At 51.6% G+C, this 57180-nt stretch carries 54 protein-coding genes (1 of these 54 only partly in view); 28 read left to right on the top strand and 26 right to left on the bottom strand.

Translation table 11 applies throughout. From position 1 onward, the window contains the following. From ACTRXD_RS10620 to ACTRXD_RS10580, 9 genes are all read left to right on the top strand, one after another. A protein-coding gene (locus ACTRXD_RS10620; RefSeq protein WP_442431787.1) for a hypothetical protein crosses the window boundary here: on the top strand, positions 1-55 show its 3' end. It extends 239 nt beyond the left edge of the window; the window shows 55 of its 294 coding nt (coding positions 240-294); its start codon lies off the left edge, out of view; it ends in the stop codon at positions 53-55. Positions 56-354: 299 nt separating this feature from the next. Then, positions 355-573, top strand: a complete 219-nt coding sequence (locus tag ACTRXD_RS10615; RefSeq protein ID WP_442431786.1) for a hypothetical protein — start codon at positions 355-357, stop codon at positions 571-573. Between the two features lie 250 nt (positions 574-823). Further along, entirely contained in the window at positions 824-1315 is a 492-nt protein-coding gene (locus ACTRXD_RS10610) for an LEA type 2 family protein (protein ID WP_442431785.1), read from the top strand. 243 nt (positions 1316-1558) lie between these two features. Further along, on the top strand, positions 1559-2104 hold the full coding sequence (locus tag ACTRXD_RS10605; protein ID WP_442431784.1) for a YIP1 family protein: 546 nt from the start codon (positions 1559-1561) through the stop codon (positions 2102-2104). 49 nt (positions 2105-2153) lie between these two features. Further along, positions 2154-3140 (top strand): glycerophosphodiester phosphodiesterase, encoded by a 987-nt coding sequence (locus tag ACTRXD_RS10600; protein ID WP_442431783.1) that lies wholly within the window; start codon positions 2154-2156, stop codon positions 3138-3140. Positions 3141-3227: 87 nt separating this feature from the next. Continuing rightward, entirely contained in the window at positions 3228-3986 is a 759-nt protein-coding gene (locus ACTRXD_RS10595; protein WP_442431782.1) for an alpha/beta hydrolase, read from the top strand. A 103-nt stretch (positions 3987-4089) separates the two neighbouring features. Next, a complete protein-coding gene (locus tag ACTRXD_RS10590) occupies positions 4090-4461 on the top strand; it encodes a DUF427 domain-containing protein (RefSeq protein ID WP_442431781.1) in 372 nt (123 codons plus the stop codon). A gap of 201 nt (positions 4462-4662) precedes the next feature. Next, the gene (locus ACTRXD_RS10585; protein ID WP_312639921.1) at positions 4663-4986 is read left to right on the top strand and encodes a GYD domain-containing protein; all 324 of its coding nucleotides are present in this window, start codon (positions 4663-4665) and stop codon (positions 4984-4986) included. 218 nt (positions 4987-5204) lie between these two features. Beyond that, positions 5205-5564 (top strand): hypothetical protein, encoded by a 360-nt coding sequence (locus ACTRXD_RS10580; RefSeq protein WP_442431780.1) that lies wholly within the window; start codon positions 5205-5207, stop codon positions 5562-5564. Between the two features lie 630 nt (positions 5565-6194). Here the strand turns inward: ACTRXD_RS10580 and ylqF are convergent. Genes ylqF through ACTRXD_RS10565 form a run of 3 tightly spaced genes read right to left on the bottom strand, consistent with a single transcriptional unit; the run spans position 6195 to position 8919 of the window. Further along, complete coding sequence (gene ylqF / locus ACTRXD_RS10575) at positions 6195-7052, bottom strand: ribosome biogenesis GTPase YlqF (RefSeq protein ID WP_442431779.1); 858 nt, start codon at positions 7050-7052, stop codon at positions 6195-6197. Between the two features lie 29 nt (positions 7053-7081). Then, positions 7082-8689 carry a DEAD/DEAH box helicase gene (locus ACTRXD_RS10570; protein WP_442431778.1) on the bottom strand — a complete coding sequence of 536 codons (1608 nt, stop codon included), beginning with the start codon at positions 8687-8689 and terminating at the stop codon, positions 7082-7084. Between the two features lie 2 nt (positions 8690-8691). Continuing rightward, positions 8692-8919 carry a hypothetical protein gene (locus ACTRXD_RS10565; RefSeq protein WP_312745645.1) on the bottom strand — a complete coding sequence of 76 codons (228 nt, stop codon included), beginning with the start codon at positions 8917-8919 and terminating at the stop codon, positions 8692-8694. 1837 nt (positions 8920-10756) lie between these two features. Between ACTRXD_RS10565 and ACTRXD_RS10560 the strand changes: the two genes are divergently transcribed. Together ACTRXD_RS10560 and ACTRXD_RS10555 are read left to right on the top strand one after the other, a co-directional pair. Then, positions 10757-13630, top strand: a complete 2874-nt coding sequence (locus ACTRXD_RS10560; RefSeq protein WP_442431777.1) for a PAS domain S-box protein — start codon at positions 10757-10759, stop codon at positions 13628-13630. A gap of 189 nt (positions 13631-13819) precedes the next feature. Continuing rightward, on the top strand, positions 13820-15076 hold the full coding sequence (locus tag ACTRXD_RS10555; protein WP_442431776.1) for a lipase/acyltransferase domain-containing protein: 1257 nt from the start codon (positions 13820-13822) through the stop codon (positions 15074-15076). Between the two features lie 433 nt (positions 15077-15509). Here the strand turns inward: ACTRXD_RS10555 and ACTRXD_RS10550 are convergent, their stop codons facing one another. The 8 genes from ACTRXD_RS10550 to ACTRXD_RS10515 form a co-directional block, all read right to left on the bottom strand. Further along, positions 15510-15857 carry a c-type cytochrome gene (locus ACTRXD_RS10550; protein ID WP_442431775.1) on the bottom strand — a complete coding sequence of 116 codons (348 nt, stop codon included), beginning with the start codon at positions 15855-15857 and terminating at the stop codon, positions 15510-15512. 163 nt (positions 15858-16020) lie between these two features. Continuing rightward, positions 16021-16461: a hypothetical protein gene (locus ACTRXD_RS10545; protein WP_442431774.1), complete on the bottom strand. Its 441-nt coding sequence runs from the start codon at positions 16459-16461 to the stop codon at positions 16021-16023. Between the two features lie 132 nt (positions 16462-16593). Beyond that, complete coding sequence (locus ACTRXD_RS10540; protein WP_442431773.1) at positions 16594-16959, bottom strand: c-type cytochrome; 366 nt, start codon at positions 16957-16959, stop codon at positions 16594-16596. A gap of 70 nt (positions 16960-17029) precedes the next feature. Further along, on the bottom strand, positions 17030-17632 hold the full coding sequence (locus ACTRXD_RS10535) for a BCAM0308 family protein (protein ID WP_442431772.1): 603 nt from the start codon (positions 17630-17632) through the stop codon (positions 17030-17032). A 461-nt stretch (positions 17633-18093) separates the two neighbouring features. After that, complete coding sequence (locus ACTRXD_RS10530) at positions 18094-18222, bottom strand: hypothetical protein (RefSeq protein ID WP_442431771.1); 129 nt, start codon at positions 18220-18222, stop codon at positions 18094-18096. A gap of 508 nt (positions 18223-18730) precedes the next feature. Further along, positions 18731-19057 carry a chaperone modulator CbpM gene (locus tag ACTRXD_RS10525; RefSeq protein WP_442431770.1) on the bottom strand — a complete coding sequence of 109 codons (327 nt, stop codon included), beginning with the start codon at positions 19055-19057 and terminating at the stop codon, positions 18731-18733. Next, positions 19050-20009: a DnaJ C-terminal domain-containing protein gene (locus tag ACTRXD_RS10520; RefSeq protein WP_442431769.1), complete on the bottom strand. Its 960-nt coding sequence runs from the start codon at positions 20007-20009 to the stop codon at positions 19050-19052. The genes ACTRXD_RS10525 and ACTRXD_RS10520 overlap by 8 nt, the downstream gene beginning before the upstream one ends. Before the next feature lie 463 nt (positions 20010-20472). After that, a complete protein-coding gene (locus ACTRXD_RS10515) occupies positions 20473-21966 on the bottom strand; it encodes a DegQ family serine endoprotease (protein ID WP_442431768.1) in 1494 nt (497 codons plus the stop codon). Positions 21967-22783: 817 nt separating this feature from the next. On the opposite strand from ACTRXD_RS10515, the gene ACTRXD_RS10510 reads away from it, so the two are divergent. Both ACTRXD_RS10510 and nhaR read left to right on the top strand, forming a co-directional pair. Further along, on the top strand, positions 22784-23086 hold the full coding sequence (locus ACTRXD_RS10510; RefSeq protein WP_442431767.1) for a hypothetical protein: 303 nt from the start codon (positions 22784-22786) through the stop codon (positions 23084-23086). 419 nt (positions 23087-23505) lie between these two features. Continuing rightward, a complete protein-coding gene (gene nhaR, locus ACTRXD_RS10505) occupies positions 23506-24417 on the top strand; it encodes a transcriptional activator NhaR (protein ID WP_442431766.1) in 912 nt (303 codons plus the stop codon). 126 nt (positions 24418-24543) lie between these two features. Here nhaR and ACTRXD_RS10500 read toward each other — a convergent pair whose 3' ends face one another. The 3 genes from ACTRXD_RS10500 to ACTRXD_RS10490 all read right to left on the bottom strand — a co-directional run bounded on the left by ACTRXD_RS10500 (position 24544) and on the right by ACTRXD_RS10490 (position 26246). After that, complete coding sequence (locus ACTRXD_RS10500) at positions 24544-24675, bottom strand: hypothetical protein (protein ID WP_442431765.1); 132 nt, start codon at positions 24673-24675, stop codon at positions 24544-24546. A gap of 148 nt (positions 24676-24823) precedes the next feature. Then, positions 24824-25282, bottom strand: a complete 459-nt coding sequence (locus ACTRXD_RS10495; RefSeq protein WP_442431764.1) for a hypothetical protein — start codon at positions 25280-25282, stop codon at positions 24824-24826. Between the two features lie 427 nt (positions 25283-25709). After that, positions 25710-26246: an Hsp20/alpha crystallin family protein gene (locus ACTRXD_RS10490; protein ID WP_442431763.1), complete on the bottom strand. Its 537-nt coding sequence runs from the start codon at positions 26244-26246 to the stop codon at positions 25710-25712. A 340-nt stretch (positions 26247-26586) separates the two neighbouring features. Between ACTRXD_RS10490 and ACTRXD_RS10485 the strand changes: the two genes are divergently transcribed. Further along, the gene (locus tag ACTRXD_RS10485; RefSeq protein ID WP_442431762.1) at positions 26587-26754 is read left to right on the top strand and encodes a hypothetical protein; all 168 of its coding nucleotides are present in this window, start codon (positions 26587-26589) and stop codon (positions 26752-26754) included. Between the two features lie 98 nt (positions 26755-26852). After that, positions 26853-27170, top strand: coding sequence for a hypothetical protein (locus ACTRXD_RS10480; RefSeq protein ID WP_442431761.1), 318 nt, complete (start codon positions 26853-26855; stop codon positions 27168-27170). A gap of 157 nt (positions 27171-27327) precedes the next feature. Here the strand turns inward: ACTRXD_RS10480 and ACTRXD_RS10475 are convergent, their stop codons facing one another. Then, positions 27328-28008 carry a DNA polymerase beta superfamily protein gene (locus ACTRXD_RS10475; RefSeq protein ID WP_442431760.1) on the bottom strand — a complete coding sequence of 227 codons (681 nt, stop codon included), beginning with the start codon at positions 28006-28008 and terminating at the stop codon, positions 27328-27330. Positions 28009-28033: 25 nt separating this feature from the next. After that, a complete protein-coding gene (locus ACTRXD_RS10470; protein WP_442431759.1) occupies positions 28034-29335 on the bottom strand; it encodes an MgtC/SapB family protein in 1302 nt (433 codons plus the stop codon). Between the two features lie 324 nt (positions 29336-29659). On the opposite strand from ACTRXD_RS10470, the gene ggt reads away from it, so the two are divergent. Together ggt and ACTRXD_RS10460 are read left to right on the top strand one after the other, a co-directional pair. Further along, the gene (gene ggt, locus ACTRXD_RS10465; protein ID WP_442431758.1) at positions 29660-31417 is read left to right on the top strand and encodes a gamma-glutamyltransferase; all 1758 of its coding nucleotides are present in this window, start codon (positions 29660-29662) and stop codon (positions 31415-31417) included. A 67-nt stretch (positions 31418-31484) separates the two neighbouring features. Then, the gene (locus tag ACTRXD_RS10460; protein ID WP_442431757.1) at positions 31485-31931 is read left to right on the top strand and encodes a CBS domain-containing protein; all 447 of its coding nucleotides are present in this window, start codon (positions 31485-31487) and stop codon (positions 31929-31931) included. A 169-nt stretch (positions 31932-32100) separates the two neighbouring features. On the opposite strand, the gene ACTRXD_RS10455 is transcribed toward ACTRXD_RS10460, so the two are convergent. Next, the gene (locus tag ACTRXD_RS10455) at positions 32101-33105 is read right to left on the bottom strand and encodes a zinc-dependent alcohol dehydrogenase family protein (protein ID WP_442431756.1); all 1005 of its coding nucleotides are present in this window, start codon (positions 33103-33105) and stop codon (positions 32101-32103) included. Positions 33106-33428: 323 nt separating this feature from the next. Between ACTRXD_RS10455 and mtgA the strand changes: the two genes are divergently transcribed. The 3 genes from mtgA (at position 33429) to ACTRXD_RS10440 (ending at position 35085) form a co-directional block, all read left to right on the top strand. Further along, positions 33429-34211 (top strand): monofunctional biosynthetic peptidoglycan transglycosylase, encoded by a 783-nt coding sequence (gene mtgA, locus ACTRXD_RS10450; RefSeq protein ID WP_442431755.1) that lies wholly within the window; start codon positions 33429-33431, stop codon positions 34209-34211. Positions 34212-34448: 237 nt separating this feature from the next. Then, a complete protein-coding gene (locus tag ACTRXD_RS10445; protein ID WP_442431754.1) occupies positions 34449-34754 on the top strand; it encodes a nucleotidyltransferase family protein in 306 nt (101 codons plus the stop codon). Beyond that, positions 34741-35085, top strand: a complete 345-nt coding sequence (locus tag ACTRXD_RS10440; RefSeq protein WP_442431753.1) for a HepT-like ribonuclease domain-containing protein — start codon at positions 34741-34743, stop codon at positions 35083-35085. The genes ACTRXD_RS10445 and ACTRXD_RS10440 overlap by 14 nt, the downstream gene beginning before the upstream one ends. 208 nt (positions 35086-35293) lie before the next feature. Here the strand turns inward: ACTRXD_RS10440 and ACTRXD_RS10435 are convergent, their stop codons facing one another. The 3 genes from ACTRXD_RS10435 to ACTRXD_RS10425 all read right to left on the bottom strand — a co-directional run bounded on the left by ACTRXD_RS10435 (position 35294) and on the right by ACTRXD_RS10425 (position 37946). Continuing rightward, positions 35294-35548, bottom strand: coding sequence for a Txe/YoeB family addiction module toxin (locus tag ACTRXD_RS10435; RefSeq protein ID WP_442431752.1), 255 nt, complete (start codon positions 35546-35548; stop codon positions 35294-35296). Next, positions 35545-35796: a type II toxin-antitoxin system Phd/YefM family antitoxin gene (locus ACTRXD_RS10430; protein WP_312745699.1), complete on the bottom strand. Its 252-nt coding sequence runs from the start codon at positions 35794-35796 to the stop codon at positions 35545-35547. Before ACTRXD_RS10430 ends, ACTRXD_RS10435 begins: the two co-directional genes overlap by 4 nt. A 419-nt stretch (positions 35797-36215) precedes the next feature. After that, positions 36216-37946, bottom strand: a complete 1731-nt coding sequence (locus ACTRXD_RS10425) for a hemopexin repeat-containing protein (protein ID WP_442431751.1) — start codon at positions 37944-37946, stop codon at positions 36216-36218. 1173 nt (positions 37947-39119) lie between these two features. On the opposite strand from ACTRXD_RS10425, the gene ACTRXD_RS10420 reads away from it, so the two are divergent. Next, a complete protein-coding gene (locus tag ACTRXD_RS10420) occupies positions 39120-40646 on the top strand; it encodes an SIR2 family protein (protein WP_442431750.1) in 1527 nt (508 codons plus the stop codon). A 560-nt stretch (positions 40647-41206) separates the two neighbouring features. Here the strand turns inward: ACTRXD_RS10420 and ACTRXD_RS10415 are convergent. The 4 genes from ACTRXD_RS10415 to ACTRXD_RS10400 form a co-directional block, all read right to left on the bottom strand. Beyond that, positions 41207-42469 carry a DEAD/DEAH box helicase gene (locus tag ACTRXD_RS10415; protein ID WP_442431749.1) on the bottom strand — a complete coding sequence of 421 codons (1263 nt, stop codon included), beginning with the start codon at positions 42467-42469 and terminating at the stop codon, positions 41207-41209. Between the two features lie 289 nt (positions 42470-42758). After that, positions 42759-45920: an efflux RND transporter permease subunit gene (locus tag ACTRXD_RS10410; protein ID WP_442431748.1), complete on the bottom strand. Its 3162-nt coding sequence runs from the start codon at positions 45918-45920 to the stop codon at positions 42759-42761. Continuing rightward, positions 45910-47133 (bottom strand): efflux RND transporter periplasmic adaptor subunit, encoded by a 1224-nt coding sequence (locus ACTRXD_RS10405; protein WP_442431747.1) that lies wholly within the window; start codon positions 47131-47133, stop codon positions 45910-45912. Before ACTRXD_RS10405 ends, ACTRXD_RS10410 begins: the two co-directional genes overlap by 11 nt. A 27-nt stretch (positions 47134-47160) precedes the next feature. After that, positions 47161-48543, bottom strand: coding sequence for a TolC family protein (locus ACTRXD_RS10400; protein ID WP_442431746.1), 1383 nt, complete (start codon positions 48541-48543; stop codon positions 47161-47163). Positions 48544-48916: 373 nt separating this feature from the next. Between ACTRXD_RS10400 and ACTRXD_RS10395 the strand changes: the two genes are divergently transcribed. The 4 genes from ACTRXD_RS10395 (at position 48917) to ACTRXD_RS10380 (ending at position 52898) form a co-directional block, all read left to right on the top strand. Further along, on the top strand, positions 48917-49636 hold the full coding sequence (locus ACTRXD_RS10395; RefSeq protein ID WP_442431745.1) for a response regulator: 720 nt from the start codon (positions 48917-48919) through the stop codon (positions 49634-49636). Positions 49637-49644: 8 nt separating this feature from the next. Continuing rightward, complete coding sequence (locus ACTRXD_RS10390) at positions 49645-51102, top strand: ATP-binding protein (RefSeq protein ID WP_442431744.1); 1458 nt, start codon at positions 49645-49647, stop codon at positions 51100-51102. Positions 51103-51290: 188 nt separating this feature from the next. Further along, the gene (locus tag ACTRXD_RS10385) at positions 51291-51746 is read left to right on the top strand and encodes a cupin domain-containing protein (RefSeq protein ID WP_442431743.1); all 456 of its coding nucleotides are present in this window, start codon (positions 51291-51293) and stop codon (positions 51744-51746) included. Positions 51747-52142: 396 nt separating this feature from the next. Continuing rightward, positions 52143-52898 carry a class I SAM-dependent methyltransferase gene (locus ACTRXD_RS10380; RefSeq protein WP_442431742.1) on the top strand — a complete coding sequence of 252 codons (756 nt, stop codon included), beginning with the start codon at positions 52143-52145 and terminating at the stop codon, positions 52896-52898. Between the two features lie 46 nt (positions 52899-52944). Here the strand turns inward: ACTRXD_RS10380 and ACTRXD_RS10375 are convergent, their stop codons facing one another. Continuing rightward, positions 52945-53118 (bottom strand): type II toxin-antitoxin system Phd/YefM family antitoxin, encoded by a 174-nt coding sequence (locus ACTRXD_RS10375; RefSeq protein WP_442431741.1) that lies wholly within the window; start codon positions 53116-53118, stop codon positions 52945-52947. A 243-nt stretch (positions 53119-53361) separates the two neighbouring features. Between ACTRXD_RS10375 and ACTRXD_RS10370 the strand changes: the two genes are divergently transcribed. From ACTRXD_RS10370 to ACTRXD_RS10360, 3 genes are all read left to right on the top strand, one after another. Next, positions 53362-54360 (top strand): quinone oxidoreductase family protein, encoded by a 999-nt coding sequence (locus tag ACTRXD_RS10370; RefSeq protein ID WP_442431740.1) that lies wholly within the window; start codon positions 53362-53364, stop codon positions 54358-54360. A 542-nt stretch (positions 54361-54902) separates the two neighbouring features. Next, positions 54903-55379, top strand: a complete 477-nt coding sequence (locus tag ACTRXD_RS10365) for a hypothetical protein (RefSeq protein ID WP_442431739.1) — start codon at positions 54903-54905, stop codon at positions 55377-55379. Positions 55380-55653: 274 nt separating this feature from the next. After that, positions 55654-56631, top strand: coding sequence for a hypothetical protein (locus ACTRXD_RS10360; RefSeq protein WP_442431738.1), 978 nt, complete (start codon positions 55654-55656; stop codon positions 56629-56631). Positions 56632-56769: 138 nt separating this feature from the next. On the opposite strand, the gene tnpA is transcribed toward ACTRXD_RS10360, so the two are convergent. Further along, positions 56770-57180 (bottom strand): IS200/IS605 family transposase (gene tnpA, locus ACTRXD_RS10355; protein ID WP_442431737.1); only part of this gene is annotated, 411 nt, incomplete at its 5' end.

The raw sequence follows: 57180 nt of genomic DNA, 5'->3' as shown, positions 1-57180 counted from the left end.
CTATTACCTTCGTGGTCGAGGCGAGCCGCTTGCTTATCAAGTCGACGACAAATAATGATTGAGCCATTCTGGGATCAGATCGATGGTTCATCCCTCAGACAAGGCGATTATTTGCCTGATTGCTATGTCCCTATATTTCTTGATCCAGCCGTTGGGCCAGACCCTCAGAATGTTCCCATAGATGTTTTTAACCTGATTGTTATCACACAAAGTTGCGATCTTGAGCAAAGCAAAATCCGCCTTGTGGCTGTGTGCCCCATTTTTTCCATTGAGGATTTCGAGAAAAGAAATCCCGGGTTCAAGAAGAAGGGTAGGTGGAATGAAGTTCGGAAAGGAAGGTTGGAAGGGCTTCACATGCTTGGCGCGCAAAATAATCCCACAAATAATCGAGAAGCTTTTGTCGTGGATTTTCGAGAAATCTATAGTCTTCCCTTTGAGTATTTAGTCAAACATGCCGGAGGATTAAACTCTCGTTGGAGGTTGAAATCTCCCTTTCTTGAACATTTCTCTCAAGCATTTGCACGCTTCTTCATGCGGGTTGGGCTACCATCTACCATTCCAGAATTTCAATGAACAATTTACCTCCCCAATATCACGAGATAGACAGAGCAAGAAATTAACTGTATGCCTGTTGAGGTTTTCTGTGCGGAAATCCATTGTTCTAGGGTATCGGAGTACCGGCAGAGGCCCTCATTATGAATTTAGAAGTTGGGCTCAATAACCCATTCATCTGGCTACTGCTAAATATGATGGATCAATCACCTCGATCTTAATTCATTGCGATTGTCATCGCTTTGCCTTCTGGATTGAGGTATGATTTTTTATGGTGATGAAACGACTTTTTCTCGTATTTCCTTTCCTGTGTGGAATCTTTTTTCTTTTCGGGTGCACTTCTCTTCCGGCTTTGTCTGTCCAGCCTGAGTCGCCGGAAGTTCTGCTGGTCAATGTCACTCCGTTGGACGCCACGATGTTTGAACAACGGTTGCAAGTCGACTTGCGTGTTCGGAATCCCAATGATTTTGATCTGGAGGTGACCGGCCTTGATTTCACCCTGCACCTTAATGATCAACGACTTGCCCGTGGCCTGACCAATAAGGCTTCGACTATTCCGAGACTGGGGGATGCCGTCATTTCCGTCGAGACCACGACCTCCACACTCGATGTGATACGCCAACTCCTTCAACTCTCCCAACGGCAGGAAGTCTCTTATCAGGTCGACGGTATCCTGTATGCCCAAGGGGCCAAGTTGCCGTTTAAAAACAAGGGAGTCCTACTGGATACAAACGAAATCTCCGGCTCATCGCCCGGTTCTTGAATAAGCACCCGCTCCCTCCTTAGAAGTATTTCTCCTCCAGATTTTTTTTCAGCCAGCCTATTCCCCCTCATTTAAAAAAAATGTGACATTAGTTTTGAAATGGGACTCGAATTTTTCTCACCCCTCTGAGCAAAGAGGAAAACACAATTTATGTCCACAATTGCTTGTGGTCTTACTACTCGGGCACAATCTCTTTCGATTGCCATGACATTTATCCCGAGTCAGAGAAAGGAGATACACCATATGAGTGTGTTTGTTGATCGGATGATACGTGCGGCTAAACTTGATGTCCACCTCTATGAAGAGGTGGAAGCAGATAGACGTTCGATGGGCCAGGCAATGGGCGTCGTGCTGTTATCCAGCCTCGCCGGAGGTATCGGGTTTATGCAGGAGGCCGGTCTGATGGGACTGGTCATTGGTACGGTCGGGGCCCTGCTTGGGTGGTATGTGTGGGCATTCATGACCTACCTCATCGGCACGAAACTTCTTCCCGAACCGCAAACCCACGCGGATCATGGTGAACTCCTACGGACGATCGGCTTTTCCAGTGCCCCTGGCCTCATTCGAGTGTTCGGCATTATCCCGGGCCTGAGCGGGTTTGTGAATCTTTTGGCCGGTGTATGGATGCTCGTGTCCATGATCATTGCGGTGCGACAAGCCTTGGATTATCAAAGCACCTACCGCGCCATTGGGGTGTGTCTTATTGGATGGATTATTCAGGCCATCCTGCTTGCGCTGCTTGTGACGACGATGGGCGGGGTGCCTGAACTCATGCTGGAGCAACCGTGATCTCTCTTAATAGATCTTTTGCCAATGATTGGCTGTGCGGAGGTGTGTGATGACATGCACCTGGTCCCATACGAAGCCAAGGCTAGCTACGTGGCGATTCTACGGAGGCGCACTCGCCGGCCTGACACTCTGGCTGGGATGTGCTTCGTCGCCGTCCGGAATTGCTCCAGCTTCCTGTGAGGTCCCTCACCTACAGACGGCGGATCTTCCTGAGCGAGGAATCTCCGCTCACCGCGGAGGGCAGTTGGGATGTCCTGTGAACACGAACGGGGCCTTTCAGCGGGCCATCTGCCTTGGCGTTCACCAGATTGAACTGGATGTGCGATCGACTGCGGATGCCGTACTTGTTGTTTCACATGATGACCGCGTGACAGACGGGCAAGGGCGAACGCTGCGCATTTCCGAGTCGACTCTCGCCGAAGTCCAGAGCCTGCAGCTCGAGCCGTGTGCAGGCGAGGAGGTCGGACAGCGTATTCCCACATTTGAAGAGACTCTTGCCATGATGCCGCACAACATCTGGATCAATGTGGATATTAAAGAAAACAATCCCCTGGTCGGGAGGCTCGTTGCCGAGACGGTCGCCAACGCCCAACGCTTCAATCAGATTATCTTCGGCGCGCGTGACCATACCGGTCCGGCCGTGCGCCGTGTAGCAGGAGAGGCGGAGGAGGAGAGCTGGGTCGTTAATATGAGCCGGGAGATCTTTCGCTCCCAGTATGTTGACACCACTATTCATTCCTGTGATGAGTTCATCCAGCTGTCCATTCTGCGTGGACGTCCAAGCGTCGAGACCATGGATCAACTGAAGCAGGCAGGAATCCGTGTGAACTATTCCTGGCTCGGGGATGAAGACGAGAGCGAGCTCAGGCAAGACCTGGAGGATCTGTTCGCCCGTGGGGTGGACTTTGTATTGGTCGATCATGTCGCGCAGTCCATGGAAGGGGCGTGCGCTCTGGGAATCACTCCGGTGGTTCCGCACTGGAATGGCACGTCTCCCTTCACCTGCATCGAGCCTCCTCGCTGCGCACCTGAATGATGATGGTTCCCACTCCTTCTGTGGATCTTTCCGTTCACGTTCTTCAAGAGCACTTCCATTTCTTATTCACCTGACAACACAGGGAACATGATGAATCAATCAACCCGATTTGAAATACCCGGAGCGGACTCTAAACGCATTGTCGGGGACCGCATTTCCGGGCAGGAACGACAATTGCTTTTTGTAACCGGTTTTCTTTCCAAGCGGTGGGGCAATAAAAGCAAGGCTCTGGCCGAGTTGTGCAAGGAGCGAGGGTGGGGATTTTGCTGTTTTGATTTTCGTGGTAATGGCGAATCAGAGGGCGCATTCGCCGACTATACGTTGTTCGACTGGCTTGCGGACGCGCGATGCGTGACAACGATGCTGGCCGATGGTCCGCCCGTGACCATTATCGGATCATCCTTAGGCGGCTGGGTGGCATGGCTCCTTGGACAGGAATTTTCTCACGTGCAACAATTGGTGCTCCTGGCTCCGGCGTTTAATATGATGGGAAAGCGCGCGCAGGATATTTCTCCTGAACGACGCCAACGGTGGCAGGAGATCGGATGGATGCCCTGGGACGATGACGCCTTACATAAAGACTTTCCGCTCTCGTGGAAATGGGTGGAAGAAAGCGAGGCGTTATGGGCCAGACGATTGGATTCACCCAAGAGGGTGCCCACGCGCATTGTGCATGGACTTCAGGACGTGGTAATCCTTCCAAAAGGCAGCTGGGAATTTACCGAACACCTGCTTACACATGATCCTCAATTTCCTATCGAATTGCTTTTGAAGACCGGGGATCATCGGTTTAGCAGCCCTGCTAATCTTCAGACATTCCTGGATGTTGCACAACGGCTTCAGTAGGAAACCGGATCATGCTTTTTTTACCAACAGAGATTGTCTGCCACCGCTTTTCACCGCTGTGGCTTCTGTCGGAATTTTTAAACCCAGGAAAGGAATGATCACCATGACTGCGAAAAGTCATCCTCATGCCATTACCATTACGCCCAATCCGAATAGGGTCAAGGTGACCTTTAACGGGACGGTCATTGCGGATACCAGGCGAGCCCTGACATTGCGGGAAGGACCTGTGCCACCGGCCCAATATCTCCCGCGTGAAGATGTAACGATATCCTTCCTTCGCCCCACAACTCATTCCACGCACTGCCCCTTTAAGGGTGACGCGTCGTATTTCAGCGTGAGCGTGAATGGCAAAACTGCCGAGAATGCCGTCTGGACATATGAGACGCCCTTAGCTTCTGTGGCCGACATCAAGGATTACGTGGCTTTTTATCCCGAGAAGATGGATGCCATTGAGGAGCTTCCTCCCGTCTCATGATGTTTAAGGATTAAACCCTTTTGTATTCAATGCGGGTTTTCCTCCACACGATGACATCATGTGCCCAAAAGTCGCCCGTGGTCATGGCCAGGTAATCAGAGCAAGGCTATTTTTTATTGGCTCTTTCAATTAGGATAGTTGTATCTCGTCTCTAGGACACACATTTTCATCATTATTCACTTTTTCCCGGGGAGGTATATCATGCCGATCTATGTGAGTTTAGTGAATTTTACCCATGACGGGCTGATGACCATGAAGGCCAAGGGTGTGCAGCGGTCGGATATGGTAAAGAAAAATGTCGAATCCTTGGGCGGGAAAATGCTGCATGCCTTTTATTGCCTGGGGGAATATGATGTGGTGGCCATTTTAGAGTTTCCTAATAATCGCGCCGCCATGAAGGCCGGTGTGCTGAATGCCTCAATGGGACATATTCGCATTAAGACGATGCCAGCCGTATCCCGCGATGAGTGGAAATCGGTCCTGAGCGAAACGTGGGGCAAACCCAAAAAAAAGAAACGAGGGTGACCTGCTCTTCAACTCATTTGGCATTGAGCCGGGGCATACGTGATTTTTCTGATCTCTAAGGGTGAGGCCTAGATTGCCTTCCATTGCGGATCCGTTTCATGGCATGCTCGTGGTTGAGCAGCGAGGCCTTTTTCCCTCACTTTCATTAGACTTTTAGAGCATAATTGTCGGTGATCACCGTTGACGAACAGATTCATCCTGTCGGAAGGAGGTATCTTATGGGGCCAACGAAAGCTGTCGTAAAGGATTGTGGGATCTACGATGCGAAAACCGGGGATTTGATTAAGGATGGGTTTCCTACCCCTGAGTCGATCCAGGATTATGCTGCTCATCATTATTTAGTGCTCCCTGTGGTCAATAAAGACTGTCAACCGTGGTTGCTTGATGGCCAACCGATTTTTTGCTTACGTGGCACCCGCTATGAAAACCTTAAGGACGAAGTATTGCATCTGGCGCGATGTCCGGACTGTGGCGGTATGAGTATCCGGGATGATGAACCGGTCGTTGAATCCGATTGTATCCGGTGCGTGTCCTGCGGCCATGAGTTTGATACCCGCTTGGAAATGATGGAAAGTTAGAGCGAGGTGTTCGTCCGCGATCCAGTATAAGTGTAAATGGTTCCTCTGATTTCGCCCGGGACGATCATGTTGAATAGCGATTGCCATGAAGGTCACAGGAGACCACTTCGTCTCAGACAATCTGCCTTTGGCTTGATGAGACTCCCGTCTGTTCAATTCTATGATGATGCTATTTCCCTCCGAACGTGCATTCAGCCATGCCCTCCACATTTTCTCTTGGATATGACTCACACTGATCTTTGGTGGAATGCCAGTCCTCTCGGTAGATTAGCGGGTATCTCGAATGTCCGGAGATATGTCCGCCCCATCCCATTGCCGGAGAAAAGATATGCCCAATGCGAAACGGGAAAAGCCCTGCTATTTATGTAAGGAAGCAGGGTCGGAAAGCCTGAGTTATTTGGTGTGTATGCAATGCTCCCGGCATTTTTGTCGTCTTCATGGTGACCCGCAAATGGATGAATGTATTAAATGCCTTGAAGGCAACGAAGAAACCTAGAGGGGGCAGTTGAAAAAAGCCGGGCTTTCACTATAGCTGGACCTGAAGGGGGCTTCGAAAAGTTTGTTGTGAGCGGGGCAGGGTGCGCAGTACGAACAGGGGTTATACCCCTATGCACGTAATGCAATCTGACATTAGAGGCGAGCGTCCCGAGTTTCCGGCGTCTCCAGGCTAATCCGGCCCAGCGTGCCATTGCGGAATTCCGTCAAGAGAATTTTCGCCGCCTTTTCCCGATCTAATTCTCCACCTTTTCCTTTCCGCAGACATCCCCGTTTTGTGGCGATGGCTTCGAGCACGTCCGTGCTATCCAGACCCCCTGTGAGGAAGCAATAGCGTTTCGTCAGCAAAGTAGGGTAGCGCGCGAGAAGGATGGTGACAAGAAACTCGGCGATTTCTTCCTCGACCATCACCTTGGCGGTGACGGCATGGATGGTCGCGAGCATGAGGCCCACCTGGGGGTCTTCGATTTTTGGCCACAAGAGGCCGGGTGAGTCAATGAGCGTCATGTGGTCGTTCAGGGTGTGGCGTTGCTGGACTTTCGTCACGGCAGGTTCGTTGCCGACTTTTGCGAGGCGGCGTTTGAGCAGGCTATTCATGAGCGTGGATTTGCCGACGTTGGGGATGCCCATGATCAGCATGCGAAGCGGCTTGCTGGCGCTGTGACGATGCGGGGCCAGGAGCTGACAAAGCCCGGGCACTTTGGCGGCCTGGCCGGCCTGGTGACAGGAGAGGGCGACGGCATTGACGTCCGGTTCCCGGTTGAATTCGTTCAACCAGGCTTGAGTGACGGCGGGGTCGGCCAGATCGGCTTTGTTGAGCACCTTTAAGCAGGGACGCTGGCGGTGCAGCCGCAGTTCCGTGATCAACGGGTTGCTGCTGGCGTCCGGCATGCGCGCATCCAGTATTTCGACGAGCACATCGATGGCCTCCATCGCTTTGGCCGCTTCCTTGCGCGCGACATTCATGTGGCCGGGAAACCATTGTATGGACATAGGGATGAGGCTTCCTGGTAAAAATGACCTCAGAGCGGATAGATCTTATGGACCCATTGCATGACTTTATGGAGTTCCGATTCGGTCATGGCGGCACGGGATTTCCGAAACTTCGAATAGACCGCCCGATTGACCGTCCCATGTGACAGTTTCCGTGATTGCTCGTGCGCACGGACATGTTGTTCGATTTTTTTTCGCAATCGATCTAATCGTTCTTTCGGGGTCTCCTGGTGCATTTCTGTTTGGCCCTGTGTCGCCAGGTTCGCCCACAACCCTTGATTGCGCATTTCAAGAACGCCGGACCGCAGGGGTTGGATACTTGATTCCGCCCGCTCCGTTGGGAGAAGGTCCTGTGCATCGGGGTATGTCCCTTCTCCGGGGACCTGTGTCGATGAAGGGCTGTCGGCGATTGCGGTTGTGCGTTGGGCCAGAATGTATCCCAGGCATTCCCGGAATGGCCGGTCGTCCGGAGCGTAGATATAGGCCCGTTGCTCGGCATAAGGTCCCGCCAGCGGATCCATGCGCGTGGCTCGATGAACGACCTGTTCGATCCATGGCTTGGTCCGGATATGGGTCAAACAGATAAGATGGGTAATGGCCGGCACATCCAGGCCTTCATAGGCCATGGCCACCGTAATCAGGCAATCCACGGCTCCGCTACCCTGTCGTTTAAACGCTTTGATGGCCTGATAGGCTGCCGTGGAATCCTCACTCGTGGCAATTCTGGCCGGCACACCTCGTTCCTGGAGCCAGGCCGTATACTTTTGCGCCTGCTCAATGTTCGCGGCCACCACCAGCAGCTTCGAGCGGGAATGGGTAGTGCGATGTACCTGCCAATCTTTCACGCCCGTGCTCAAGAGTTCCAGGGCTGCTTCCGTCTTCAGCGCCGTCAGAAGTGCCGCTGCCGTCTGCTTTCCGGCATGTGCCAGGCTTTCGACATGGTGCTCGGTTCCCTGAGCGTCCAACCAGGTTGCCTGACAATTTGCGTAATGGACGGTCAAATCAATGCAGGCATGTTCGCGCAGGGCATCGGCTAAGGTGTAGTGGATGATGGCTCGGGATTCCGTACTGTCCCAGTCAAGCCGGTTTCCCCGGTCGGTGGTCGAATACGGCAGAAAGGCTATCGGTGTGCCTTCCCCACGTTCGAAGGTCCCGCTCATCAACACTCGCAGAACCGCCCGGTCATAAAGGGGCTGAATCGCCTCATGCCATAGTCCGCCCTCTTCGAGATGATGCGGTTCATCCAGAACGAGGATATACCGCTTGCGGCGGAATTCTTTGGCGTTGATCTTCCGGGTATCTGCAGCCAGGGCCTGATAGGTCGTGACATAGGCCGCACATCCTCTTGTTGGATGTTCCTGGTTGGTGGTCATCATGGCCTCCAGCCGATGGCCTAGGAGAGCTCGGTGGCTGGGATCCTGGAAACCTCGCGCACCCTGGTCCTGTAAGACGCTACGCGGGACAATCCAGCATAGGGCGTCGGCAATGGCTGGAATCAAGCGGGACGCCAGTATCTGAGGTAGCAGGCTTTTGCCTCCCCCGGGTGTAACAGCACAGACAATGTCTGTCAGTCTTCGCCCGCTTAGAATGTGGTCGCAGATGTCCGCTATTTCCTTCTGGTGCCGCCGTAGCTCCATACTTATCCCTCGGCCATCTCCAATGGAGTCCTGGGATGCTCAGGGATTCGACGAGCTTTGTTGCCCTTTTGGGATGGAGGAACCGGCGATTTTGAGCGATTACTCGCACTCACGGGATCCTCAATGTTTCCGCATTGGAGGCAACGGTCCATGAGGACTAACTGACTGCTGCCCTCTCTATCATAGACGGACTCTTTCACAATCAGTCCACCGCATCGCTTACAGGCCATAAAGAACTTCCTTTCTTCAAAAAAAGATATGTGTTGTAACAGGGTTTTGCCTCATGTTGTTCGAGTCCTTCCCTGAGATCTTCCCTGATCTGATGTCGGACATTCCCGACGACTGAAGCCAGAAATCACTCCTATTAAGAAACAGGCGACCGGTACCAAAGGGACAGAGCTGTACCAAAAGGTTTCTTGTTCCCCATTCCTCTGTGAACCATTGAGAAAATTGCAATTGATGATGGTGAAATGCACATGGAGAGCGAAGCGGTTTTCTCTCTCCTAGGGATCCAACTGTTGATGGCATGGACCCTGAAACAATGGGTCAGTGTCACGCTCTTTGCCGGCATGTGGCCATTCTCATAAAGGCCACCGTAGGGGAATTACCTGATCTCTACCAATTTCTGCCTTTGCCTTTCGTGAATATCTTTGAACAAGTGAGAACTTTTCCAAACAGGGACCATTTCAGGATGGATAGACATACCCAAAATGTCGACAATTTGCAATCGAATAATGATGCGCAGCCTTAAAAATTACGCGATCCGTAGGATCGCAATCCCAAATACATTCCGCAGAAGGCCAGGGATGCCTTTGGGCGTAGGGGTCAGATTGTAAACCCATCCCCTGCAGGAGGCCAAGACCCCTGGGAATTTTCCCTCCTCTATCCCGTAGAAGGAGTAGAAGTGTCAAAGGTTCGTGAAATATTGCCAGGGGGTTCGATCATGCGGTAGGCTCCCCCTCCCTGTTACGGATCAGCGTCCGCTCCCCTCGTCATTGCGAGATGCACGCCCTCCCTGACATCCATGCCAATTTTATGAAGATGGTCTAAGGCCACTCTTGGCCATGACGCACTGAAATCCTTGGCGCCGTGTCTGTGTCTTCCGCGCGTGGATTGTGCGCCCGATGTTTTGAGATTCTTTGAAAAGATTGCCCTGTAAGGAGAAGATTGATGCCTAAAGCGAAACGAGAAAAGAATTGTTATGTATGCGAAAATGCGGATTTAATTCGAATGAGTTTTATGACCTGCCGGCAATGCGCCCGTCATTTTTGTAGCCGTCATGGTGACCCAAAATTGGATGAATGTACCAATTGCCTTGAGGGTGATGAGGAAACCTAGACGTTCGATCAATATTTCGCAGGGAGAGAGGTGTTGAACTATGATGTGATGCAGGAGGTATCGGGTCGGATCTGCTATCGGTCATCTTTTTTTGTGGGAGTGTTTAAAAATGCCGCCAGCGGCCTTCTCGCCCCTAGGCCGTGCTCACGTACTCATCCGTACGCTCCGTTCGTCCAAGCGGCTGCGGCCTTCCCTTCGAGAAGCCTCAGGACAGGACTGGACCGGCCTTTTTGAACACTCACTATTTTTCTCTGGTGAGCCTCCGTGACTCAGAAGCGAATTAAACGGTAAAAAAATACAATATTCAAAGTCCCTATGTGGGTTTCCGGAATGAATTTTCTTTTCATTCCACCCCTGGTCTCTCCTATGGCTGTGGTAGTTGGGTTTCCCGGATCAACACAGATTGTGTTTAATGGGGGCAACATTTACAATGCCGCGTCTCCCCCATTGAAAAGGCTAACGGGCATGGTTTTGAGATTGCCTTGGTCTATGTGCCCGTGACAACATCCTGAGAGGGCATTCCCTGAGTGCGGCGAGATTCCTGTAGGAAGCATAGCCATGGATTGTATTTTGCAGGATTTCCTCTCACTCCAAGCCTGGCAGTCTTTCACTTCCCATTTTCCCCAAACGTTCGACCCTTTCTTGTCATCCTTTACCGGACGTATCGTCTGTGGAAGTCTGTCGAGATGAATCCGTACCTGCTCCCGACTGTAAGGGCCACGTTTGCCCATGAGTGAAGAACATTTCCGCAACATTGTTGAGAGAGTGGGAATTTCCATCTGGGAGGAAGACTTCACTCGCGTCAAAGCGTTGATCGATAACCTTGCTAGAGGGGGAGTGAGAGATTTCCGTCGCTATTTTAATGAACATCCGGATGTGGTGGAACGAGCAATCGGACTGGTCACCATTCTCGATGTGAACTCTGCCATGGTCAGGATGTTTGCGGCGACAAGCCGTGTGGAGCTCTTGCAATCGCTTCACCAAATTTTTCTGCCCGAGACCCATGAAATATTTCTAGAGGAATTGGTTAGCATTGCTGAACATCAACAGTTTTTTGAATCGGAAACGGTCGTGAAAACACTGCGGGGTGATTGTCTCCATGTTTTGTTCACCATTACCTTTCCTCCCTCCGATCAACCGTTTGATCGCATAGTGGTGACCCTGACGGACATTACGAAACGCAAACGTGCGGAAGAGGCTCTGCGCGATAGCGAGGAGCGTTACCGTTCGCTGACGGCGGCGATCACATCTATAGTCTGGACCACCGATGCCAAGGGCCGGTTCGTGACCCCTCAACCGGGGTGGACGGCCTATACCGGCCAGTCCTGGGAACAATTGCGGGAATTCGGCTGGAATGAGGTTATTCATCCCGATGACCGGGAGACCATTCAACGCGTTTGGAATGCGGCCTGCATTTCTGAAACGTTCTTTGAATTTTCCGGGCGGTTGTGGCATGCGTCAAGCAATGGCTATCGTCATGTCGAAGCACGGGGTGTGCCGATCCGGAATGCGGACGGTACGGTGCGGGAATGGATCGGTAAATGTCTTGACGTGGAAGACCGTTGGCAAGCCGAAAAAGCCTTGCAGGAGAGCGAACATCGATTTAACAAATTCATGCAACATTTGCCCGGTCTGGCCTGGATCAAAAATTTGCAGGGACATTATGTTTACGCCAATGAGACTGCGGAATTGGTGTTTCAGACTCCGCGTGAGCGGCTCTATGGAAAAACCGATGAGGAAATATTTCCTCAGGACGTCGCTGACCGATTTAAAGAAAACGACCGGCAGGCGTTGATCAACGAAACGGGTGTGCAGGTGGTCGAGACGCTCAAGCATCAGGATGGGGTGCTCCATCATTCGATCGTGAGCAAATTTCCCATACTGGGGGACGATGGGCGGCCGGTCCTGATCGGCGGAATGGCTATTGACATTACCGCGCGGAAGCAGGCTGAGCAGTTGCTCCTGGAAAGCGAGAGTGAGGCCCGCCGCCTTTTAGCGCTGAATCAAACAATTATGATGAATATGGCGGAGGGGCTGTACACCCTCGACTCCCAGGGTCTCGTCACCTATGTGAATCCCGAGGCGGAACGATTATTGGGATGGACATCCGGAGAATTGGTGGGTCGTTCGATGCACCAGATGGCACATTACCAGTATCCGGACGGGTCACCATTTCCGATAGAAGAATGCGCGGGCTTTCAAGTTTTACGCAACGGCAAAGTCTTGAGAGACTTCGAAGATACCTTTATCAGAAAAGACGGGAATTTCTTTCCGGTTTCCTATTCCTCTTCACCTCTTCGAGATCATGACGACAGGATTGTCGGAGTCGTTATCGTCTTTCAAGATATTACCGAGCGCAAACAGGTTGAGGAGGAAATGCGCAGATGGAAGGACGAGTTGGAAATCCGGGTACAAACACGAACCGGAGAGTTGCTGTCTTCCAAGAATCGCTTGCGTTCATTGGCCGCTCAACTCAGTTTGACGGAAGAACACCAGCGTCGAAAACTGGCGAGAGAATTGCATGATTTTCTCGTGCAATTGCTGGTGGTGGGAAGAATGAAATTACATGAATTGAAGGAGGATGTGTCGCTCTCGCCGGAAGCGAAGGTGCTGACCGGGGAAGTGGAGGGCGTGCTGCAGCAGGCGTTGACCTATTCGCGAACGACCATCGCGGAACTGAGTCCTCCCGCCTTGCATGAAACCGGTTTGGCGGTATCATTGAAGTGGCTGGCTGAACGAATGGAGAAACATGGTCTACGGGTGGAGGTCCACACTCGTGATTACCAGACTATCCATCTGTCCGAGGATCGGGTGATCCTGTTGTTTCAGTCGGTCCGCGAATTATTATTTAATGTACTCAAACATGCTGGCGTGGATGAGGCAACAGTTCGGATGTCTTCGGGACAGGTCGGCAAGGTGTGCATTGCGGTGGAGGATCACGGAAAGGGACTACATGCCGGGGCGATGCAGCAAGCCATGGAGCCCGGCCATCTGGGTTTGTTTGCGGTACAGGAGCGGATGGAGGCGATGGGAGGAAGAGTGGAATTCACTTCGGCTCCGGGAAAAGGCACTTCTGTCCGGTTGGTGTTGCCGATTCACGGGTCTCCAGGAGAGATTGACACGGAATCGCCGCGCGAAAAAAAAATTACACAGTCCCCCGGATTGGAACACACGCCCGTCAATCCACAATTCGAAGAGTTCGCTAGCACCGGACACACTTCAGTAAGGCAACGGATCCGGGTGATGTTAGTCGACGACCATGTGATGTTTCGAAAAGGTATGCAGAAATTACTGGAACGATTTCCGGATGTCGAGATTGTGGGAGAGGCCAATGATGGAGAGGAAGCGGTGATGGTGGTCCCTCAGCTCATGCCGGATGTCGTGGTGATGGATAACAATATGCCCAAACTCAACGGCATTAACGCCACAAGACAGATTTGCCGCGAATGGCCGGCTATTAAGGTCATTGGGTTGTCCATGTACGATGAGAAAGAGATTCGGGCGGCGATGCTCGATGCCGGCGCGGTCGATTATCTGCAGAAAAATGGCAGCGTCACAGAACTTTACCAAGCCATCTGTGCTCTGTTCCCAAAGTCGTCATGACCCTTTGGATTAGCTGAGTCCTGGTGCAAAGGCCATCAACGACAACCTTACATCATGGTGGTTCTAAAGTTCGTTCACACCGGCCTACTGCTTGTATTCCACACTCTGTAATCCACTTCTATCCAGGTTCTTTTCGCCATGAATGAACCGCTGGTTTCCCCTATACGTAGGCGAAATATCAATTTCTTCATGAAATGTCTGCCATTATTAATGGGGATCCTGATATTGTCAGGCTGTAGTCTGAACTCAGTTCCCACGCCTGATTATCCTGAGAATGGCGATTCAGCAGTCATTTTCGTACCCGGTTATTATGGGACGCAGTTGGTTCGAGAGTCAGATGGCAGTCTGGTGTTTATTACGCTCAGCCAGGTGCTGTTTGGAGATCAGTCGTTGACCATTCCTGTGCCCGGCTTGGGCTTTCAAGAAACGATTGATCTGCAACCTGAGGGCATCTTTGAGACGTTTCGCGTCGTCCCGCTTGTCTATTCCATTGAAGTGTATGGCTCCCTCCTGGACCGACTACGGGTTTCCAAACCTAGGGGCGGGGAGGTGATTCCCTTTACCTATGATTGGCGGGGGGACCTCATGGGTGCCGTCAGAAGCTTTGATGGCCTTATCCGAAAACTTCGTGACCGAGGCAAGAAAGTTTTTTCTGTTGTTGCCCATAGTATGGGTGGTCTGATTGTCAGCTATTATTTACGGTATGGGACACAAAATATCGACACTGCCGTGGAGACCTGGGAGGGGGCAAGAGAGTTCAGCCGCGTGGTGATGGCCGGGGTGCCCTTTCTGGGGGCTATGAACTCGTTTCGGAATATGAACTTTGGTGCGACCATCGGTTGGAATTCGTCGCTTCTAAGCTCTGAGGCTTACGCGTCTTTCCCGGCCAGTTACTATCTCTTACCGGTTGCCGGTTCTGATGAACTGATCACACGCGAACTGAAGCCCTTACACGGTGTGATCAGAAATGCCGGACAATGGCGACAGTCCGAATGGGGACTGTTCAAGAATAAACAAACCTTATCCAAAGAAGTCGTTGATGCGCGTGCCGCCTACCTGTCCTTTTGGCTTCATCGATCGGAGCAGTTTTTGGAACTTCTTCACGCACCTCTCTCTTGGAAAAACCCGCATGAACTCTCCCTTCTGTACCTGTATGCGAAAGGCACATCGACCTTGGCCAAAGGGGTGTGGACGGGAAATCCTGGAAAGGGCTCTGAATCCTTGTTGTTTGAGAATCCCGATCTGGTAGCCGCAGGTCTTGCAGGGAATCATCCCACTGTTTATGCGGATGGAGATGGAACAGTAACGGTGTCATCCGCTTGGCTTCCGGAGGCCTTTCGTCAGAGCTTTCAACCCACCATACGGGACTATGAGGTTGGACATACCGAATTGGTCACGACCCCGGATATTCAAGACGATATCATAAAATTTCTCAATAAACCGTAAAGGCAAACCTCCCCCTGAATAATAGATGCAGGGCTCATTATTGTGTGGTTGAGTGTGCGTGGGAAAACTTTAAGGCCAACTGAGAATTCTCAAACATAAATTTTTGGCATATGAATTATTCGTGGCCTTGTATCTTCTTCTGGATCCGAGAGCGGTGGTTCCCTTACGGGCCTTATGGCTTTGGCTGTCGGAAATACGATTGCGGGTAATCTGATGATGTTTGCTGCGGCCAGGGATGTGATGACTACCAGCGGGCGGAGCAGGAAGGTTACACCTTGAGTTTCAGGACTTTTGCTTGGATCGGAGTGCCGTTAACGATTCTCCGAACGCTGGTCTATGCCATGTATCTTGAATGGGGTGTGTGGGGTAGATGAGTGTCAGAAAGCTTCATCACCACCTTCATGCGTTACAGCGATGCTGTGCGGCAAAACATTTACGGTGAGAGTGCACGGATGTAATGCACCAGGTACAGGACCTGTTCATCGGTGAAGGTGTCAGCCCAGCCATGCATTTCGCCTCCCCCTTTTTTAATTATGGAGAAGAGTTGCTGGTCGGTTTTGGCCTGTGTCATTTGAGAGGTCAAATTGGCAGGATCCTGTTCCAGGAAAGGACGCAGGACGCCTCTCCCGTCCCTCTGAGGACCATGGCAATCTTGACAATATTGTTGAAAGAGCGCTTTGCCGGGTTGGGCCTGCTCTTCCATGGCTAGAGCCGGGAGGAAGGGTAGAAGGATGATCGTCGAGACGATGATCGCTCCCACAGATGAGTGCAAAAATTTCATTTGGATTACAATCAAGATAAAGGGTTCAGAGCCCCACCTCTTCAAAAACCTATGAGGCCTATCATCGTCACCCCAGTGGCCTCCTTGCCATTTGGCACCTCCTGTTTCACTGGGACCTTTTTTGCTCCGGGTCACGTCACTTCTAATCCGCCGCGGTTAGGATCTATTCCTTTTTCTTGATGAGCACCGCAGACCTTACCGAACCGCCACCGGTCTCCACATTCACAAAAATCATTCCTGTGGAAAGGTTGTCGGGCGCCGTTGCTTCTATTCTCTCATTTCCCTTGAGGGTGAAATCCTTCGCATTTTCGTACCCGAACGTGACCGAGTGCAGGCATTCCTTTTTTTGCCCAAAATCTTCTCCCATGATGACCACTTTAGCGCCTGGCTGAAACTCATCGGGTTCAATTTTTGTAATTTTTGGCCGGCGGCTTGGGTCGCAAACCGGATCCGCCTTGATTGTTTCCTCACTAGAGACCGAAGGTGATTCGGTGGCGGCCATTTGGGAGGGAAGGCCTGATTGGGCTTGTGCCTCGGTCATCCATAGGTTGTCGAATCCGGCAAGGGGTCCCATCATGATAAGGACTAGAATTGTCAGTCTCATAAGAATTCCTCTCTGGTATAAAAATGAGAAACAAGCCATACCTACTTCAAAGATGTTGTATTTAACCCTGAGTGAATCCCCTAAAGCTAGCCCTCATTTAAAGATTCATAGCGGTCCTTTTTCCACCAAATTTTAAGGCACCGAAGGTTCATAAGGCGCTAGTCGTCTGATGTAGGCGGTGACTGCGCGAATTTCTTCGACACTGAGCTTGTCCCACCACCCGTGCATAGGACTGAAGGCCAGTCCCCAGATAATTGCTGAACGAAGGTCAATCTCCGATTTGGTCCGGGATTTCATGCGTTGAAAATTGGCGGGCGGGACGATGAGCGCAGCAGCGTCCGGTCCATCGCCTTTTCCCTGGATACCGTGGCACCTCACGCAGTGGGCTTGATACACAATCTCGCCCTGTGAGGGATCGATTTGCGGTTCCTGGGCTCCTGTGGGTATAGCCCACCCGATCAGCAGTATCAGACTCCAAACCTTAATGCGGGATTTCATGAGATGTCTCTCCTTGCCAGTGTCGATAGGGAATAATCGGCTAAGGCCCGGGATGCGAAGGCGGTCCGCCTTATTTTTTAGGTTGTGATGTTTTGGATTTTTTGCGCGGACGTACAGAGCGTTTGGGGCCTTGCCACTCGACTCTAGCCAGTTTGTCTTTATGTGACCATTGGTAGGTGATCCTTCCTTTGAATGCCCGATCGAGATGTTTCCCCAGGCGTTGTGCAAAGTGTTCGGTGGTTGTTTCGATATCCGCTCCGTCAGGACGTGTACGAATGGCCATGATCCGTTCCAGAGGATTGTTATGCCTCGCCTGACTTTCCTCGTTATGAAGGAGACCTAAGATCTCAGCTTTGTGGGTGCCCCAGTCTGGCCAGTGAATGGCGAGGTATCCTTCCGCGTAGCCGTCTCGTAGTTTCCGGCAGGCAGGACAGACAAAATTCTGTGGCACCATGACTTGCCTGGTTGGTTTTTTGGGGGCACCTGCGGTTGATCGGGAGGAACCGGTGGAGGAGGTTCCTGGAAGGCTCCAACGTTTTCGGTGATACACGGCATGACAATCCGGACATTGAAGGAATCCCTTGGGGGCCGCTTTCATTGAATAGGGATCATCCCCTGTCAGTTCTTTCTTCTTGTACGATGGGGAATAACCTTGCCGTTTTGATATTGCCATTATCAGTGCCTCGCTTTTTATAGTGAATCCATTCGCGGTGTGACGCCAATCTTTAATTAGTCCAAGATTCATGCCGCCGTTTGTGATCGAATCTTTATGTAATAAGAAAGAACGAAAATGTCACCCACAAGAAAAAAATTGATGTCGTTGACTATTTATTGAATGAGAAAGCAGGTTGAATATGTCCCATCCTGCCACATGGCAAAAGAGTTCATCCGTCCCACTTTGCCCCAATCCACATAGTGGAGGTGATGATTTTTCAACTCATGTATGTGAACTCGGGAAGGGAAATATCCCATCAGGCAGCTTGCCAATGGGGGGATATGGCCCACCGTCGGTTTAGATCGCAGACTTTAGAATGTCACGGGTGGTGTCAAATTGCGGGGTGAGAGCTTTTGTCTGGGCTTCGTGGGAGCGGCGCTGATATATGAGCTGTTTTGCTTGGCGAGAAAGAAACAATATTATTGGATCAATGTCTCATTCACGATTGAAAAAAGTCGATTAATCAGTTCGCCCGATAGGGAACCGACGGCTGTTGCCACCAGCGCTGACAACAGGATGCCGAAGAAAATGATGAAGAGAAACCTCATGAAGGGCTCCTTATTCTGATGATGGCCGTAACGTACGGGTTGATTGTTGGAGGAACTCATTGGGCTTTTCCATTATTTTCTTGAGTGCCAATAGATTAGGTGAAATTTAAATGATTTCCGATTCAATGGAGCGCTATATTGGCTACCATTTATAGCTGTGGTGAGGCTGACAAGAATATGCCTCAAAAGATGGGGAATTAAGGTCTCGTGTGTGCTGGTTAAGAAGTCCGGGGAAGTTTCGGGATTGTGGGGGAGGCAAACCGGATAGAGGTTTGGGACATTCCAGATAGAAACTGACAAAGAGAAAAGTGAAGAGCCGGATTCGCTTCTCGGCTTCGTTTCTTAGATGATTGGCCACACCGGTTGGCCCGGCAATCGCTCTGTGTTCATATTCGACATATACAAGGGGGAGGGGAGGAAGACCGGATCGTTCTCTGGTCGGCGGTTACGGTGGGTGGGCTAGGTCAGTCGATCTTAATCGTTGTTCTCCAGAACTCATCGCTGCAGTCTACTGGTTGGAAAGATTGTGGATCTGTTGTTCCAGTTCTTCGATGCGGTCCAACAATTCCAAAGCCACGCTGACTCCCGGCCAGTTTATCCCTAAGTCTCGATGTAACCGGAGCCCCCGGCTTAAGCGGTCAATGGCGTCTTCGGGAAACAACACCATCCCCTCCGGGTCCGGTTCCGGCGGTTGAATAATTTCCCATTGCAAACAGACCTCCAGCATGTCTTTGCCGATCCCCAATCGGGTACAGACTTCCTCCCGGCGAATTCTCCCGAATGTGATAATTTCCGCGGTAACCTGTTCTAAGGATGGTTCTGAGTCGTCAGTCATTGGCAGCCTCCCGAAGAAGTGTTGAACGGGGATCAGGGTGATCGAACTTAGCTAATTGCTCATAGAGTTGTTGTTCCTCGGAAGACGGAGTCTCAGGGGTGACGATGTCTAGAACCACAAATTGATCTCCATGCCCTCCTGTTCGTTTGGGCAGTCCCTTACCCTTTAATCGCATTCGTTGTTGGGATTGGCTGCCAGCGGGAACTTTCAGACGGACGGTTCCTGATAAGGTGGGCACCGGAATGTCGGTGCCCAAAACGGCCTCCCATGGCCAAAGCGGGAGAGTGACCACAATATCTGAATCTTTGCGTTGAAAGACGGGATGAGGGGCAATTTGTACATGAAAGAATAAATCCCCTGGTGGTCCTCCTCCGCGACCAGGCGCGCCTTTTCCTTTCACCCGAAGTCGTTCGCCATCTCGAACTCCGGCTGGAATGCGAACTTCGATTGAGCGAGGGGTTCCCCCGGCATCAGAAAGATTTAAGGCACGGCGCGTTCCGGTGAAGGCTTCCCGGAGTGAGATCGGCAGATTGGCTTCCAGGTCGGCCCCCGCCATCGCGAAGCCGCGAAAACCGGCCCCTTCCCGTTGAGCCCCCTGCCGGAACATGCTCTCAAAAATATCACTGAAATCAGCGCCTCCCTGGGTAAATCCACCAGGACCTCCCCCCGGATACGCTCCACCGCTCTGTTGGCGGGCACGTTCATAGGCCTCGGCTTCCTTCCAGTTCATGCCGTATTGATCGTACTTTTTTCTGTTTTCCTCATCCCCAAGGACTTCATAGGCTTCGTTCAGCTCTTTGAATTTCTTTTCCATTTCCGTCTTTTTTTCGCCGGGATGTAAATCCGGATGATATTGGCGTGCCAGTCGACGATAGGCTTTTTTGAGCTCTTTGGCGTCAACGGTTTTTTTGACCCCCAGTATGTCGTAAAGATCGCGTTGTGCGGATGCCATAGATAAAAATCCTTGACTAATTTAAGAAAGGGCTAGGCTCATGAAGAACAGCAAGGTGTAAAGCTAGCGTGTTTCCCTAAAAGAATACAAGAGCCCAGGATGAGGCCGTGCACGCCTCTTTGAGGAAATTTCGTAGCGGGGTAGCTATGGGCCGGGGGGCTCACCGGGGGACCCAAATGATAGTACGTATCGTACTGCGCAGGATACGCACGCTCAACGTGTATTAGCCTCGGATACCACAATCTGGTTCAGAACCTGTTTAGCCTTGTCTTTTCGACCAAATGGCGGGATCTCACCTCCTTTTTGGAGCAAAAAAACAATAAAATTCAATTAGAAATTTTTCTCATATACTATGACAATAATTTTCATGACGACATTTGGTGGTGGCTCAGTTTTTTTGGTTTGGGGGCACTACATGGGTGCCCCCTTCTCCCAGGATGCAGAAACCTCCAGCCATTCAAAATTAGGGGGTAATCGAGAAAAAGATCGTGCTCCGTCCGCGTTGGAGGAGCAGCAAAACTCTATCTTTGGATCCGAGTTTCCCTGTGAACCGTTGAAAGTCATCCGCATTGTTGACGGCTTCACGATTAATTTCAAGAATAATGTCACCTTCCCGTATGCCGGCCCGGAAAGCGGAACTCTCGGGATCAACCTTTGTCACTTTCACGCCCTTTTTCCCTAAGGGCATGGATTCCGCGGTGATCCCCGATAAGGCATGATGTCCCCTCAATTCCCCTGTCGAGGCGAGTGCTCTGACATCTTTAGGCATTTCCGAAAGGGTCACATGTACTTCACGGGGGTTTCCATCCCGGAGGACCTCTAATTTTACTGGAGAATTGGGCACACTTTCCGCCACCAAAGATCGGAGATGCCGGGTGTCGGCCACAGTCTGCGAATCATATTTCCGAATGATATCTCCGCGTTGGATACCGCCCTTTTTTGCAGGGCTGTCTTCCATCACTTCGCTGACCAGGGCCCCCTGCGTATCAGGAGTATCAAATTGGGCTTGGAGATCTGGGGTGAGGTCCTGAATCGAAACGCCCAGCCATCCTCTGACCACCTTTCCATGCTGAATAAGGCTGGCCTGAATAGACTTGGCCATGTTACTGGGAATGGCAAAGCCAATGCCCATATATCCCCCGGAGCGGCTGAAAATGGCTGTATTGATTCCGATTAATTCTCCCTGAAGATTCACTAAGGCCCCACCAGAATTGCCGGGGTTGATCGCCGCATCGGTCTGAATGAAGTCTTCATAATCGACAATTCCCACATTGGCCCGACCCACCGCACTGACAATTCCCATGGTGACGGTTTGGCTTAGCCCGAATGGATTGCCAACGGCCATCACAATTTCACCGACCTGTAATTGATGGGAATCTCCCCATGGCAAGACAGGCAGATTCTTGGCCTCTATTTTGAGTAGAGCCAAATCCGTTTTGGGATCAGTTCCTATGACCTTGGCTGAAAAGGTTCGTTTATCGGATAACAGCACCTGAATGGCATCACTATTTTCAATCACATGATTATTCGTGATGATAAACCCGTCGTCACTCACAATGACCCCGGAACCTCCACCTTCTTGACGAGGGGAGGGAGGCGTTTCGAACCGCCGTTCAAATTCATCCCCGAAAAATCGACGGAAGAAGGGATCATCAAAAAATGGTGATCGCAATGTTTCCGGGGTTTTGGCCGTGCCGGTTCTGGAAATATTGACCACAGCGGGACGCGCCAGCTTGGCTACCTGAATAAGTGCGTTGCTCTGAGCCTGAGCGTCTTGTTGCTCAAATGAGAGTGCACCAGACACTAAGGGTTTTGGGGAGGAATCCGAAAGAGGCGTACCGCTCACCTTCAATTGTGGTGAGAGGCCTGGCAGAAGACTTGAGTCCCCGGCGATTCCCAGGCCCAAACATATACCAGCGATGAGCAGGGCCATGCCAATGAAGGTGAAGATGCCCACGCCCCTTCCATTCCATTTTTTACCTAGTTGGGATTGACTCATCATTGGACCTCACGAAGAAAATTCGACTATGTGAAAAGAACCTTCATACAAGCAGTCTTGTTTCACATCAATAAGGACAAAGCCTTAAAGCTCTAAAATATTCAAAAGTTTGTGTCTGTTCCCTGGGTAGTTCATTCAAAAAATCCAATGAACCATTTCAGAATCAGCGCGTTGATAAATATGATCACTCCAATACACCCAATGATAAGCAATTCGAACATGGGGCACCTCCTGTCATTTCCTGCGTAGGGGATCGAGTCAATAGGATGCCGGATGCCGCGCTGTTGAACCGGTGAAACGCTTCTGAATATTTCTGAAATAAGACCAAACAATTCTGGAGTCAAGAGACCGACGTTATGGAAATCCCGTTACCCGGAAACGTTCTTGATCCGATATCCGGCTTCAAGGATAATTGAACGAGGAGCGAATTCGGGGATTTTTGAAATGACTCTTTTAGGATGGATTTATGAAGATAGGCTGTTTTACGTCATCAAAACCAGGAAGCCGCGGAAAGGAAATTATTCATGGGGAATTTATGAAATTCTCATATACGGGTCTCCGATTAGGAGGATAGATAAAGTGACTTGACTTCATAGAAAGCATGATTATTCAAACATTTAAAGCCATCACATAATTGATTTTTGGATTTTTATAATCAACACTCACGTAACCCCAAAGAATGGAATGGGGAGTCCGTGAGGGGCTATTTTCGTTGAATCGGCAGTGGAAGGGGGTTGAGGGTTACATTTGGGAAATTGAAAAGGTGTTTAACGTTATGGACAACGTTTGGTCGCGATTTCAATACGGCAGGAAATATAAAAGCTGGCGCTGGATGAACCTTATTCCCCAAGGGACTATTCTTGTGGCCACGCCTTTTATCTATGCGATGATCATCCCTTTGTTGGTTTTTGATCTCTGTGTGGAATTGTATCAGCGGGTGGTTTTCCCTTTACTCGGACTCCCGCTCCTATCACGTCAAGAGTATATACGGCAGGACCGGCATCGTCTTCCCTATCTGAATCCGTTTCAGAAAGCCGGTTGTCTATATTGTGGATACGCCAATGGATTACTCCAATAGGCTTCTCGAATTGCAGCCGAAACAGAAAAAGTGTTCTGTCCCATCCAACACCAAAGCGGCGGGAAATTCCATCCACCGGCTCATCACATTGATTTTGCTCCGTATGGAGATGCTAAGGAATTCCAAAGAAAAATGGGTATCTAACGGACAAGCAATGCGTGCATTCCCATTTGATGTGATTACCTGAGTCCGGTCAGGGGAAACACCTTCGTCGCATTACCTTGTGCTTCGGCTTCTTTGTACCTTCTATACTCACTTGGGAAGATTTTCAGAAAATATTTGGATCAACCCGATTTGGTTGGGAAATTGGAGGGATCTATGCCACTAGCTAGATGTGGCTACGAGAAAGCCTACGCATTAATCTTGGATAAGAGGCCTGAAATTGACTGAACAACTCTTGAGTAAGTGATAGCAAACCGATGGATTGGCTTAATTATCACCACCTTCTGTATTTTTGGGAGGTGGCTCGAAAGGGGAGCATTAAAGAGGCCTGCGAAGAACTGCATGTCACGCAACCCACGATCAGCAGCCAACTGCAAGCCCTGGAGGAGTCACTCGGGCAACAACTCTTTATCCGACGGCCGCGTCGCCTCCTTCTCACGGAGGCCGGTCGTCTGGTTTTTCGCTATGCCGATGAAATTTTCTCACTGGGCCGCGAGATGACCCAGGCGCTGAGCGGGCAACCGCCTGATCGTCCGAACCGGCTCATGGTGGGAGTGATAGACTCCCTGCCCAAAATGGTCGTCTATGAACTCCTGGCGGCGGCCCTCAAGTCAGAAAGTCCCACTCAGATTATTTGCGAAGAAGGAAAGCTTGAACGCCTACTGGCGGATTTAATCATCCATGAACTTGATGTGGTTCTGGCCGACACCCCGATTCCTCCGATCCTTCGAGTTCAAGCCTATAATCATTTTCTTGGCGAATCCGGCGTATGTTTTTTTGCAACTTCGGGATTGGCCAAGGTTTATCGAAAGGGGTATCCGAAGTCCTTAAATTCAGCACCGTTCTTATTGCCCAAAGCCAATACAGCACTTCGCCAAGATCTGGAAGGTTGGTTTGCTCTTCATGATATTCATCCGCACCTGGTTGGAGAGTTTGACGATAGTGCGATGCAAAAGGCCTTTGGGCAAGCAGGAAAGGGGATTTTCCCCGGTTCCTCAATCATGAAGACTGAGATTTGTCGCCAGTATCAGGTAGAGGTGGTGGGAGATGCGGATCACGTTAAACAACGATTTTATGCCCATACAGTTGATCGCCGGATTAAGCACCCGTCCGTACTCGCGATTTCAGAATTCGCCAAACAAAGAACCTTTAGATTGGGTAGAAAATAAGGGAATCATGGGAAAGAGCCGGACCGGTCATGTGATAATTTTCTTTTGTGGAGATGACGGTATTCTCCTAGCCCCAAGAGAAATGCTCCATTCACAACAAGAGGCCCGGCTTCCTCCCTCCTCCGATTACGCCACTTTTTTCCTGGTATGGAGGGACCCGGGTTTTTGGTCGGTATCCTCCTTAAAGGAAGCCCAAATTGCGGCACTCCACATCAGAAACATGAGCGTCAACATGGCAATGATTGCTTCTCCTAACATGCTCATCCTCCTTTCGATTTCGTGATGATTTCAACTGCTCCCATTTCGGAATAGGTTCCCAGTCCTAACAATCAAGTTTCAGTGTTCAGTATGAAGAAAAGGTTTTTACCTACAACCCATTCAGACAATCCATCTCAACACGTGTTATTTATGATGGACTCTCACTGAGCGAGCGTGAGCGAGGGGTGCCACGCATCGAGGTGTTCGTATCTTCCGAATCTGAAGCACGATCTTGAGGCATTTCTTCAAGAGCCGCCAACCGTGAGGCTTCATCACGATGCCAGGCCACTTGGTCCCTTAGGGTACTTACCTTTTGTAAAGTTGTCCCAATAATCCTTTTTAGACCATCCCGGTGAAAGCCTTTGGCATCCAGGTAGGGCTTCTTCTCGTACTTGGCGACCTTTTGATTCAACTCCCTCACCTTGGCCCCCAAGTCTGCGGCCTCTTGTTCGAGTTTCTGGGCCAGGGTCAGATGAAACTCAGCTGAATTGATTGACAATTCTATTGGGTCAATCTGAAACGAAGGCTTTGTCGTATCGGCAAACGTGTATCCCCCCGTTCCAACCATGAAGATCAGTGCTGTGGATAACATCATGATGCTCTTCATCGTTTGACCTCCTTTCATTGGGTTGAGGATTTGAATATTCAACTTCATTTGCTATGCCGAGACGTCGTTCATAATTGGTTCGGCCGCGCTTTTGTCTTTCCTTCTTTTAAGATAAGCCCTCAAAAGCATAGAGGCAAATTGAAAAAAATTATAAATAGAATCGAAAAATTCAATCCATGCTTCCTAATTATGGCCGTTTAAGTCCTACGGCAATGAACGGAAATACTCCTTCTGGAATTTCGGAATTATTTATTGTCAGGTAAAACTGACCGATATCGAGTGTGGGCTACATCTGAAGAGGGGATCAGGCAATAATGCCCGTTAATGTCGGAAGAAGCATGACCAGGGGAAACCATGTTTGCGATGTCCGGCAGTTGGCGTTGTTCTGCCAACCGCCGGGTCACAAAGTGAACCTGGGTGGAAAGCCTTACGTTATGGCAATTTTTCGTACAGCCGGTTTTGCGGCGGGATCTTTCGCGATAGTGATGGTCAAGACGCCATTCTTAAATTTTGCTTCGACGGTGTTTTCATCCGCATCCGTTGGGAGAGACAGTATGCGTTGAAACGAACCGTATGAACGTTCGATCCGATGATAGTGTTTATTTTTGTCTTCTTGCTCGGTTCGTTTTTCGCCCTGAATCATCAAGGTCCCGTCTGCAAGCGTCATTTGAATATCTTTTTCAGCAACGCCTGGCACCTCAACGGTAATGGTGTACTGCTTCTTGTCTTCACTGATATCGACGTGCGGCAGAATGAAGCCCCCCCACGAACTTCCGTTTTCCCTTCCTCCCGCCCATAGAGGGAATCCTTGAAAAACGTTGTCAAACAGTTGGTCGAGGTCACGATGGAACCGAGCCAGAGGATGGTCGGTCGACCTGGATACGTTCTGACTTCGTGCTGATTGAGATTGTTCTTCCTCTTTTTTGAACCAATTCCAGGGGGTAAGAAGATTTTTGAGTTCCATGATGGATGTCCTCCTTTCGTCGAATAATTTGAATAAGATGGTGTTTCATGCCTGGCACACCGGAGACGTCAACCTTGAAAGAAATCATCCGGCATGACCTATTTCCTCCGCCGCACCATATCCGCTGACGAAATATCTTTTATATAAAACAGAGCTAATTCATGTTTCGACAAAGTCAAGCCATCTGAGTGGAGGTGAGGGAAGGGCGGCAGGAACGCCAGAACAGTTGGGGATGAAGACGAGGTGGTCTTCATGCCTCTTGACTTTTTTGGACCTGAAATTATTTTAATGATTAAAATCAGAAATGATTGAAAAGCTAGGATGAGAGGAGGTGAATGTTATGGGTGGTATTATTGAAGGCGTGCTTGCCAGTGTGGGACTAATGGCGGGTGTGATCGTAGCCCTCACGGCTTTGTTAGTTGGCGATGGTCCAAGCTCATCAGAGCTGAAAGGGTCTTACCGAAAATCCCGTACCATTCTCCCCAGTGATGAGCGGGTTGCTGCCTAACGCAGAGATCTTCAGGCCCGCTTAGTGGAGGGCCTTAATTGATTTTTTCCCTTGCTTCTGTTCCTGATTCGGCCAAGAGAGAAAGGAGGATGTCAATTATGAAAAAATTTATCGTTGTTGCAACAGTTGTGATAAATGTATTGTTGATTGGGTCACTGACATTCGGAAATCCCGGTCTACTTCCAAAGCATCCGGGCTATCCCATGGGTGATTTCAAAGACCCCGTTTTAGGCATGCCGACGGCGAATGATCCGGGAGAGAGTCCACCATCACTTGAAGAGTCATTGAAGGAAGCCGCAGCGTTTCATGATGCTCATGCCATCGACCCCATGAATGAGACTCGACCCAATATCGTGTATGACGTGCAGAAGACTGTCCCTACGGGATCTGGTAACAATGATAAGAGCAAAAAGTGAATGACGGTATGACGAGTATCCATGTCACCATCAATCTGGAGTCAGGAACAGGGGTATTGAAAGAGGGGATCATTTGATCCCCTCTTTTTATGATGGATGGGCAAAAGGAATGAGAAGCTGAAAGATTTCCGTTGGCAAGGGCATGCGTTTCACCCGGCTAAGGGGTCAGAAATGCCCGGCGAATGGCCACCAGAAATTCATTAATGCGTGGTAGATCGCGTTCATTCCCGCAGACAGCAATTAATTGCTCTGCCTGTGCAGTAAGTTCTTCCCCCCAATCCATCACGTCTCCTAACCGGTATTGTCCATTTTTGATGTGAGTCAGTCGTTCTCCTGCCGATGTGTCCGTAATGCGGATGTGAAAGCTTCCCGACTTGAGCAATTCACACAGATTGTAGAGAACACGGATGTAGGCAGCTGCATACTTTGCCGGACGTCCATCTTTCTTATCCAGCAATTTGGTGCGTTGATTGTTGGCATAGTTGGTAAAGGCCTCAAAGGCTTTTTGGGGCGACCAAAGCGCCGGCAGCAGCATGCGCAGTTGTTCTCCCCAGGCATCGGCTGTGATGACAGGGGCCACCAGCGTTTCAAGAATCAGGGGATGTCCTTGTGTCCCCAGCAGAAGAAATTGGCCGATCTCCCAAGCCGTTTCATCGCCATCACCTTTGGTCCACTGCGAGCCGGGATATTTAAATCCCAACTGAAACATTTCCTCCGTCGGCATGACATAGACCCGCCGGTAATCCCGGTCGCTCTTGTCAGAGGCCAAGCCATGGGCATGGGAGCCCACGAGAACTTTGAGAAGAGTATGTGTACGATCGTCGGCCTGAGGATTCATGATCATTCGTTTCGAATCTACATCGTTAAGGGTGTGTGAACCCAAAGACGGTCAGGATGAGACCGCCGGTTGTCAAAATGGCGATCATTCCAGGCGCCACATATTTCATGAGCGGTTTTCCCCCGAACCATCCTGCTAACAGAATCTTCACGATCGTATTGGTCATGGCTGCCAGGGTGATGGCTGTGGCGGCTGTCAAGGCCAGCAGCCCGTCCTGCTGTAACCGGACGATTGACAACATGATGGCATCGACGTCCGTGGTCCCGGCTAAGAGACTGGACGCATACAACCCTTGATCGCCCAGGTAGGTTTGGGCGGCTTTCGAGATGAACAGGACTCCGGCATACAATAGACCAAATCCCAGGGCTGGACGTAATTCAAATGGATTTCGATGGGATATGTCTTGACCATCGGACATTGTTCGTTGCGCTTTGCCATACAAAATGAAACTCATGACATACCCGCAGACGGCCATGCCCCCCAAAGGCGCAAGAAGCATCAGGAACAGATCCGGTTGCAGGAGGCTCACGATCACCAACATCCTGGCAAACATGGTGCTGGATGCCCCAAGGATGGCCATCGCTCCCGGCAGGGCCAGACGTGGGTTCGCCCGTGTTTTATTAGCCATGCTCATGGTGACGGCGGTTGACGACACGAATCCTCCCAGGATTCCCGTCGTGGCAAGGCCTTTATTGGAGCCGATGATGCGAGTGCAGAGATATCCCAAAAAACTGATGCCCGCAATGAGAACGACCATGATGCCGGTATGGAAGGGATTGAGGACATCTAGAGGACCGTATGTGCGGTTGGGGAGGAGTGGCAACACCACAAGGGCTAAAATGACAAATTTGGCGGTGGCGTAGATATCATCATCGGACACCTGTTGCACCACATGATGCAGTCGTTCTTTTAACGACAACAACGCCATGACCACCCCCGCGCTTCCGACGATGAGAAGATACCGATGGGGGGCGTCAAGGGGGAGGGCAGGGAGTAAGGCGAGAACACCCAGGAGAAATGTGATCAAGGCTGCCAGTGGAGTAATGATTCCCGGTGACTCCTTCCGACCCCATTCCTTTTCATACGCCACAGCCAGGAGCACGCCAAGAATCAGGAGAGTGGCAATAATGGGCCATACGCCAAGGGTTTGGGAGATAAACGCCGACATGGCCCCGGCAAGGGCAATTAAGGGAAAGGTTCGTACGCCGCCGATGCCGGTTTTGCGCTCTACGCTCAGATCCTGCTGACGTTCCAAGCCAATCAATGTCCCTGCGGCAAGGGCTACGAGAAAGCCGAGAACAGATTCTTCAATAGTCATCACGGTCATGTCTTATTGAAAACAGGAAGTTCAAAGCAACAGAATGAGGACTCTTCATCTATTTGCTGTTCATCCAATACTCACTCAATAGGATGTGAGAAGCAAGAAACGGGCTCAATAGAAAATGCCTCGGCGGCGATAGGATGGTACCTGGTCGGGTGAAAGGCCCGGTTTTGTTTTCAGAACTTTTCAAGGTATTCTGAGATCCGGTTCCTCCACAGACCTAACGGTTCAAAGAAAGATGGAGCCACCCCACCATTCCACATGGATTTTTGTTGGCTCTGTGAAGGGTATCAAAGGGTATCCGGCATGATGAAGTCCAAGGTTCCCCACATGAACACTACACCTCATTGGGCACTGGCAGGTAAGACATACCTGGCATGGATAGTGTGTTCGTGTGTTTTGGTGGGGAGTGTCTTGGATGACGGGTTGGCGCAAGATACACCCATCTTTACCCACCGGGAAATCTTTCATCCCGTCTATGCCGAACATGGAATTGTCGTCAGTCAAGAGGCCACGGCAACCCGTGTGGGTGTGGACATATTAAAAGCCGGAGGGAATGCGATTGACGCGGCGGTAGCAGTGGGATTTGCGCTGGCTGTCACGCTTCCCCAGGCGGGGAATCTCGGGGGCGGCGGGTTTATGCTGATTTACGCAGCAGAGAAGCCTGTCGCGATGGCCCTCGACTACCGCGAAGTCGCTCCTGCTGCCTCATCACCACAGATGTTTCTTGATGCGGAAGGCACGGTCGATCAGTCACGCCTTCGCTACAGCCATCAATCTGTGGGGGTTCCCGGCACGGTCGCGGGTTTGGTGGAAGCGCTTGAAACATATGGCACCCTTTCTCTGCAGGCCGTGCTGGCTCCGGCAATCCAACTTGCCAGGGAAGGAATCATCGTCTCCTCTGATTTGGCCGCAGCGCTACAAGAGCATGCGACACAGCTTTCTCGGTGGCCCTCCACTCGCCGCATTTTTTTTCACCCGGATGGGACGATGTTCCGGTCCGGGGATCGATTGATCCAGAACGATCTGGCGTGGTCGCTTCAACAAATTTCCAAGCAGGGGGCAGGTGCCTTTTATGACGGTCCAATCGCGGAGCGTGTGAGCGCCGAGATGCGTGCCCACGGAGGATTGATGACCAAAGAAGACTTGGGTCGCTATCGTGCGGTCTGGCGGCAACCGCTGCGGGGAACGTATCGCGGATACGACATTGTGTCGATGCCCCCGCCCAGTTCCGGGGGCGTTCATTTGATACAAATGCTGAAAATCCTGGAACACGAACCACTCAAGATATTCGGCCACAATAGCGCCAGGACTATTCATTGGCTGGTTGAGAGTATGAAGCTGGCTTATGCAGACCGGAGCCGATGGCTGGGCGATCCTGAATTCGTCGAGATGCCCGTGCAAGGTCTGATCTCCAAGGCATATGCGAAACATTTACATGCTTCTATCGATCCGCAGAAGGCTCGTCCTTCATCAAGTATTCGGCCCTCCAACCCTTTGCCTTACGAGGGGCGGGATACCACACACTTTTCGGTCATGGATAAAGAAGGTAATGTCGTGTCGAACACCTATACTATCAATTTCAGCTTTGGCAGCGGCATTGTGGCCGTGGGAACCGGAATTTTGTTGAACAATGAAATGGATGATTTTGTGGCGAAGCCCGGAACGCCCAATGCCTATGGTCTGATGGGATCGGCGGCCAATGCGATTGAACCCGGAAAGCGCCCTCTCTCCTCAATGACTCCGACCTTGGTTTTACACAATGAAAAACCCTTCCTCGCCACCGGAAGCCCGGGGGGAAGTCAAATTATTACCACGACACTTCAACTTATTTTAAACGTCATTGATCATGATATGAATCTGGCCTCTGCCACCGCAGCGCCCCGTGTCCATCATCAATGGATGCCCGACGAATTGCGAGTGGAACGCGGATTGAGTCCGGACACGTTGACCCTTCTTGAACAATGGGGTCACACCATTACGGTTGGGGAAACCATGGGTGGGGCTCAAAGCATTCTGAAGGGGCCGCAGGGGTTCTATGGGGCATCCGATCCTCGCAAACCCGACTCCCTGGCCGCCGGGTATTAAGCTGACAATGTCATTTTGAGGGGAGTACAGTAATTTATCTCAATCACCCTCAACGCAGGAGGTGGGTATGCTTGTACGTGAAGTGATGTCCACAGGAGTGTTGACGGCGTTTCCAACGGACTCGGTTCGAACGGTTGTGATCAAAATGTTGAGTCGGCATTGCGGGGCGATTCCGGTCATTGATCAAGAAGAGAATCTGATCGGGTTGGTGGCTCTTCGAGACGTGATATTACCGCTTTTCCCGAATTTTGGTGACTATATCCATGACAATGTTCACAGCCGGGATTTCACCGAGATGGAGGACGGATATCCGGAAGCCCTGAAAAAAAAGGTTGAAGAGGTGATGAGCCGGAACCCTTTGACCGTCTCGCCCTCCACGCCGATCTTAGAGGCCGCTTCCTACATGGGTGTGAAGAATTTCAGGAGAATCCCCGTCGCGGAAAACGGCAAACTGATGGGAATGGTTAGCATCGGCGATATCAATCGCGGCCTGTTTTTCGAGCGAGGGTGTTAGGAGCCTGTCGGACTTAGGAAGAATCGGCTGCAACAGTGTCTCAGCGGTCCATATTGCACCGCTTTCTTGGCCCATAGTCCCACTATGGGCCTGCGAAACCGTCAAAATCTGGCCTCGCTCAGCCGCTGTTTCGCTTTCGATCCCCTAAGTCCGACAGACTCCTAGGCCTTTACAGCACATGTAAGACTCCCGCGCCCTGGATGGTTCCGGCTTTTAATTGTTGGAGTGCCAGATTGGCTTCTTCTAATTGAAAGGGAACCGTGTGGGTGTGAATGGGAATGGCAGCGGCGGTCTCCAACAGGTCCAATCCATCCTGCCGGGTGTTGGCGGTGACGCTTTGGAGTGTCCGCTCCTGAAACAGATCGAGTGTATAGTCCAAGGATGGAATGGGGGTCATATAGATGCCGGCCAAGGCGAGTGTGCCGCCTTTTTCCAATGCCCGAAGTGCCGGAGGCACCAGCTCACCCGCCGGGGCAAACATGATCGCTGAGTGAAGAGAGTTTGGTGGCATCTCTGAGGCCGTCCCGACCCACACCGCTCCCAGTTGACGAGCCAGGGTGCGATGTTCTTCCCGTAAGGAACAGACGTAGACTTCACAACCCCAATGCCGGGCGACTTGAATCGTAATATGGGCGGAGCCACCGAATCCGTACAAGCCCAGCCGCTGTCCGGGTTTCACCTGACTGCGGCGTAAGGCACGAAAGCCGATGATGCCGGCACACAATAGGGGGGCGGCCTCTTCGTCCGTAAACACGGATGGAATAGGGTAGGCGAATTGTTCAGAGACCAGTGCGTATTCGGCATACCCGCCGTGGACGTGATAGCCGGTGAAGGTAGCCTGTGTGCATAGATTTTCCCGCCCGGCCTTGCAGAATTCGCAGGTCCCGCAGGTTCCCTGGAGCCAGGCGATTCCTACTCGATCACCTTCTTTGATCTGCTTGACTCCTTGTCCCACACGATCCACGATGCCGACGGTTTCATGTCCGGGGACAATGGGACGCGTAGACGGGGGCAGTTCGCCTTCGACGACGTGCAGATCAGTGCGGCACACTCCGCAGACATGAACCTTGACGCGAACCTGGCCGGGACCCGGCTCAGGTTTGGGGATATCGCGAGCCCGTAAAGGACCCGTCGCGACATCGGCATCCTGTTCGAGGATCATGGCATTCATCATTCACTCCTATGCGGTGAAAATGTAGATTATCCCATTCAGGCATTGGACGAACTGGTGATGATAATCTACCCAGAATTGTCATTCTGAGCCAGCGGCGAAGAATCTGTGCCCGGGTGGAGCCACGATATCATAAAACCCAATCCGGTCCGAGTTTTACCTTCCTCGTGTTTGTGTTAGATGGGATCGCACTGTTTCGAGAAATCATTGGACAACTGTCTCGTTAAATTGATACGTACTTCGGGCAACATCGAGTCGGTTCTGTCCACCAGGGCCTCATCATATCGTATCCGTCGGGACAGGTGAAGGGCAGTCAAGAACACAGCATGAAGCGATCAAGGCCGAAAGCCGCAAAACCCCGTCGCCCCAAACCTCTCTGGAATATCGGTTCGCAGAGAAAGCCTCGTGTCCGGCGATTCCGGTGGATTCGCCTCATTCCGTTTAAAGCGATATTTATTCTTCTCGGCCTTTATGTGGTATTTGAGATTCTCACCTTTCCGTTTCTCTCGATCGCCCGGTTGCCCACGGAGAATCCCACAGAGTCCGCGCTTATGCGGCAACGCATCGACGAAGCGCATGCTCAAGGCACCACGCTGAAAATCGATTACCGATGGACGCCGCTCTCACGCATTCCGCGTCACGTTCGTATGGCCATTCTGGTATCCGAGGATGGTACATTTTATTCTCATACCGGCGTGGATTGGCATGAGGTCCTGGAATCTATTGAAACCAATTTGGAGAAAGGACGGATTGTTCGGGGGGGCTCGACCATTACCCAGCAATTGGCCAAGAATTTATACCTCTCGACCTCCCGGGATCCGATTCGCAAAGGTAAAGAACTTCTCATTACCTGGATGTTGGAATCGACCTTGAGTAAAAAACGTATTCTGGAACTTTATCTCAATATCGTTGAATGGGGACCAGGCGTGTTTGGCATTGAGGCCGCCGCCCAACGTTATTTCCACAAGCCGGCCTCGCGGCTTTCTATGGATGAGGGCGCCAGACTGGCAGCGGTCATTCCCAGTCCCCTTCGACACCAGCCCACGGAAACCACATCATACGTGGAGAAGAAAAAAGAACTCATCCTCCGTCGGATGTCCACCCGGTGAGCGAGCTCCTCTCCTCCCTATGCCAAATGGGCAAGCGATTGTGAAATTTCGCTTAAGGAACTCACAATACATTCTTTTCCCTTTCACCTGTTTCGCAACTTGACTTATCTACTCAATTGACGAAGAATTTGGCTGTCCTATTTCGCATGTGAGGGATGGCCCAACTAAGCTCCTCGGCATCGTGTTCAAGTGCATTGAGGAATCGGGGCATCGAAAGTTTGTTATGGAGGTAGAAGGATGAATTCTGAAATTTCACTACCCAAGGACGCCATAGCTGCATTTTGCCGTGAGCATGGTATCCAGCGGTTGGCGGTTTTCGGGTCGGCGCTCCGTGCTGATTTTCGTCCCGAAAGCGATATTGATTTGCTGGTTGAGTTTGAACCCGACCAGGTCCCTGGCCTCTTCGGGATCGCGCGCATGGAACGAGAGCTTTCAGTGCTGCTGGGCGGACGGAAGGTTGATCTTCGCACGCCTCAGGACTTGAGCCGGTATTTCCGTCAGCGAATCCTGGAAGAAGCAGAGGTCCAATATGAGGGAGGATGACCTCATCCGGTTCCGACATATGTTGGATGCCGCCCGCGAAGCCATTGAATTTGTGCGTGGCCGGACGCGCTTTGACTTAAACAGTGATCGTCAATTGGTGTTGGCTTTGGTCAAAGATATTGAAATTATTGGGGAGGCGGCCTATCAAGTGACAACGGATACTCGAGATCAAACCTGCGGAATCCCATGGGACGACATGATCGGCATGCGCCACCGGTTGGTTCACGCCTATTTTGACATCGACCTGGATATTCTCTGGAAAACGGCGCAAGAAGACCTTCCACCGCTAATCGCAGAACTGGAACACGTCACATCCGGAGATCTAAGCTGATAGCTCGGACGGCACTCGCCCGGTTCCCCAATAAATCGTCATAATGCAGGCCTTGTTGTCAGTGGGAGTGTGATCCCCTGAGGGAGACCACATCATATGTGGAAAAGAAAAAAGAACTCATCCTACGTCGCATGTCAGTGCGTTAACTAGACAAGATTTTGTGAAATGACCGTGGGGAAGGCACACCATGGACTCTGACGGCGGGTTTTTAGTAGTGGAAGCGCAATTGGGCGATCAAGAGTGCGTCTCCCTCTATTCGATAGACCATGCGATGCTCATCAGTTATGCGGCGGGACCAGAATCCTGAAAGTGCATGCTTCAATGGTTCGGGTTTACCTATACCTGTGAAGGGATCGCGTTGTGTCTCCCGGATCAATTTATTGATTCGTTCGACCATGCGTTTGTCCTGCATCTGCCAATAGAGATAGTCTTCCCATCCTTCGTCAGCAAATATCAGCTTCACTTGGCCAACTTCCGCTCAACGCCCTTGCCGGCGTTCAATTGGGCGGCGGCCGAAAGGAGGCGTTTGGCGTTGGCGGGCGTACGCAAGAGATAGGCGGTTTCCTCTAACGCCTTATAATCTTCGAGCGAAAGCATCACGACAGACTGCTCTCCGTTGCGGGTGATGATCAAAGGTTCATGGTCGTTGCACACTCGGTCCATGGCACTGGCCAGGTTTGCACGAATAGTAGTATACGTCACGGCATCCATAGTTATGTTCCTCCAATATGTACAGGTAACTGTACAGTCAGATGAAAAGTTTGTCTAGAGTGACAATTCGGTTGGTCTATCGGGAAGACTTTTAAGTCCCTGAGTATAATCAAGGCGACTTCATAAAAATTTTCGTTTTCTCTCCCTGTTTTGCTGGCTCGGCTTTCTATGTCTAAGTGCGCTCGCATAGCATGGGTGATTCACAGTCCGCTTCGGCACCTACCGAAACCACGCCATATGTGGAAATGAAAAAAGAGCTGATCGTATGGAGTAACCCCATTATGTCTAGCGGGTTAAAGGCCCGTCCAAGGAGTAGAACGGGTGCTATCCTTTCCCACACAGGACAGACCAGGAAGGGATTATTCATACCGTCCCAGACCTTACTCTGGCTCTCCGTTCGATCGTCAACGATATGGGGTCTATGGTGTCGTAAATTGCGTAATTTTACAACTTGGTGAATTGGGCAGGAATGGCATTCCTGCACGGAACTGCTCGGCGCATTGCTTGATTGCAAGTGCAGCATCAGACGTCGCCTGGTCGAAGGTGACCTGCCCGGGCGTCATCCATATCGGCGATGTGACTGAGTGAGGGTGCTTACTCTTCTGTGAATGGGCTGTAGCCTTGATACCTAGATCGAGGGCCGTGCCATTGTTTCCGACGATGCCGGTGTTACTCACGTTGTTGACCCCCATGCGATGACAGTTGTTGCATAGGTTGTCCCTGACCTCGACCTTATAGGCTTTCCATGGGGCGAAATCAGCGCCGACAAAGGAATAGGGCTCGGGGTCGCTGTTGAAGGTGATATCACCCGCACCGGGCAACTGGTTGGGGCCGGATATCTGGGCGAGATACGGTGATCGGATAATTGGCCCATTGTCATGGCAACTGACGCAGGGGAATTCGCTGTTGACAATTTGTGACGGTGTCATCCAGAAAGGTGGATTGCCCACCCCCTTGGAAGGTGCCTTGACCTTCTCATCATGGCTCAAGTGAAAGTCTTCAAGTGCTCCCTGATAGAAACACGTTTTGCCATTGACTTTATTGTGCTGGATGATTGCCACGTCGCCATACTGTCCTTGCGGGAGGCCCATCTTTCGGGCATGCGCCACCACATAGGCGTCTGGCGTATTGACTAGCACCCGGAAGCGGCTGCCACGATCGCATTTTCCGTTGAGGACGTTAGGACGATCACAGGTGCCGTCTGGATAGGTCGCAGTAGCCGGAGTGAGATGATCGGTTGGAACCGTTGTCCCCAAAGGGCTATCGACATCGAAATCGGGAACAGACACGCCGATGGCCTGATCGCATTCCCGGGCAAAGGCTGCAAGGACATCCGTTCCTCCCGGTGTGGTTAGGAGGCCTGGCCAATTTCCGGCAACAGGGGCAGGATAGCCGAGTCCTCCACCGGTTTGATCGTCGGCACGATCGGCAACAACGTCATACCGCATATACTGATTGCCTTTAAAGAAATAGACAACCGACTTCCCCTCGATCTTCGTCGGCCAGGCCACCGCACCGTCGATTCCACCTGGAAACTTGAAATTTGGCCAATTGCCCGCAATGGGCTTTGGGTAGCCCGGGTCAGCCCGATGCCGCTTCACATCAAAGCGGATGTACTGATCATCCCGGAAAAAGTACGCGACGGTCCTGCCGCTTCTCGGCACGGGCCAAACCACAACGGCATCCACCCGATCTGTCCAGATCCCAGGCCACTTCAACGAGATCGGCTGGGGGTAGGCCCGGCCGGCACCATCCGCCGCATCCGCACGATCAGCATCAACGTCATACCTCATGAACTGATTGCCTTTGAAGAAGTAGGCGACCGTCTTGATTTCTGCTCCTCCCGGAGGCGGCGTAGGCCAGAAGACTGCCGCGTCCATGTTCTCCTCAAAAAGTCCAGGCCAGATGTTCCGGATGGGGCGAGGGTACGGATTGCCACTGCCATCGTCACTGTCCGCCCTGTCTTGGGCGATGTCGTATCGGGCATACTCATTTCCCTGGAAGAAATAGACCTTGCCGTTATTCCATACTACCGGCACCAGTTTTTCTGAACCGGTCAACTGAGCCCACACGTTCACTGTCCCACAGAAACTCATCGCGATGAGCATTCCGCAGAGTGTCGACAGGAAAATTTCACGAGACATTCTCATAGCGTGATCCCTTTCTTACCTTACTTATCCATTGCGCACATTCCGTTCATTTACTCATTCCTAAACATCTTCTGTGTTGCTCGAATAAGCAAAACCCATTCCCCTCAAAACGGGTGCGCGAGAGAGACCCTTACGGTATCTGATTGATAGCTCCTACTGGCACCAGGCTTCACATCCTTGCTGATACTGCTGCTCTCAACTCCACATGCGTTGCGCGTATCAATGACGATACACGTCGTATCGAATCAGATACGCATTCTCTTTTGTGCGACCGCACCTGAATTTCAAAAATCCTTGCGCACAAATTTCTTATACTCATGTGAGATTTTTTTTACTTTAGGGATAAATGGGCAAATCCATGCAAGGATAATTCGTCTATCTCGGAGTCATATTCCTGAAGAATCGAAAGTGAAACGGAATTGAAAAGTGGGCAAATCTTTTGTTGAGCCTTTTTTCCTCTTGATGGAACTTTGGCTAAATGACGTGTCGTTTGCAGGTTCACAGTCTCTATGTTTTAGAGAAAAGTGGTTGTATGCCTCAATGAATTTTCTTGCCGGAGTCGGCCCGGCAGCCGAGGTGTTGCCGGATGCGTCTCGAAGAGCGCGACCATTGTTGTGGAGGCAAAAGGACCCAAAACCACTGACACCCCGCCCGGCCCCATTTGGATGATTCTGATGCAAACTATTGGAGGGCGGACCAACTTGCGGATCCTGCCCTGAGCTTTGCTGAAGGGCTCACACAAGGCCCACCAATTCATGGGAGCATCAGGCCCTAGGACTGGGCGGCAGGCGTCGGACCGAAAAAAACAGGGAGGATTTCCAGATTTGAGTTTCTTCTGAAAATTCTTTAACTCGCAGTGATGACCCACAGCTTGACTAATTTCCCTCGTTGAACAAGAATTCGCCTATCCTATGCCCATCCGCATAAGAAACTTTGGGAAAAGGCAAAAACTGGGCAAGCCTCTGATCTTTGGAGGATGATGGCCGTCTGAAGTCGCCATTGTTAGGGTGTGTTATTTGGACAGAAAGTCAAAGATCCGGCTCTTATACGGATCCGCCTAAACATTGTTAGCTGGACAACGAGGCACCATTGAGCCAGTACCTAAACCACTTTCCAAAGCCTCTCTTGGATGACCTCGTAGCGGGTCGCTGGCTACCAGTGATTGGTGCCGGGATGTCTCGGAATGCTGTAGTCGCGCCGGGCCAGCAGGTTCCGCTGTGGGACGATCTTGGGCGCGAGCTGGCTGCTGATTTGCAGGACTATCCCTATGCGGGCGCACTTGATGCGGTGTCGGCGTACGCTCATGAGTATGGTCGGCCGAGAATGGTTGAACGGGTCGCTGATGCGCTCCTGATCAATGAGGCGAGGCCCGGCGATGCGCACCGAGCGTTCTGCTCCATTCTGTTTGATATCGTTTGTACAACGAACGTGGACTTCTTACTGGAGCGGCAATACGGAGCTACTTCCCGGCATTGCCGACCAATCGTCGATGAAGATCACCTCGCGGTAAATGATCGTACCAATACAACGGCGCTGCTGAAGCTCCACGGGGACGTACATCATCCCGCACGCCTCGTTCTGACGGAGGAGGACTACGACGGATTTCTCGACAAGTACCCGTTGCTGGCGACCTATCTTGCCAATCTCCTCATCACCAGAACGGCCGTCCTGATCGGCTACAGTCTCGACGACCCAGACTTCAGGCAGGTGTGGCAAGTGGTCGGCGAGCGTCTAGGAAAATCCCGGAGGTTGGCCTACGCGATATTGGTAGACGCAAAGGGCACGGATGTCGCGCGGTTTGCCCGCCGCGGAGTCAAGGTGATCAGCCTTCCCGGCAGCCGTGCTAAGTACACTCACGTGCTGGCGACGGCATTCGACCAACTACGTGAGTACATGCAAACCCACTTGATTGGCGCAAGTCACGTGACCGAGGAGGAGCCGCTCACTGAGTTTTCACTCCCGCAAGGGGCCGTGACAAGATTGTGCTTCTTTGCAGTTTCATTGGGCCTCCAGCCGCAGTATCGCGACCAAGTGTTTCCTCTCGCGGAGCGGGCTGGCCTTGTGCCGGTCACCGCTGCAGATGTGATTGCGCCTGGTGAAAACTACACCGCCAAGATTGACGCGATCATGCGCAGATCGGTGGCGGCAGTGGTGGATGTGACCACCCAGAACACGATCTTGGAACTTGGGATGCTCATGGGAATGCAAAAGCCCCTGCAAACACTTGTTGTTGTCGAGGAGGGCACAGTTCTTCCCACTGACCTCGCGAATCAACGAATCGCGAGACGTGCGAAGGGCCCAGTCGCCGATCAGCCAAAGCTTCTTCACTCTTTCGATGAGTGGTTTCGAGGTGTTGCTGCTGACATCCAGCCACGGCTGGCCGAAGAACCGCTGCGATTACTTGGTGCCCACGAGTACCGCGCCGCAGTGACCTCGGCGATTACGCACCTTGAGTCTCTGCTACGCACCGCACTTGAGAAGGAAGAGAATCTGCTGGGTCGCGCCTACGCGCTTCGATCGCTAGCTGGCCTCGCAGCAAAACGCGGATTGTTGACCGAAGCTGAACATCAAAAACTACGCGACTGGATGCCCGTTCGTAACATGGTTGTACATTCGCAGGAGAGCGTCACTCGGGCAAAAGCCACGGAGATCGTCCGGGGAATAATGGCGATTGGACAGAGATTGCGGCCCAATGCGTAACAGCGGGCCAGCTAACAACAGCCTGCAGCTGACGGCGCTTCGCGCCGCAGCTGATGCTGAGCGTTAGGCGGTCGCCTCCCGCCTAGCAGGGTCAGGTCTTACAATATTACAGTGGATAGTTATGCTTGGGGTTGGTTAAGTGAAACGGAAAGCTGATTCCTGATTGCAAGGCCCCATTCCATAGATTTCTTCGTTCCCTTGCCTTTGATCCGATGCCTGCTGTTCGGCCTTCTTGGCGGACGCTCTTCAAGCATTGGCGGGCCTTGTTTGAGCCCTTCGAGAAACCTCAGGACGGGCCTGGCGAGTTGGCCCGCCCTCCTGTTTCCTGCGTCCGCTTAATCTAAAGAGGCCGAACTGGGCGTCAATGGTTTTGGCTACTTTTGCCGAAACAAAAGTGGCTCGGCTGTCGGGCCGAAACCCGGCGATAGAAACAATGGTCTGCGAGCACCCAATTCGGTGTTGAAGGTTGGTTAAGGGTCGGTACTTGAATGGTAGGCTACCTGAACGGGAAACGAGTTTCAGTCCACAAAAATTGCGATAGATTCATATTCTTTAACGAGTCATTTGGTCTTTTTTTTCTTCTTTTGAGTTTTCCTTTTTTTCTTGTTTTTATTTTCCTCTTCCTCCTCTATTTCTTTGAGCAACTCTTCCAAGCTGGGTTCCTCGCTGGGATGTGTCACCGTAAAGGCATAATCCTTTTTCGAGATTTTGACGACCTCGATCTCTTGATCTAAAAACGCCTGAATCTCCTCAAGTCGTGGCTTTTCTTCTTTGCTGCAGAACGAAATCGCAATCCCCTTTTTGACGCCACGCCCGGTTCTTCCCACACGATGCACGTAGTTTTCTGCCTTATCCGGCAGGTCATAGTTCAACACATAATGAACATCCGGAATGTCGATGCCGCGTGCGCTGACGTCTGTGGCGATTAAAACCTGACAAGCCCCTGTTTTAAAAGCGTTCATGACCGCTGCCCGGTCACGCTGATCCTTTTCCCCATGAATGGTCAGCGTTTCAATTCCGACACGACCCATCGCCTTGGCAACCCGTTCAGCGCGCACTCGCGTCCGGACAAACACGATCACGCGGCTCTCAGGATTATCGTTCAGGAACCGCTCCAGGAAAAACCGTTTATCATCCATTTCCACGAACATCACATAGTGAGAGACATTTTTGGATACACGATTGTCCGGCGAGATTTGAATCCGGATAGCCGAATGTCTCACCTGAGAATACGCCAGTTTTTTGATCTCGGCATTAATAGTTGCCGAAAAAAAGAGCGTTTGATGGTTGTGGGGCAGTTTTTTTTTGATCGCATGAATATCACCAATAAATCCGAGATCGAGCATGTGATCAGCTTCATCCAGCACAAGGGTTTGGACCCGGTCCAGCAGGACATACCCCTGACTGATCAGATCAAACAGGCGGCCGGGTGTCGCAATGAGCACATCAATGCCATTTTGAAGTGTTTGTATCTGCGGGTCCTGCTCCACGCCCCCATACATGGCAAACGCCTTGACCTTGGTCTGTTTGGAAAGTTGGGCAAAGACCTCTCCAATCTGCATCGCCAGTTCGTGCGTCGGCACCATGACAATACATTGGATGCCATTGGAGCGTTGACTCCTTTTCCACTGGTCAAGATGATTGATAATCGGGATGGCAAATGCTGCCGTTTTCCCCGTTCCTGTTTGGGCAATGGCCAGAACATCTTCCCCCGCCATGATCGAGGGCATGGCTTTAAATTGGATGTCCGTGGTTTTCACAAATCCGAGTCGGGACAGGTTGTTTTTCAAAGCTTCTGAAATGGGATATTTTGCAAACTTCATGGTGTTTCAAGACCTCTTCTTCTCATCAACTCCGGCGAAACAGGTGTGAATCATTCTGATATTGGACTGTGCCCCAGTCTACTCGGAAATGATCAGACAGGCAAAAAACATTAGGGAGAAGAAATGTGCTTGGAGTCAGATCCTGCCATGTAACAGCAGATTATCCCGCCCGAGGGTAGTTGAGGGAAGCCCAAAGGAGATTTCGTCATATCCAGGCATTTCCACATTTTTCCTTTCAGCCATGTGCTGATGAAAAGCATGCTCTTTAGCTGATTAAGTCGTTCCTCTCTCACTCGGCAACGATGGCTTCCGGTTCATTCGGAACTTTTACCGGGGAAGGCGAGTTGACAGTAACGGTGAACATGCCCAACACATCCTCCACGACCAGATAGAGACAGGGAATAAGCACGAGCATGATGGCGGTGGCAAAGAGAATTCCAAATCCCAATGAAATGGCCATGGGTATCATGAAGCGGGCCTGACGGGACGTTTCGAAAATCATGGGACCCAATCCGCCAAAGGTGGTGAGGGTGGTCAACAGAATGGGCCGGAACCGGCGGATGCCGGCTTGGCAAATGGCCTCAAAGGCATTATGTCCTTCCCGCCGCCTGGTATTGGCATAGTCGATCATGATTAAGGAGTCATTGACGACCACTCCGCCCAGAGCAATGATCCCCATCATACTGATGATGCTGATGTTGTAGCCCATAATCATATGCCCGATCACCGCACCAACCAATCCGAACGGAATGGATGTCATCACAATGGCGGGTTGAAGGTAACTACGAAACGGCACGGCAAGCAACACATAAATCAGGATCAAGGCCAGTGTCGAACTATAGAGAAAACTCTGAAGCGCATCTCGCATATCGGCCTGGCGTCCTTCGAAGCTGTAACTAAGGCCGGGATAATCACGAAGCAGGGCCGGAAGTACGTCGCTTTTCAGTTTATTGAGGACAAGGTTGGTTTCCTTTGCGGGTTGGACATTCGCGGTGACGGTCACAGTGCGGTGTCCGTCCCGACGGGTGATTTCCCGAAACGCCCGGCCTTTTTCGACTGTCGCAACCTGATACAACGGCACGTGCGGACCGGCAGGCGTTCGAAGCACCAGATTTTCCACGTGGTATTCGCTCGAGCGCTCCGACTCCGGGAATCGCACCAGTACTTTGATCTCGTTTCGCCCTCGTTGCTGGCGAAGGGCTTCCGATCCGTAAAACGCATTGCGGGCTTGTCTGGCGATATCTCCGGCCGTGAGGCCGAGGCTGCGGGCCTCCTCTTTGATGCGGAAGTCCAGTTGGGGTTTTCCTGGAGAATACCCGTCGTCCACGTCTTTCACACTGCCGAATTCAGCCAGACGGTCGGCCAAATCGGTGCTCGCCTTATCGAGCATGTCAATATTTCGATGGCTGAGTTCAACACTGATCCCGGCCCCGCGCCCCGGACCCCCGCTATCCGCCTCAAACCGCAGGTATTCCACTCCCGGGAAATCCGGAGTGTGTTCCCTCCAGAGGGTGGTCAATTCGCTGGTGCTGAGCGGACGATGGTTGGCATCCGGCAAATAGGCGCGAACGTCGATGGCGTTTTCCAGCACCAGCGCAAAGGTGCCGTTGGTAATATGTTGTCCCGGATACTGGTCGACCACCTCTTGCACGGAACGGATCAACCCGTCCCGGACCCGGATCATTTCCTCGGGAGGACTTCCGAAAGGAAGCGCGGCTGTGGCCTTGGCAAAATCAGCCTCAACGGTGGGCATGAGAATAAAGCCCATGCGTCCGCTGAATGGATAGGCCAGAACAATGGCAAAAATCCCGAAACCAATGGCAATCGTCAGGTAGCGGTGAGTAATGGCGCGGCGAAGAAAAGGACCATAGGTCCGTTCAACGAATCGGGAAAACCAGGCACTGAACCGTTGTTGGGTGTGATGCAGGGTTCTGCCGATCGTGCCGGACGGATTGGTGCCGGAATGTGCCAGATGGGCAGGAAGGACGAATAAGGCTTCGACCCAGGAAATAATGAAGGCGGTCGAGACCACGACGGGAATCACGGCCCAGATTTTCCCGAAGGATCCGGGCATAAACATCAGCGGCAGGAAGGCCACGATATTCGTCAAAATGCTGAAGCTGATGGGAATGGCAATATCCCGTGCTCCCAGGATGGCTGCCTCGCTGAAGGATTTGCCGCGTTGCCGGTATTCATAAATGTTTTCTCCGGCAATAATGGCATCATCCACGACAATCCCGAGCGCAATAATGAATGCAAAGAGGGACACCATATTGATAGACACGTCCATGGCCGGCAGAAAGAGCATGGCCCCTAAAAATGACGTCGGGATTCCCACCGTTACCCAGAACGCCAGTTTGTATTCCAAAAACAGGGTGAGGATAGCCAGGACCAATAACAATCCGAGAAATCCATTCTTCAGCAGAAGCGTCAGGCGTTGATAATAGATTTCCGACCGGTCTTTGAGAATGGTGTAATGGATGGAGTCCGGCAGATCAGGAATAATACGGGCCATCGCGGCGCGTGCGCTTTCCGACACACCGATCGGAGTTTGATCTCCCACTCGATAGATTTCGATGCCAATGGCACGTGCGCCGTTAAATGTGGCATACGTTTCGCTTTCCTGGAATCCTTCCGACACGTGGGCGATATCTCCGAGACGCAAGAGCGTTCCCGTTTGGTTGGCAATGATAGGAATGTCGGCAAAGTCTGATGCCCAATCACGTCGTTCCTGTACCCGCAACAGGATTTCGCCACTGGAGGTTTCCACGCTTCCACCGGATCGATCTAGTGCGGTCGCGGCTATGGTTTGTGCGATGTCCTCCAATGTCAGTCCATAGGCCCGGAGGTCTTCTTGGGGCACCTCCACATGAATTTCATACGCCCGCGCGCCTTCAAGGTCGACTTGCGTAATCCCGGGTTCCTGTAAGAGACGGTCCCGAACCTGCTCGGCGACTTCACGAAGCGTCCATTCCGAGACGTCACCATACAACTGAAGCGTCAGGACGTCGCGACGACGGGTGTCCAAGGTGACACGCGGCTTTTCCGTATCTTCGGGAAAGGTGACGATGCGGCTGACCGCCTGCTGAATGTCCTGATAGACTTTTTGATTGTTGGACTTGGCCAGGAGTTCGACGACGACCGTTCCCTGATTTTCCGCGGCCGTGGCCCGAATCTCGTTAACGCCCTCCAGACCACGCACCCCTTCCTCGATCGCCAGAATCACCCCGTGTTCGACTTCTTCGGGACTCGCGCCCGGAAACGGAACGGTGATGGTGACGGTGTCTTCTTCAAATTCGGGAAAGACCTCCTGCTTAATGTGGGAGGCCATAAAGAGTCCACCCAGAAGTAGTGTCAACATGAGCAGGTTGGGCGTGATCCGGTTGTGCACCATCCAGGCGAGAGGGCCGGATTCCTGCTGAGGTGGAGACGAGGAAGGGTTAGGTGCCATGGGGAGTCCCTGATGTGTCCGAATGGCTGGTATTCAGGCGAATGGGCATCCCATTCGTGGGGGCGGAAATGTCGGTGACCACTAAGCGGTCTCCCGTTTCCAGGCCTTCAGAAATATAGACCGCATGTTGGCCACGATAGGCGATCGTCACCTGACGAATTTCCAATGTATTGTCTGTATTCATGAGCCACACGGTGTCCTGATCATGGATCCAGCGACGATCCACCTTGGCCAGCCGGCTGAGTTCCTCCCCCTGAATTTCAGCGCGAAGATAAGAACCGAGCAGCACGCGAGGCAGCGGCGCATGCTGTGCTTGAATATTTAAAGGGTCTTGAATGGCCACCAGCAGTCTGGCCATTCGCCCATTGGGTTCAAGATCGGTCAGCAACCGGACCACCCGGCCCGTCCGAAATTTCTCTTTTCCCCACACATTTTCCTGGAAGAGTTTGACGGCGGACCCTGGTTCATCAGGTGTGCGAGGAATCGTGATCCAACGTAATTGAGCCATGGGAACGGCTAACTCGACCCAATATTCTTTCGTTCCCGCAATCGTCACGAGATCGGTGGTGGTGGTCACGTAGGTCCCGAGATCGACGTGATGGCGAACGACGGTTGCCTCAAACGGGGCTTTGATGACGGTGCGGGCCAGCGCGAGCTTTGCGGATTGCAGGGCCGCCGCGGCGGCATCCACGTCGGCTTTCATCGCGCGCAGTTGCGGGAGGCGAAGGACCAGGGCCTTTTCCTGGTCGTTAATCGTTGCACCCAATAAATCGAATTCCTGTTTGGCGACGACCTGGTTGCCCTCTTCGAGGAGAAGAGCCACCCGGGCTTTTGCCAGATCGGATTGTCGTTGGCGGACGGCCAGCGCATAATCCGCCGGTTCCAAACGAAGAATGGTTTCCTGGGCCTTGAAACGACCGCCGGGAACGAGTTCAGGGTTGACGGCGATGATTTTCCCGTTCACCTGTGACCGGAGTGTGATTTGATGAACAGGCTGGACTTGTCCCCAAGCCTCGATGGTCAGCATCTGTGTGGTTACATTGATTTCAACGGTTTCCACCAGACGGGGCTGCCTGGGTTTGGGATGCCGTTCAGGTTGTGGGGCGGTCTGGACGATCGAAAACGCAATGCCCCCAGCCAGCGCCAGGATCAGAACAGGCAGGACCGCCTTCACCAGGTTCAGTCGTATGTTGGAATGGGATGGGGGTAACATGAGTTGGGCGTTTGTCGGGAGGAATCCCTATCCGGTGGAAATGGTTAATTGACGGATTTCAGGTTTAGTCATAGGCCACCCACCCGCCAGAGCCTTGGCCAGATCAACCCGGAAATCGATGAGCGTCCGTCGGGCGGTCAGGATCTCGCGTTCAAGCTCCTGTTGACTGTTCAGGGCATTAAGCACGTCCAGATAGGCGGTTGCGCCATTCAGATATCGGGCTCGCAAGCGTTCGATCACCTGGGTGGCGATGTGGAACTGCTCTTCAAGGCTGGAGGTTTTTGCCCGTTGTTGTGTTTCACGAATCAAGGCATTTTCGACCTCCTGGAAGGCTTGAAGGACCGTGAATTCGTAGTTGTGAAGGACTTCAGACCGGGCGGCTTTGTTTAGATCGACCTGCGCCGCCCTCGCCCCCGCATTAAAGATCGGTGCTACGATTTGTGCCGATACGGTGGCTAACCAATTGGCAAACAGTCCTCCCGGAGCGGCGGCAAAGGATCCGCTGGTCAGTGTTGGGGTGAGATTTGTGGTTATCGACCCGGCAAGATCAATGCGCGGGAAACGTTCGGCAATGGCGGCCGCGACACGCGCATCGGCGGCTTGTACCTGGTAAAACGTGGCCTGCACATCAGGGCGACGTTGAATGAGCTCCCCAGGAAGGCCGGTACTCGGCAATGGGGGAAGGCGTATCAGCGCCTGATTGTCGGGGAACTCCAGAGACTTCGGAGGTTTCCCAAGAAGAATGGCAAGTTGATGGCTCAGTGTTCCAATTTGCGCGCGGACGTCTTTGGTTTTTCCACGCGTTTGTTCCACTAATTGTTTCTGTCGCAGGACGTCGGCCGCCGCGGCCACGCCCTGTCGGAACCGCAAGGTGACTAATTGCAGGACTTTCTCGTTGGTCGCTATCTGTTTCTCCAGCAAGGCCAGTTGGCCTCGTTGTTCGAGCAGGTTATACCAGGTTTTCGCCATCTGACTTGTTAAGGTGATCGCGGCGACCGTTAAATCGGCCTGACTGGCTTGTGCGTCGAAGTTCGCCGCACTTCCGAAAGCCCGTACCCGTCCCCACAGGTCCAGCTCATAGGCCACTGATACTCCTACAGCAAAACGATCAGTTTGCGTGCCTAAATCCGTGCGGCTCCGGCTGGCGTTACTGTTTCCGTTTAAGAATGGAAAGCGGGGGGCTCCATCACGCACCGCAATGGCTTCCGCCTGTCGCAGGCGGTCCCAGGTGGCTAACAGAGTCGGGTTGTCTTCCAGCGCGCGTTCAATCAACCGGTCAAGGGCCTGGTCTTCAAAGGCTTCCCACCATTTGTCCGGCAACGCATGCTGGCCGGAAAGGGAAAAGGAATCGGGCGGCTGAATTTTCAATTCAATGGGTTGTGGGTCGAACAAGCACCCGGTAATCAGCATCAGGGAAATTCCTGTGAGGATGGGGCGACAATATTGGAGGGTAATCATACGATGTTGCGGATGACGAGGAAAATAAATCCTGATCCCTTTAAGACTTTATGGATGGTACTTGTCTGAACTTCATGTGACCGGAGATGAAAAAGGTCATTGTGGTGGATCTTGGTGACGAACACGATCCAATCAGCCGTTTCACCCCCATACTTCTCTGTTCGGTTAGTATACCCAGGAAATTTCTCCGAAATTTTTCCATATCCTTCTTTTTTGTAAGAAAACCTGACAGAATTCTGTTTTGACAAACTTTGATACAATTTTTTTTCCCCCACTCCCGGTACCGGCGTCATAATACTGAAGAAGGGTGATCTTGAGGAGCCATATGGATTCGTTACCGCATCTCCTTGTCGTTGACGATCAGCCGGATATTCGCAATCCGCTTTCAAGCTATCTCACGCAAAAGGGCTTTCGGCTGAGTGTGGCTGGAAGCGCGGGGGAAGCCCGGAAAATTCTCGAGACCAGCGCCATCGACCTTGTCGTGTTGGATATCATGATGCCGGGAGAAGACGGTCTCTCTCTTTGCCGTCATTTACGTGAAACAAAGGACATTCCTATCATTTTGCTCACGGCTATGGCGGAGGAAACGGACCGCGTGATCGGGTTGGAAATGGGTGCGGATGATTATGTCGTCAAGCCGTTTAATCCCAGGGAATTGTTGGCACGAATCAAATCCGTGCTCCGGCGGGCGAATAGTCTGCCATGGAAGGAACGGCGCATTGCGGAAAAAACCATTCGATTCGACCGGTGGGTCTTACAGGTTTCGCAACGGGAACTCATCGGGGAGGATGGAGTGGCCATTCCGCTCAGCACCGGGGAATTCGTGCTGTTGAGGGTGTTCCTGAATCATCCACGCATGGTCTTGACTCGTGATCAATTACTCGACCTCACCCGCCATCGCGCGGGCGATGTGTTTGATCGCAGTATCGACAATCAGGTCAGCCGGTTACGAAAAAAGATTGAAATCGATCCCAAATTACCCGCCTTGATAAAAACGGTGTGGGGCGGGGGATACACCTTCACTGCAGAGGTCACCTTTCAATGAAACCGGGTATGTCCATCTTCCGGCGGTTGTGGCCGCAACGGTTGACCAGCCAGATGATTGCCCTTCTGCTCGTGGCCCTGGTCATTGCGCAAGTGGCCAACTTTCTCATTTTTACCGATGAGCGTCGTGCGGCTATTCGATCTGTCGAGCGGACCCAAATTCTCGAGCGAACCGCTTCTCTCATCGATCTCATTGAACACAGTCCATCCGGTTTGCACGATCGCATGGTCCAGGCCGCCAGTTCACGAAAGTTGTACTACTGGTTGTCGGATACCAGTCAGATTCCTCAGGGCATGCAACAAGGCGACCATGAGTGGATCAGCCGTCTTAAGGATTTGCTGAACAAGAACGACGTGTCTGAACTGCGATTCATGCTTCCCCCACAGGACGGGTCTTGGAAAAAGACCATAGGGGAGGGGCCTGGAGGCGATCAGCATTTCACAATACAAAGTGAAAATTCCGGACCGTCCTTTCCGCTTCCGCTCTCGGAGTTTGATGCCCCCGGCCTGCTGATTTCCGCCCGTCTACAGGATGGCCGCTGGCTGAATGCCGGTATGGGTATCACCCCATCCCTGGGCCGTTGGGCGCTGCCGACACTCATTTCGATGGTCCTTGCCGGTGGCAGTATCTGCCTGATCGTGGTGTTCATGGTGCAACGCCTCACGCGTCCGCTTCAACAACTCACAGAAGTCGCGGAACGGGTTGGTCGCGGGGAATCCATCACGCCCATTCCGGAAGAAGGTCCCGTCGATATTCAGCAGACCATCCGGGCGTTTAACCGCATGTACGAACGACTGCAACGGTTTGTCCAGGATCGCACGAGAATGCTGGCGGCCATCAGTCACGATTTACGCTCTCCCATTACCTCTCTTCGACTGCAAGTCGAATTGATGAAGGATCAGGAAGCCAGAGGCAAGATGCTGGATACATTGGAAGACATGCAACGAATGACCGAAGCCACGTTGGCCTTCGCCCGAGACGAGGCCTCGACGGAGGTGTCGCGCTCGGTCGATCTCAGCGCCTTAATCGATAGTCTTTGTCAGGATCTGGCCGATATGGGCATGGATGTGAAATTCGAGAGCGCGAAGAAAACACCATTTACCTGCCGCCTCATCAGCCTCAAACGGGCCATTCGTAATCTCATTGAAAATGCCGTGAGCTATGGAGGGCAGGTCGAGGTCAAGCTTCGACAGTCTGACACGGAATTTCAGATTGTGATTCAAGATAGTGGTCCGGGAATTCCGGAGCAGGATTTTGAACGGGTCTTTCAGCCGTTTGTGCGGCTGGAGGAATCCCGCAATAAACAAACCGGAGGCATTGGTCTCGGCATGGCTATCGCCCGATCCATCGTTCGCAATCATGGCGGGGACATCAGTTTGGCCAACCTCCCGGGCGGGGGCTTAACGGTGACGATCCATCTGCCGGCATCTCCACTTCCCCAAGCCACCGATCAAACCTCCGCCTGAACGTGCAATTCCCCATGTTCCGTGATGGGCGTGTCTAATCGTTTCAGTACAAAAGATCTCAACAATCCCCGCTTCATTTTTTCTGTTCCACATCTTGACTAATTTCGTCAATTGACGAAAAATCAGCCCAGAAATCCATTATATCGCAATGGTCAATCACTCATTTTCCCACTGGAGGTCATGACACCATGAAACCCCAACCCTTTATTGTCTCACCCGAAAACTACGAACCTGCTTTGAATGTGCTTGGCACGAAGGTGACCGTACTTGCATCAAGCGACGCGACTCAAAGCTATGAGATCACTCTGCAGCAAGGCGATGAAGGAATGGGTCCGCCCCTGCATAGTCACGCCTGGGACGAGTCCTTCTATGTCCTTAAAGGTCAGATTGAGTTTAGTTGCGACAACAAGACGGTCATGTGCCTGCCCGGCACGCTGGTGCACGTACCGGCCGGCACGGAGCACGGCTTTCGCTACGGGCCAGGTGGCGGAGAGATGTTCGAACTCACCGGCCAGGGCAGCATGGCCACGCGAATGTTCACCGCCCTCAGCAGGGAGATCCCCGCAGGCCCTCCCGATATTCCCAAGGTGCGAGAGGTCCTCAAACAAAACGGCGTAACCGTCGCAAGCCAAGTGGAGGTATAGCAGAACAAATCCAATACGTGGATGCGTGCTGTTGCTTATATTGGGGTTTCGGTCATTCAGAAGGCTCAGGGAGAAACGCCTCCCCGGGATAATCAGAATTCAGGCTTCGATATGAACAGTTAGATCGGGGCGCTATCTCACGAGGGTGGCCGTGTGGAACGACTATCACACATCCGGATATCTGCTTACAGAGGAAAAGGTGTCGGAAGAGGCATGGCCCAGGGGTGACAGTTTTTGGATAGCGGGGGCGGTGGGTCACCACCTATGCAAAAAAACCTGCGGCCTTTTGTCAACGAAAGGGAATCTAATAAATTAAGTGCAAGGAAAATGTCACCGGAGGAGGTGGACTATCTATGCTCCCAGAATGCGGGAGCGCATGTTTTTGAGGGGAGAACGATGAAATCAGAGGTCTACACTCCAGGTCATACACCTAACGCTACCAACTTTATGGCAACCCGAACCCTGGAGTCGCACGGTCGGTTTTTTGTCCCCTTCCTGAGTGCGAACCACGATGTGTTGGATCTAGGTTGTGGTCCCGGCACCATCAGTGTTGATATTGCCAGACTGGTTGCTCCGGGGAAGGTCACGGGAATTGATTCCAGCGAGTCTCAGGTTGTGCAGGCGCGCAAGCTTGTGGAAGAGGCCGGTGTGTCGAATGTGGATTTTCAGATAGGGTCATGTTACGAACTGCCATTCACAGAAGAATCATTTGATCGGATTTTTTGTCATGCGCTGATGGAACACCTTGCCGATCCAGTGGCTGCCTTGAGGGAGGCTTTTCATAAATTAAAAAAGGATGGAATGATTGGTGTTTGCAGTCCAGATTCCGATGGGTGGTTACTTTCTCCTTCCTCGGCTGAGCTCGAGGCTGCCGTAACAGCCTATGCTGATCTTCAGCAAGCGAATGGCGGTAATCTACGGATTGGAAAGAATTTGGGTGTTCTCCTTCAAGATGCGGGGTTTACAGACATACATCTTGCGGCACGATACGAATGTTATCCATCCTTAAAATTCATCGGAGAGTACCTTGCCCTTCAACTTGAAAAAAATGGGTTCAGTCCTCACGCGACAACTCTTCGGGAGTGGGCCAAGGATCCAACCGGCATGTTTGCTCAAGCCTGGGTGTCTGCCGTTGCCAAAAGATCCCAATAATGGAGTGCGGATTCCGGAAAGCATTGGACGAATATAGGTAGTCTTCTCAGTCTTCATGGATATAGGCAATTTTTTCTAACGCTTTATAATCTTCAAGCGAAAGCATCACGACAGACTGCTCTCCCTTGTGTGTGATGGTGAGTGGTTCCTGATCGTTGCAAACGCGATTTATAGCACTGGCCAAATTGGCACGAACGGTAATGTAGGTCAAGGCATCCATGGCTAGCCCTCTTAAAGCGGAGCATCTCGGAGTCTATCCTGAGTTGTTCTTCGCCTCACGTATGTCTTTTAGAAACAAAGAGCTAAAATGGATAATTCACTCGGTTATTAGCGAGTATGTAATTCGCGCAAACTTGGCCCATCCGATTTGATGACATAGTATGATGCTGTAAACTATTCCGTATAGGCATATTGGGGATAGCCCCTGCACTGGACCAAAGACTGATCAATATGAGGTAGGCATATGCGTGCGTGGTTGATGGATGATTATGAGGGTGTTGAAAGCTTGCGACTCGGTGAAGTGCCGGATCCACAGCCGGGTCCGGCACAATTGCTGCTCAGGGTGAAATTTGCCGCACTGAACCCGGCCGATGCATTTCTTGCGCGAAAGATGTACCCGGCCAATCCATCGCTTCCTCACATTCTTGGACGTGATGGGGTGGGAGAAGTGGTAGGGGTCGGACCAGGCGTAGAGCAAGTGCGCGTAGGCGAGACCGTCGGGATCTTACGTTGCGAGGTGGGTGTAGAGCAGTGGGGAACGCTTGCTGAGAAAGTGGTGGTTCCGGCCAAAAGTGTGACGCGTATCCCTACCGGCTGGTCGGATGAAGAGATGGCCGGTGCTCCGTTGGTCTTTTTGACCGCTTGGCAAGCGTTGACTCAATGGGCCGATCCTCCGGCACCACCATCGGCGAAAACTGTTCTTCTCGTGACCGGTGCTTCCGGGGGTGTCGGTGTGGCCTCGGTGCTGCTAGGGAAATCGATGAATCTGACGGTGGTGGCACTCTCCCGTAGTGCGAAAAAAAGGGACAAATTAAAACAACTTGGAGCGGATTTTGTGTTTGACCCGATGGACAGTAACCTCGTGAAGGCCGTGACGGCGGCACTGAGGCCGCGCAAAGTCGATCTTGCGGTGGATAACGTGGGAGGCGCACTGCTCCCTCAGGTGGTGGCTCTGCTTGGATATGGCGGGCGGGTCAGCGTCGTTGGCCGGAGCGGAGGAACGGTGCCGGAGTTCAACACGTCGACTCTGTTTTTTCGCCGTAATCGAATAGGCGGAGTCTCGGTTGGAGACTTTACCGCTCAGGAAGCGCATGCGGCGTGGGAACACATCGTTGGTCGATTGGATGCCATGGGGCAGCGACCACAGGTGGACACCATTGTCCCCTTCGAGGAGGCGAAGACAGGGTTTGACCGATTGGCCAAGGGCCCGATGGGAAAAGTGCTGGTGCAGGTGTCTGACTAAGGACGAGGTGGCTTCATCCCGGCCGCCGTCTGTGTGAAACACCGGCACCGAAGATGTATGTCGAGGCGGTCTCTCCCTTTCTCCTCGGTTAAGCGCAAAATATGGTACCGTCAGGGCCATCATGTAACCGATTTGCTCTGGATTGAGTTACCTGAAAAACCACAGTGCCACATGTTAAGTATAGATGAGAGAAAGAGTTAAAGGGGATTGCCTGACCGCAACTGATCCTCTTTAGATAGACTCTACGCTCCTTCCCTTCCGAAAATTCTGTTCAAATTTTTCCCTCCCACAACTTGCTTAATTTCCTCGTTTGGTTAAGAATTCGCCTGGTCAAGCTTAATCTGGTTGATGAGCGGTGACGTTAGCGAAAAAAGTCCTGTTGCCGATTCGCACGCTGCTGTGATCAATGGGCAAATGGACCGAAAGATCTTGTGATTGCACCGAACAACGCATATTGTTCGGAATAAGTGATAGCGTGTTTTACGGTCAGGAAAACCAGACCCTGCAGATTGTTTAGATATCCCCAGTAATTCGTAGGACACATGAAAATCGTATCCCCATTTGAGGGCCTTCAGTTTTCTAAATCGCTGGCTTGTGAGTTCTTTGCTGTTTTCTCCCGTTTTGAATTCACTCTTAAGGAATCGGGATTCATCAGGCAGAATCAAAAACGTGCGGAGCCAGCGTGGTGGTCGTTTGCAGAAAGCGTTAGCGGGTACTTATGCCTAGAGCAAAATTCTGAATTGTGTGACGCGGTGGAATATTTGACGACGGAAATTCCTCAAGTGCAAATCAGCAAAGACGAGTGGAGTCCGATCCCGCTTCACGGAAAAACCCAAATTGAAAAATCAATTGATTCTATTACTCGCGTTCGCAACAATCTCTTTCATGGCGGCAAGCACACTCCCCATTCCCCGCCCGGAAGAGACGAGAAGCTGGTGCGTGCATCTCTTGCGGTTCTTTACGCCTGCTTGGAGCAGAATGACGTGCTTCGCAATAATTATGAGCAGAATATGTTCTAATAATTTCTTGCATGCGAGGCAATGAAACTAGCGCGGCCTAATCATGACTATAGCCGAACGCAGACGGCGGACGAGGGTTGCTAGTCAAGTTTGAGGAATTGCTAATCGATTTGGGGTGAAGGGAAAGTGATGGGCCTTCGGCTGACCACAGTCCGCGTTTGGGCTCGTTCATCAACAACCTATGGCGGGGGAACGCGCTGCTCCAACAGAGGACTTTCCAACCGTCCACTTATTCACGCGTCAGTGTAGGCTTACAAATTTACAAGGGAAACTTATGTTGGATGAGGATAGAAATTCTGCCCTGCATGCAATAGCGGCCCTTGGCGTGCCTAAGGACCTCAGTCATATCCCTTTAACTGGGGCCCTCTACTGTCAGGAAATGGGAGGACCAGAGATTTCCACATATTGGTCCGGTCCTGAAGTTGCCGAACAATCGAATTTAATTCAGAAACAACGGGGAGAGATGTTTTTGGTTGTTAATTCCGTCTTATCCCTGGCCCATTTGTATGCCCGCGCATCGTCCCCTGGAAGGCACCAAGAGTTCGACTTCACATTCTTATTTTTCCTAAAAGGTTTTGCCCAAACGGCTGCATCGGTCAACTTGCTTTGCGGAGCCGGCTGTTATCTTGACGCGCTTGCCTTGATCCGTTCTCTGGCAAGTCGAGTAAATTTGCTTGCGCTCTTTGCTCTTGCTCCACATCTCTTTGACGAATGGCTTATAGAGCCAAAAGACAAATGTTTTTCAGATGGGAACGTTCGAAAGGAGCTTTCGAGCCACGGAATCACAATTTTCCCTCATTTTTATAAACAGTTCAGCGAGGTAATACATAGCCAATATCAGGCTGTAGGAGAGGCCGGCTACATGCAGAAAGGACTTTTCCCAAAGGTGGTCTCCATTGAAAATCAAATTCTTGTGGCAAGCAAACTACTGTTCGGGGTCATCGGAAACATAGGCTTATCCGTACTTGCTCTTTGTCCACGACCCGAGATTAGGGAGGAACTGAAGGAAGAGAAAAGGTTATTTGCTTTCTTCGTTCACGAACTGTTGCCTCCGAATAGGTTCGACCACTTGTTTACCACGATTGCTAAAGAGAGACACTGGAAAAAAACCTCAAAAAAGCAAGAGGAAGTCATTGGTGAGTGGTTTGATCTGAGTATATTTCGACGACAACTCGATTTATTCAGTCAAAATTCACCAGCGATGGAACTTGGGAATCTATACAAGAAAGGAATTACGCGTGGCCAAGGTTAACCTAAAGTTGAGCTCGGTCTGTCCCTCCCTTTCCCTTAGAAATGTTAAAATGTCGGAAGAAATTCTTTTTGCTGGTGGGATTGAATTTATACTCTTGAAAGTAAAGAACCCCCCAGCAAGCTGGGAGGCATTTAAGATTTAGAAATCTAATTTCAGTTGTTTGGGATCATGTTGATGCGTGATATACCGACGAATCACCTCTGCCGTTACTTGGTCCCCTACTCTTCGGACAAAATAATCATCGTTCCACAATTCCCCACTCCACAATTGCTGCTTCACCTCGGGAAACTCCTGGAAAACTTTGCGGGCCGAAATACTTTTCAACCTCTGCGCTACCTGGGCAGGACTATAGCATGGGGGGACCGAAAGAAATATATGCACATGATCCTCCATTACTTCTTGGGTATCGATCTCAAAGCCATACCGTTCGGCAATCTCCTGAAAAATCCTCTTCAACCGATTCGCTACTCGCTCGCCCAGAACCATCCGACGATATTTAGGCACCCACACCACATGATACTTGAGATCGTAAACAGCGCCTCTGGTTCG

It is taken from the genome of Nitrospira sp. T9 (genome assembly GCF_052156535.1).
Classification (GTDB): Bacteria; Nitrospirota; Nitrospiria; order Nitrospirales; family UBA8639; genus Nitrospira_E.
Note: the sequence above shows the minus strand (reverse complement) of the source record. Positions and strands in the feature narration are given on the sequence as shown.

Coding starts and splice junctions, on each gene's coding strand:
- ACTRXD_RS10615 (WP_442431786.1), top strand. CDS start 355: ATGCTTGGCGCGCAAAATAATCCCACAAATAATCGAGAAGCTTTTGTC.
- ACTRXD_RS10610 (WP_442431785.1), top strand. CDS start 824: ATGGTGATGAAACGACTTTTTCTCGTATTTCCTTTCCTGTGTGGAATC.
- ACTRXD_RS10605 (WP_442431784.1), top strand. CDS start 1,559: ATGAGTGTGTTTGTTGATCGGATGATACGTGCGGCTAAACTTGATGTC.
- ACTRXD_RS10600 (WP_442431783.1), top strand. CDS start 2,154: ATGACATGCACCTGGTCCCATACGAAGCCAAGGCTAGCTACGTGGCGA.
- ACTRXD_RS10595 (WP_442431782.1), top strand. CDS start 3,228: ATGATGAATCAATCAACCCGATTTGAAATACCCGGAGCGGACTCTAAA.
- ACTRXD_RS10590 (WP_442431781.1), top strand. CDS start 4,090: ATGACTGCGAAAAGTCATCCTCATGCCATTACCATTACGCCCAATCCG.
- ACTRXD_RS10585 (WP_312639921.1), top strand. CDS start 4,663: ATGCCGATCTATGTGAGTTTAGTGAATTTTACCCATGACGGGCTGATG.
- ACTRXD_RS10580 (WP_442431780.1), top strand. CDS start 5,205: ATGGGGCCAACGAAAGCTGTCGTAAAGGATTGTGGGATCTACGATGCG.
- ylqF (WP_442431779.1), bottom strand. CDS start 7,052: ATGTCCATACAATGGTTTCCCGGCCACATGAATGTCGCGCGCAAGGAA.
- ACTRXD_RS10570 (WP_442431778.1), bottom strand. CDS start 8,689: ATGGAGCTACGGCGGCACCAGAAGGAAATAGCGGACATCTGCGACCAC.
- ACTRXD_RS10565 (WP_312745645.1), bottom strand. CDS start 8,919: ATGGCCTGTAAGCGATGCGGTGGACTGATTGTGAAAGAGTCCGTCTAT.
- ACTRXD_RS10560 (WP_442431777.1), top strand. CDS start 10,757: ATGAGTGAAGAACATTTCCGCAACATTGTTGAGAGAGTGGGAATTTCC.
- ACTRXD_RS10555 (WP_442431776.1), top strand. CDS start 13,820: ATGAAATGTCTGCCATTATTAATGGGGATCCTGATATTGTCAGGCTGT.
- ACTRXD_RS10550 (WP_442431775.1), bottom strand. CDS start 15,857: ATGAAATTTTTGCACTCATCTGTGGGAGCGATCATCGTCTCGACGATC.
- ACTRXD_RS10545 (WP_442431774.1), bottom strand. CDS start 16,461: ATGAGACTGACAATTCTAGTCCTTATCATGATGGGACCCCTTGCCGGA.
- ACTRXD_RS10540 (WP_442431773.1), bottom strand. CDS start 16,959: ATGAAATCCCGCATTAAGGTTTGGAGTCTGATACTGCTGATCGGGTGG.
- ACTRXD_RS10535 (WP_442431772.1), bottom strand. CDS start 17,632: ATGGCAATATCAAAACGGCAAGGTTATTCCCCATCGTACAAGAAGAAA.
- ACTRXD_RS10530 (WP_442431771.1), bottom strand. CDS start 18,222: ATGAGGTTTCTCTTCATCATTTTCTTCGGCATCCTGTTGTCAGCGCTG.
- ACTRXD_RS10525 (WP_442431770.1), bottom strand. CDS start 19,057: ATGACTGACGACTCAGAACCATCCTTAGAACAGGTTACCGCGGAAATT.
- ACTRXD_RS10520 (WP_442431769.1), bottom strand. CDS start 20,009: ATGGCATCCGCACAACGCGATCTTTACGACATACTGGGGGTCAAAAAA.
- ACTRXD_RS10510 (WP_442431767.1), top strand. CDS start 22,784: ATGGACAACGTTTGGTCGCGATTTCAATACGGCAGGAAATATAAAAGC.
- nhaR (WP_442431766.1), top strand. CDS start 23,506: ATGGATTGGCTTAATTATCACCACCTTCTGTATTTTTGGGAGGTGGCT.
- ACTRXD_RS10500 (WP_442431765.1), bottom strand. CDS start 24,675: ATGTTAGGAGAAGCAATCATTGCCATGTTGACGCTCATGTTTCTGATG.
- ACTRXD_RS10495 (WP_442431764.1), bottom strand. CDS start 25,282: ATGAAGAGCATCATGATGTTATCCACAGCACTGATCTTCATGGTTGGA.
- ACTRXD_RS10490 (WP_442431763.1), bottom strand. CDS start 26,246: ATGGAACTCAAAAATCTTCTTACCCCCTGGAATTGGTTCAAAAAAGAG.
- ACTRXD_RS10485 (WP_442431762.1), top strand. CDS start 26,587: ATGGGTGGTATTATTGAAGGCGTGCTTGCCAGTGTGGGACTAATGGCG.
- ACTRXD_RS10480 (WP_442431761.1), top strand. CDS start 26,853: ATGAAAAAATTTATCGTTGTTGCAACAGTTGTGATAAATGTATTGTTG.
- ACTRXD_RS10475 (WP_442431760.1), bottom strand. CDS start 28,008: ATGAATCCTCAGGCCGACGATCGTACACATACTCTTCTCAAAGTTCTC.
- ACTRXD_RS10470 (WP_442431759.1), bottom strand. CDS start 29,335: ATGACCGTGATGACTATTGAAGAATCTGTTCTCGGCTTTCTCGTAGCC.
- ggt (WP_442431758.1), top strand. CDS start 29,660: ATGAACACTACACCTCATTGGGCACTGGCAGGTAAGACATACCTGGCA.
- ACTRXD_RS10460 (WP_442431757.1), top strand. CDS start 31,485: ATGCTTGTACGTGAAGTGATGTCCACAGGAGTGTTGACGGCGTTTCCA.
- ACTRXD_RS10455 (WP_442431756.1), bottom strand. CDS start 33,105: ATGATGAATGCCATGATCCTCGAACAGGATGCCGATGTCGCGACGGGT.
- mtgA (WP_442431755.1), top strand. CDS start 33,429: ATGAAGCGATCAAGGCCGAAAGCCGCAAAACCCCGTCGCCCCAAACCT.
- ACTRXD_RS10445 (WP_442431754.1), top strand. CDS start 34,449: ATGAATTCTGAAATTTCACTACCCAAGGACGCCATAGCTGCATTTTGC.
- ACTRXD_RS10440 (WP_442431753.1), top strand. CDS start 34,741: ATGAGGGAGGATGACCTCATCCGGTTCCGACATATGTTGGATGCCGCC.
- ACTRXD_RS10430 (WP_312745699.1), bottom strand. CDS start 35,796: ATGGATGCCGTGACGTATACTACTATTCGTGCAAACCTGGCCAGTGCC.
- ACTRXD_RS10425 (WP_442431751.1), bottom strand. CDS start 37,946: ATGAGAATGTCTCGTGAAATTTTCCTGTCGACACTCTGCGGAATGCTC.
- ACTRXD_RS10420 (WP_442431750.1), top strand. CDS start 39,120: ATGTCTCGGAATGCTGTAGTCGCGCCGGGCCAGCAGGTTCCGCTGTGG.
- ACTRXD_RS10415 (WP_442431749.1), bottom strand. CDS start 42,469: ATGAAGTTTGCAAAATATCCCATTTCAGAAGCTTTGAAAAACAACCTG.
- ACTRXD_RS10410 (WP_442431748.1), bottom strand. CDS start 45,920: ATGGCACCTAACCCTTCCTCGTCTCCACCTCAGCAGGAATCCGGCCCT.
- ACTRXD_RS10405 (WP_442431747.1), bottom strand. CDS start 47,133: ATGTTACCCCCATCCCATTCCAACATACGACTGAACCTGGTGAAGGCG.
- ACTRXD_RS10400 (WP_442431746.1), bottom strand. CDS start 48,543: ATGCTGATTACCGGGTGCTTGTTCGACCCACAACCCATTGAATTGAAA.
- ACTRXD_RS10395 (WP_442431745.1), top strand. CDS start 48,917: ATGGATTCGTTACCGCATCTCCTTGTCGTTGACGATCAGCCGGATATT.
- ACTRXD_RS10390 (WP_442431744.1), top strand. CDS start 49,645: ATGTCCATCTTCCGGCGGTTGTGGCCGCAACGGTTGACCAGCCAGATG.
- ACTRXD_RS10385 (WP_442431743.1), top strand. CDS start 51,291: ATGAAACCCCAACCCTTTATTGTCTCACCCGAAAACTACGAACCTGCT.
- ACTRXD_RS10380 (WP_442431742.1), top strand. CDS start 52,143: ATGAAATCAGAGGTCTACACTCCAGGTCATACACCTAACGCTACCAAC.
- ACTRXD_RS10375 (WP_442431741.1), bottom strand. CDS start 53,118: ATGGATGCCTTGACCTACATTACCGTTCGTGCCAATTTGGCCAGTGCT.
- ACTRXD_RS10370 (WP_442431740.1), top strand. CDS start 53,362: ATGCGTGCGTGGTTGATGGATGATTATGAGGGTGTTGAAAGCTTGCGA.
- ACTRXD_RS10365 (WP_442431739.1), top strand. CDS start 54,903: ATGAAAATCGTATCCCCATTTGAGGGCCTTCAGTTTTCTAAATCGCTG.
- ACTRXD_RS10360 (WP_442431738.1), top strand. CDS start 55,654: ATGTTGGATGAGGATAGAAATTCTGCCCTGCATGCAATAGCGGCCCTT.